This window comes from Frigoribacterium sp. CFBP 13729 (genome assembly GCF_014841875.1).
Taxonomy (GTDB): Bacteria; Actinomycetota; Actinomycetes; order Actinomycetales; family Microbacteriaceae; genus Frigoribacterium.
This window is the reverse complement of the sequence record NZ_JACYUR010000004.1, coordinates 57,672-114,715: the sequence shown is the minus strand read 5'-3', so window position 1 is coordinate 114,715 and position 57,044 is coordinate 57,672. Positions and strand designations below refer to the sequence as shown.

The window sequence follows — 57,044 nt, the reverse complement described above, 5'->3', positions numbered from 1 at the left end:
AACTCGGCGGGACGGACGCGCTCGCGCCAGCTGGGTGTGGTCATGCGTGCTGTCCCTCGTCCGATGTGGGTTCGATGCTGTCGTCGGTGCTCGTGCTCGTGCTCGTGCTCGTGCGGCGGCCGGCCGGCCCCGCGTCGGTCCGTCCTGCGGCGCCGTGTCCCCCGCCGTCGTGTCCTGCGGCGCCGTGCCCCGCGTCCGTCTGCCACCGCAGCGACAGCCCGGCGATCACCAGGAACACCCCGACGACCGCGGCCCAGGCGCCGAGCACCCCCACCAGCACCGTGGACGAGGTGAGCTCGCCCTCGATCTGCTCGACGCCGCCGAGCGGCTGCGCGTAGTCGAGCGGCACCACCAGGAACACGACGCCGAGCGCCAGCGTGAGCACCCCGACGCTGATCCAGTCGCGGGCGAGCGGCGAGCGGCCGCGGCGACGCAGGCCGGCGACGAGCTCGAGGGCGCCGGCGACGAGCGCCCAGCCCGACACGAGCGCGACGAAGAACGCGAGCCCGGCCGAGGAGGCGGCGAGGGCGACCGCGCCGGCGACGACGGTCGTCACGCCCTGGACGACCTGCAGCGTGCGGCTGCTGCGGTCGTCGAGGCGCAGCAGCACGCCGACGGCGAGCAGCAGCCCGCTGATGACGGCGGCGACGCCGAACGACACGAGCCCGACGAACGGCGAGTGGTCACGCGAGAAGGTCACGACGGCGGCCGTCACGAGGAGGGGCACCGCACGCACCAGGGGCACGGGCCAGTACGACGAGGAAGCCGCCGAGGAGCCAGCCGAGGAGGCGCGGCCCCGGTCGGCCGTGTCGCCGCCGGACGGCACGGGGGGCACGGAGGCAGACGGCACGGTACTTCTTCCTGGGCGGGGCGGACCCGAGGAGTTTACCGCCCCCTCCTGGCAGGTCCCGCGCGGGACGGCGAGGGTCGCTCGCCGTCGAGCGAGGGGCCACCGGCGAGAACGACAGCGAGCGCCCGCGACGACGCCCGCGCCTCCCGCACGCGCCCGCACGCGCCCGCACGACCGTCCGCGCCCCCGCCCGCGCGACCGTCCGGTCCACCTGTGCATCCGCCCGGCATCGCTGTGCATCGCCGCCTGCGCTGGCGCTGACCCCGACCGTGCCCCTAGCGTCAGAGGCATCTGGGGCGCACCGCTCACCTCCACGGCTGGGAAGTCGACACACCCGCGGGAGCTCCATGTCCGTCATCGCACCCCCCACCGGCGCCTCCGGCCCGGTCTCGTCCGGCTTCCGGCCGACCGTCGCCGGTCGTGCCAGCAAGCCGACCAGCACCTACTCGGCCCTGCTCGCCAGCGTGCGCGAGGCGGGTCTGCTCCGCCGCCGCACCGGCTTCTACGTCACGGTCTTCGTGATCCTCGTGGCCTGCCTCGGCGGCGCCGCGACCGGCTTCGTCCTGCTCGGCTCCAGCTGGTTCCAGCTGCTCATCGCCGCGGCCCTCGGCATCATCCTCACGCAGTTCGCGTTCCTCACCCACGAGGCCGCGCACCGCCAGGTCTTCGACTCCGGCACGCGCAACGACAAGGTCGGCCGCGTCCTCGCCGCCGGCGTCGTCGGGATGAGCTACGCGTGGTGGATGTCGAAGCACACCCGGCACCACGCCAACCCGAACACCAAGGGCAAGGACCCGGACATCGCGTTCGACACGGTCTCGTTCCTCGAGGAGGACGCGGCGAAGCAGACCGGCCTCATGAAGCACCTGACGCGTCGTCAGGGGTACTTCTTCTTCCCGCTGCTGCTCGGCGAGGGCGTCAACCTGCACGTGCACTCGTTCAAGGTGCTGCTCACGAAGGAGAAGATCGAGGGCCGTGCGCTCGAGATCTCGCTGATCGCCACGCGCATGGTGCTCTACTTCGGCGCCGTCTTCTTCTTCCTGCCCGTCGGGATGGCGTTCGCCTTCATCGGCGTGCAGATGGCCGTCTTCGGCCTCTACATGGGCTCGTCGTTCGCGCCGAACCACAAGGGCATGCCGATCATCCCCGAGGGCGCCAAGGTCGACTTCCTCAGCAAGCAGGTGCTCACCTCGCGCAACATCACGGGTCGCTTCTCGACCGCGTTCATGGGCGGCCTGAACTACCAGATCGAGCACCACCTGTTCCCGAGCATGGCCCGGCCGCACCTGCGTGCCGCGTCGAAGCTCGTCAAGGCGCACTGCGCCGCACACGAGATCCCCTACCAGGAGACGACGGCCGTCAAGTCATACGGCATCGTCATCCGCTACCTGAACCGCGTCGGCCTCGCCGCGGGCGGCGACCCCTTCGACTGCCCGGCAGCGGCGCAGCTCCGCCCCCGCTGAGCGGCGCCCGGTCCTGAGCGCGACGGCGCCTGTCCCCTCGGGGGCAGGCGCCGTCGCGCTGTCCGGCTCGGCGGCTAGCCCTGCGGCGTCGGCCAGGCCTCGAGCTGCCAGCCGAGCCACGGGCTGAACGCGAACGGCGTCGCGGCGACCGCGTCGCGCAGCGCCGCGGGGTCGGTCCAGGCCCACTCGGCCACCTCGTCGGGCGACGGGTCGGGCACGCCGACTGCGCGGGCGGTGAAGACCGGGCAGATCTCGTTCTCGACCACGCCGGAGGCGTCGGTCGCGAGGTACCGGAAGTCCGGCAGCACGCTGCTCACGTCGGTGACCTCGATGCCGAGCTCCTGCGACGCGCGCCGGGACACCGCCTCCTCGGGGGTCTCGCCCGGTGCGGGGTGGCCGCAGAAGGAGTTGGTCCAGACGCCGGGCCAGGTCTTCTTCGACAGGGCACGACGGGTGACGAGCACGCGGCCGCGGTCGTCGAGCACGTGGCAGCTGAAGGCGAGGTGCAGCGGGGTCGTCGCCGTGTGCACCGTGGCCTTCAGGTGCGTGCCGCAGGGCTCGCCGGCGTCGTCGAGCAGTACCACGAGCTCGTCGCCGCCGCCCGCGACGGGGCTGCGGAGCGCCTGGGGATGCACGGAGGTCTCGGGTGTCATGAGAGGTAGTCTGCCCTGGTGAGCGGTGAACACCAGCGCGCGGGGACGCACGACCGGCAGGGCCGTGTGGTCGGCGACCTCGCCGACCGCGACGCGCGCGACCAGTCCCGCGTCGAGGCCGTGCTCGACGACTTCTTCCGGCTGGCCAAGCGCCGGGCCGAGTCGGTCGGCTACCGGTACGTCGACCTCTGGAAGGTCCTCGAGCGCAACACGAGCGGCGGAAAGCGCTTCCGCCCTCGCATGGTCTTCACCACGTACACGGCCCTCGGCGGCCGCGACGACGAGGCCGCGGCCCGCGTCGGCGCCGCCTTCGAGCTGCTGCACACCGCGCTGATCGTCCACGACGACGTCATCGACCGCGACTTCTCGCGCCGCGGCATCCCCAACGTCAGCGGCAGCTACCGCGACGAGGCGACCACGGCGGGCATCCCCACGCCGACCGCCGAGCACCGCGGCATGTCGGCCGCGGTCATCGCCGGCGACCTCGCGCTGACGGGTGCGAGCCGCCTCCTGCTGCAGGTGCCCTGCGACGGTCCGGTCCAGGCGCGCCTCCTCGACCTGCTCGACGAGGCCGTGTTCGTCAGCGCCGGCGGCGAGATGATCGACGTCGAGCTCTCGCTCTCGGACGACCTGCCGACCGTCGACGAGATCCTCGACATGGAACGCGCCAAGACCGCCGTCTACTCGTTCGAGGCCCCGCTGCAGGCCGGCGCCGTGCTGGCCGAGGCACCGGAGGCGGTGGTCAGGGCCCTGGGCGAGTTCGGCCGCGAGGTCGGGGTCGCGTACCAGGTCGTCGACGACCTGCTCGGCGTCTTCGGCACGCAGTCCGACACCGGCAAGACCACCCTCGGCGACCTCCGCGAAGGCAAGCGCACGGTGCTCGTCGCGCACGCGGCCACGACCGGCGACTGGTTCGGCATCCGGCCCTTCATCGGCAAGGCCGACCTGTCCGAGGCCGAGGCCGAGGTCGTGCGCGGCCGCCTCGAGGCCTGCGGTGCCCGGCGCTTCGCCGAGCAGCTCGTCGAGGACCACGCGCGTCGCGCGCTCGACGTGCTCGACGGGCCCGACGTCGGCGAGGCCCTGCGCGACGCCCTGGCCCCCCTCGTCCAGGTCGTGCTGGAGCGCGTGCGGTGACCGGTCTCTCGCTCTACGACGCGACCGCCGACGGCACCGCGTCCGGCGTCATCCGTCGGTACTCGACCTCGTTCGGGCTCGCGTCGCGGCTGCTCGGCACGGCCGTGCGCCAGCACGTCGAGAACGTCTACGCGCTCGTGCGGGTCGCCGACGAGGTCGTCGACGGGCCGGCGACGGAGGCGGGCCTGACGGCCGACGAGTCGCGTCGCTGCCTCGACGAGCTCGAGGCCGACACCGAGCGCGCGATGGCCCAGGGCTTCAGCGCCAACCTCGTCGTCCACGCCTTCGCGCGCACCGCGCGGGCGACCGGCTTCGGCCCCGAGCTGACCCGCCCGTTCTTCGAGTCGATGCGCGCCGACCTGAGCGCGAGCGAGCACGACCAGGAGTCGTTCGACCGCTACGTGCACGGCTCGGCCGAGGTCGTCGGGCTGATGTGCCTGCGTGCGTTCCTCACCGGCCACAGCTACCCGGAGTCGACGCGGGCGCTGCTCGACGAGGGCGCCACGCGGCTCGGGGCGGCCTTCCAGAAGGTGAACTTCCTCCGCGACCTCGCGGCCGACTTCGAGCACCTCGGCCGCAGCTACTTCCCCGGGGTCGACGTGACGACCTTCGACGAGGCCACGAAGCTGCGCCTCATCGCCGACATCGACGACGACCTGCGCGTCTCGGGCGAGGTGATCCCCGTGCTGCCCGCCTCGTCGCGCCGCGCGGTGGCGCTCGCCCACGGCCTGTTCGCCGAGCTGAACCGGCGTCTCGAGGCGACCCCCGCCTCCTCGCTCATCCGGGCGCGCGTCCGCGTGCCCGACCCCGTCAAGGTGCGGATCGCGCTGCAGGCCACGGCCGGCCGCGTCGCCTCCGTCCCCGACCACCGACCCCCACCTCCTGGAGCCTCCCTGTGACGACCCCCTGGCTGAAGCGCGCCGTCGGCGACACGAGCGTCGAGCGGCACGGCCGCCGGGTCGTCGTGATCGGCGGCGGCATCTCCGGCCTGGCCAGCGCGGCGCTGCTCGCCCGCGAGGGCCACGACGTCACCGTGCTCGAGAAGAACGACCAGGTCGGCGGTCGCGCCGGCAGCTGGGAGCAGGACGGCTTCCGCTTCGACCTCGGCCCGAGCTGGTACCTGATGCCCGAGGTGTTCGACCACTTCTTCCGGCTGATGGGCACGTCCGCCGACGAGCAGCTCGACCTGGTGCCGCTCGACCCCGGCTATCGCGTCCTGTTCGAGCCCGGTGCCGACGGCACACGCGAGGAGCCGATCGTCGTGCCGCGCGGCCTCGAGGAGAACATCGCGCTCTTCGACGGCATCGAGCCCGGCAGCGGCGACCGCATGCGCGGCTACCTGCGGTCGGCGCGCGACACCTACGAGCTCGCCAAGCAGCGGTTCCTCTACACGAGCTTCGAGACCGTCGGCCCGCTGCTCCGCGGCGACGTCGTCGTGCGGCTGCCGAAGCTCGGCCGCCTGCTGCTGCAGGACCTGGACGCGTTCGCCTCGCGGGCCGTCAAGGAGCCGCGCCTGCGGCAGATCCTCGGCTACCCCGCCGTGTTCCTCGGGTCGTCGCCGTTCGCGACCCCGAGCATGTACCACCTGATGAGCACGCTCGACCTCGACGACGGTGTGCTCTACCCCCAGGGTGGCTTGACGACCGTGATCCGGCGGATCGCGGCGGTGGCCGAGGAGGCGGGCGTCCGGATCGTCACGGAGGCGCCCGTCACCCGGGTCCTCACGTCGCCCGGGCCCGGACGCTCCGCCGTCGTGCGCGGCGTCGAGCACGGCGACGCCGAGGGCGGGCACCACGTGCTCGAGGCCGACGTGGTCGTCGGGGCGGCCGATCTCGAGCACCTCGAGACGCAGCTGCTGCCCGAGGGCCTGCGCACCTACGACTCCGACTACTGGGCCACCCGCGACCCGGGGCCGAGCGCCCTGCTGCTGTACCTGGGCGTCGAGGGCGAGGTGCCCGAGCTCGAGCACCACACGCTGTTCTTCGCGCGCGACTGGCACGAGAACTTCGACCGCATCTTCGGCGACGACAAGCGGATCCCCGACCCGCCGTCGCTCTACGTCTGCAAGCCGAGCACGGTCGACCCGTCGACGGCGCCCGCCGGGCACACGAACCTCTTCGTGCTCGTGCCGCTGCCCGCCGACCCGTCCCTCGGCCGCGGCGACGTGGGCGGCGACGGCGACCCGCTGATCGAGCGGCTCGCCGACCAGGTCATCGAGCAGATCGCCGACTGGGCCGAGATCCCCGACCTCGCGTCGCGCGTCGTGCTGCGCCGCACCCGCGGCCCGCGCGACTTCGTCGACGACGTCAACGCCTGGAGCGGCAGCATGCTCGGCCCGGCGCACACGCTCTCGCAGAGCGCGATGTTCCGTGCAGGCAACACCTCCGAGCACGTGCAGGGCCTCTTCTACGCGGGCGGCTCGGTGCGCCCGGGCATCGGCCTGCCGATGTGCCTGATCAGCGCCGAGATCCTGCTCAAGAACATGCGCGGCGACACGAGCACGGGGCCGGTGGCCGAGCCGGCCGTCGGCGCGGGCGCGGGCTCCGACGCGGGCTCCGGGGTCGTGCCCGGCGCGAGCGGCGACGCCTGATGGGCTTCGCGTACCTCGTCGCCCTGCTGATCTCGATCTTCGGCATGGCGATGCTCGACCGGCGCTTCGGCCTGTTCTTCTGGCGGGACGGCTGGCGGGCGTTCGTCACGCTGCTCGTCGGCGTCGTGTTCTTCCTCATCTGGGACATCGTCGGCATCGACGCCGGTGTCTTCTTCCGTGGCGAGACGTCGTTCATGACGGGCGTGCAGCTCGCGCCCGAGCTGCCCCTCGAGGAGGTCTTCTTCCTCGTGCTGCTCTGCTGGCTCACGATGAACCTGCTCGCCGGCTCGCGCCTCGTGCTCGACGCGCGGGAGCGCCGCCGGGCCGCGTCGGCCGCCCTCTCGACGGGCGGTGACCGCGCGTGACGTACTGGGCGATCAACGCGGTCTTCCTCGGGCTCGTGGCCGTGACGGCGGGGGCCGCGCTGCTGCTGCGCTGGGCGCGCACCCGGTCGACCCGCGCCTCCTCGACCCGTGCGTCCTCGACCCACGGCTCGCTCGCGGCCGTCGTGCGCGCGGCCGGGCTCTCGACCGCGGTGCTGCTGGTGATGACCGCCGTCTTCGACAACGTCATGATCGGCGTCGGGCTCGTCGGCTACGACGAGTCGCGCATCAGCGGCGCCTTCGTCGGCATCGCACCGCTCGAGGACTTCGCCTACGCGGTCGCGGCGCTCGTGCTGCTGCCGAGCATCTGGACCCTGCTCGGGTCGCGGAGCGAGACGGAGGCCGCGAAGGCGGCGAGGGCGTCGCGTCGCGCCGGCAGCGGCAGCGGCGCCGGCACCAGCACGCCGGACGCCGAGGAGGCGCGGTGACCGCGACCCTGAGGGCCCTGTTCTGGTCCTCCCGGCCCCTCAGCTGGATCAACACGGCGTTCCCGTTCGCGGCGGCGTACGTCCTGACCGCGGCCAGCACGCCGAGCCCGGACGCCGACGCGGGCGGCGCCTACGTCTCGCAGTCGGTCGCCGACGCCGTCGCCGACGGGTCTGCCGCGGTGCTCGTCCTCACCGGGCCCAGCCCTGCCTTCGACTTCTCGCAGGTGGACTGGCTCGTCGCGGTCGTCGGCATCCTGTTCTTCCTGGTGCCCTACAACCTCGCGATGTACGGCATCAACGACGTCTTCGACTACGAGAGCGACCTGCGGAACCCGCGCAAGGGCGGGGTCGAGGGCGCCCTGCTCGACCGGAGCATGCACCGTACGACGCTCTGGGCGGCGGTGCTCACGTGCGTGCCGTTCGTCCTCTTCCTCGTCGCGGTGGGCAGCCCGCTCAGCTGGCTGGTGCTCGCCGTCAGCCTGTTCGCGGTCGTCGCCTACTCGGCGAAGGGCCTGCGCTTCAAGGAGCGCCCGTTCGTCGACTCCGTCACGTCGAGCACGCACTTCGTCAGCCCCGCCGTCTACGGCCTCGTGCTCGCGGGGGCCACCTTCACGCCAGCGCTCTGGGCGCTGCTGGGGGCGTTCTTCCTCTGGGGGGCAGCGAGCCACGCCTTCGGCGCCGTCCAGGACGTGATCGCCGACCGCGAGGGCGGCATCGCCTCGATCGCGACCGTGATCGGTGCCCGCACCACCGTCCGGCTCGCCGTCGTCGCCTACCTGCTCGCGGGCATCCTGCTCACCTTCACCGACGCACCCGGGCCGTTCGCGGCGATCATCCCCGTGGCCTACGCCCTGAACTGCGCGCCCTGGTGGAACATCACCGACGCCGAGGCGGAGGGCGCGAACAAGGGCTGGAAGAGGTTCCTCTGGCTCAACTTCGTGTCGGGGTTCGTCACGACGATGCTGCTCATCGGGTGGGTCGCGCTGGCGTAGCCGGCCCCGCCTCGTCGGCTGCCCAGGTCTCGATCGGAGGGTCAGCCGCCGAGGTTGCCGACGGCCCTCCGCAGCACGCGGAGCGCCGTCTCGCGCTCGTCGGGGCTGACGCCCGCGAAGGCGTCCGCGCCGATGCCGAGCACCACGTCGCGCAGCTTCGCGTGCGCGACCGCACCCCGCTCGGTGAGCGAATGGCGGCTGGCGCCGAGGCCGTCGGTCTCGACCGCCACCCAGCCGCTCTCGACGAGCTCGCCGAGGTCGTCGACCAGCGACTGGTCGTCGTCGGCCGGCCCGTCCGACGACGCGGTCGACCCGCTCGCGGCCGCGGAGGACTCCTCGGCGCCCGGCTCGACGCCGCGCTCGAGGGCCTCGAGCACCTGCCACTGGCGGCGCGTGACGCCGTGCTCGTCGAGCGCCTCGGCGAACCGCTGGTCGAGCAGCCGCTCGACCCGGGTCAGCCACCAGCCGACCGGCCTGTCGTCGGCACTGTCGTCGTCGCGCGTCGGCTGGTCGTCCTCGGGCCCGGGCGCAGCCGTGCGCGAGTCGTCGTCGGAGCTCCGTCGGTCCATGCGCGGCATCGTACGCCCGACGTTCACCTCGTCGAAAGGTGCGCGCCCTAGCGTCCGCAGGGTGAGCTCGCGCACGCCCTGGACCACCGCCTCCTCGTCCCGGCGTGCCCGGCGGACCGCGCCCGGTCCCGGCCCCGGTCCCGACGGGGGCGGCGGGCCCGTCGCTCGTCTCCACGACGGCGTGCGGCACCTGCGCCGGGTCCGGGGCCTGTTCCGCCGGCAGCCCCGCGCGATCTGGTGGACCTTCGCGGCCCTGCACGCCGCCGTCTTCGTCGCCCTGACGCCGCTGATGCTGCGAGGAGGCGCGGAGGGCGACCTGCCCCTGTACCGCACCTGGGCCACCGGCGCCCTCAGCGAGGGCCGCTGGCCCGTCATGGACTTCGCCTGGGTCTACCCGGCCGGCGCGCTGCTGCCCGTCGTGCTGCCGAACGTCCTGGGGGAGTCGCTCTACCAGCTCGTCTGGCTCCTCCTCGTGACGGCCGCGAACGCCGCGTCGCTCTGGCTGCTCACCGACCGCGGGCGCCGCACGGTCGACGCCCCGGCGGCGTGGTGGTGGCTGCTCGTGCTGTTCCTGCTGAGCCCGGTGGCGTTCCTCCGGCTGGAGGCCTTCAGCGCGCCTGCCGTGGTCGCGGCCCTCCTCCTGCTCGGCACCCGGCCCCGGGTGGCCGGCGCACTGCTGGCCGCGGCGACGTGGGTCAAGGTCTGGCCGGCGGCCGTCATCGCGGCCGTCGTGGTCGCGAGCCGGGGACGCGCGACGGTCGTGCGGGCGTGCCTCTGGGTGACGCTCGTCGTCGTCGCGGTGGTCGCCGTCGGCGGGGGCCTGTCGTCGGTCGACAGCTTCGTCACGATGCAGTCGGACCGGGCGCTGCAGCTCGAGGCTCCGCTCGCGACCCCGTGGCTGTGGATGGCGATGCTGGGGGTGCCCGGCGCCTCCGTGTACGAGAACGTCGGGCTCGCGACCCGCGAGGTGATGGGGCCGGGCGACACCTGGGCGGTGCACGGCAGCACGCAGGCCATGGGCGTCGTGATGGTCCTGCTCGTCGGGCTGCTGGCGGTCGCGGCGGCCGGACGTGCCCGGGCCGGGCGCACCGGGGCTGCGCCTGCGGGGGCCGGGCGCACGAGGGCTGCGCCTGCGGGGGTCGACGGGACCGCCCACGCCGGGCACGAGTCCCGCCTCGTCCTGCTCGGGGCCCTGACCCTGACGATCACGCTGATCGTCTTCAACAAGGTCGGGTCGCCCCAGTACGTGCTGTGGATCGCCCCGGTCGTCGCGGCGGGACTGTGGGCGGACGCCGCCGCGTTCCGCGCCCCGGCGAGGCTCGTCGCGTGGGCGGCCGGGCTGACGACGCTGGTGTTCCCGGTGCTCTACCTGCCCTTGATCGACCTGAACCCCGTCGCCGTGGCGGTGCTCGGTGCGCGCAACGTCCTGCTCGTCGTGCTCTTCTGCTGGTGCGTGCTGCGCCTGGTCGAGGAGGCGCTGGCCGCGTGGGGCCGCGAGCTCCCGCCCCGCTGGTGGTCGCGACGGGTGCGGTCCGTCCGCGTCCCCGTCCCCGTGGCCGTCCTGGCCGACGCGACCGCCGCCTCCTCCGCGACCGCCGCCTCCTCCGCGACCGCCGCCTCCTCTGCGCCGTCGTCGGCCGTCCACAGCCGGGGCGCTCGCCGCTCCTCCTGACCGGCGTCGCTGTACCCCTGGCCGCGTCGCGGTACTGGGAATCTGGTCTGTGCCCGGGGGTCTGTGCCAGCGTTGGTGTCCTGGGCCGCTGGGGCCCGGTCGACCTCGAACTGAATGGAGCACTCATGAAGGGCAAGATCCTCTTCGTCGCCGGAGCAGCTGTGGGCTACGTGCTGGGAGCACGTGCCGGGCGCGGTGCCTACGTCAAGATCAAGTCGCAGGCCGAGAGCCTGTGGGAGAACCCCTCCGTGCAGAAGACGGTCCACCAGGCCGAGGACTTCGTGAAGGAGAACGCCCCCGTCGTGGGCAAGAAGCTGCAGGGCGCCGCCGGCGACGCGGCCTCGAAGGCCAAGTCCGTCGCCTCGAAGGCGTCCGACAAGGCCGACGACGTCGCGGACTCCGCCAAGAGCGCCGCCTCGAGCGCCGGCTCCGACAGCGAGGGCGCCGCGAAGCTGCCCGGGGTGAACGTCGGTGAGTGACCTCAAGGCACCGGAACAGAGCACCAAGAAGTCGCTCGGCTCGCTGCTCGGCAGCCTGCCCGAGCTCATCTCCCGTCTCATCAGGGGCGAGATCCAGCTCGCGAAGACCGAGCTCATCACCAAGCTGAAGGAGGCGGGGGTCGGCGCAGGACTGCTGGTCGGCGCCGCGCTCTTCGGCTTCTTCCTCCTCGCCGTGCTGATCACCGCCGGCGTGCTGGGGCTCGCCACCGTGGTGGCGCCGTGGCTCGCCGCCCTGATCGTGGCGGCCGTGCTGCTGGTGATCACCGGCGTGCTCGCGCTGCTGGGCGTCAAGGCGCTCAAGAAGGGCGTGCCGCCCGTGCCGCAGCAGGCCGTCGACAGCGTGAAGGCCGACGTGGCCGCGCTGAAGGGGACCAGCACGAAGAGCACGAGCACGAAGGGCGCGAGCGACCGATGAGCGACGACGAGAGCGACCAGAAGCCCGGCCCGCGCGAGGGCGCGAGCATCCCCGAGATCGAGCTGGACATCGCCCGCACCCGCGAGCAGTTCAAGGAGACCCTCGACGCCATCGAGGACAAGCTGAGCGTGCCGGCCCACGCCCGACGCCTCACGGCGAGCGTCAAGCGTCGCCTCGACGACGACCCGGCACCCGTGATCGCCACGGCGGCCGCGGGCGTGGCCGGCGTCGCCGCGATCGTCGCGGGCGTCGTCAAGATCGCCCGCCGCTGACGCGACGCTGACGGACGGCAGGAGGCGCGCCTCCTGTCGTCTTCTGCATCACCCGCACCGCATCAGGCCGCCCGGCAGCACGCAGCCGGCGACGCACCCCACCCGGCGACACCCCTCTCCGCATCACCTCTCGTCCACAGGACAGGAACACGAGACCCCATGGCACAGACCAGCACACGCCGGGACCAGACGGCGCCCGAGCCGAACGACTCGCGCAAGCCCGACAGTCCCGACGACCTGCACGCGCGGTCATGGGGCTACGTGCTCAAGAAGACCCTGCGCGAGTTCGGGTCCGACCAGTGCACCGACCTCGCGGCTTCGCTCACCTACTACGCCGTGCTCGCGATCTTCCCCGGCCTGCTGGCGATCGTCGCGCTGCTGGGCGTGGTCGGCCAGGCCGGGCCGACGACCGACGCCGTCCTCCAGCTCCTCACGCAGCTCGGCGGCGCCTCCGTGGCCGACACCCTGCGCGGCCCCATCCAGGAGCTGATCGGCTCGCAGGCGGCCGGCTTCGCCCTCGTCGCCGGTGTGCTCGGTGCCCTCTGGTCGGCCTCGGGCTACGTCGGCGGCTTCGGCCGGGCGATGAACCGCATCTACAACGTCGACGAGGGGCGTCCGATCTGGAAGCTCCGCCCGACGATGCTCGCCATCACCGCGTTCACCGTGGTGCTGATCGTGGTCGCGGGGCTCATCCTCGTGCTGAGCGGCGACGTCGCCCAGACGGTCGGCGACGTGGTCGGCCTCGGCTCGACGACGGTCTTCGTCTGGAGCATCGTCAAGTGGCCCGTGCTGCTGGTCATCGTCGTGGTCGTCGTCGCGGTGCTGTACTACTTCTCGCCGAACATCCGCCAGCCGAAGTTCCGCTGGATGAGCCTCGGCTCGATCACCGCGATCGTCATCTGGGGCCTCGCCAGCGCCGGCTTCGGCTTCTACGTCGCGAACTTCTCGAACTACAACAAGACCTACGGCTCGCTCGGTGCCGTGATCGTGTTCCTGCTGTGGCTCTGGATCACCAACCTGGCGCTGCTGTTCGGCGCCGAGTTCGACGCCGAGATCGAGCGCGGCCGCGAGCTGCAGGCCGGCATGAAGGCCGAGAAGGACATCCTGCTGCCGCCGCGCGACACCGCGCAGAGCGAGAAGAAGCAGGCGGTCGCGGCGCAGGACGAGCTCGACGGCCTCCGGCTCCGCCAGGCCGCCGCCGAGTCGATCGAGCGACAGGAGTCGGAGGAGGAGCACGACGGGAACGGCCGTCGCGGCGACGACCACGCGGACGCCGACTCCGACGACCTCGACCGGGCCAAGGCGGAGGACGACGCCGCCGACGACACCGCGAAGGCGACGGCCAAGGCGAAGCGCAAGGCCGACAAGGCCGAGGCGAAGGCCGCCGCGAAGGATCGCGACTGAGCCCGGCGCCCACGCACGCAGGAGGCCCCGACGACGTGAGTCGCCGGGGCCTCGTGCGTGCGTGGACCGCGTCCTGCTGACGGTCGAGGGACGGGACGGGGGCGGGCGAGTCCGTCGTGCACGGTCCGTCACGACGGACCGGCGGCGACGAACCCGCCCGCCGGCGGCGCGCGCCGCCGGCTAGAAGCTGAAGCCGAGCTCGCGGGGGTAGTCGCCGCGGGCGGTGAGCTGCTCGGCGGCGTCGCGCAGGTGCGACAGCGTCAGGCCCATCGTCATCGGGCCGAAGCTGACGCGCGAGACGCCCAGCTCGGCGAGGCGCGCGAGCGGCACGGAGTCCGGCCCCGAGATGACGCTGACCTTGCCGTGGATCTCGTCGAGCGCGCGCTCGACGAGGTCCTCCGTGCCCAGGCCGAGCACGAACGCGCAGTCGGCGCCGGCGTCGAGGTAGGCGTTCGCACGACGGACGGCGTCGTCGAAGAGCGAGGGGTCGCCGGCCAGCGCGTCCACACGGGCGTTGATGACGATCGGCACGCCGGCGCGGTCGCCGGCCTGACGGGCGGCCGCGACCTTGGACACCTGGGTGTCGATGTCGTAGAGCTCCGTCTTGGACTTGCCCGTGCTGTCCTCGAGGTTGAGGCCGGCGGCGCCCTCCTCGATCAGGCGCCACACGTTGTCGAGGGTGCCGGCCGCGTCGGTCGCGTAGGCCTTCTCGAAGTCGACGGAGACGGGCAGGTCGACCGCGCGGATCACGAGCCGGACGGCGTCGAGCATCTGGTCGACGTCGAGCCCCTCGCCGTCCTCGACGCCGTGGGCCTCGCTGATCGAGTGCGATGCGGTCGCGAGGGCCCTGACCCCCGGGGCGCCCGCCACGACGCGGGCGGTGATGCTGTCCCACACGTTGGTGACCACGAGCGGGTCGCCGGGCACGTGCAGCGAGCGGAGCAGGTCGGCCTTCGCGGCCGTGGAGGAGATCGACATGGTCCCAGCCAACCGCACCCGCGCCTCCTGCGCCATCAGGGGACGAGGAGGCGCGCGTGCGGTGCGCGCCCCGGCCGGGTCAGCGGCGTGCCCCGTCCGGGTCGGCAGCCAGCCGGGTCAGCGGCCGGCCCAGGCCCAGGTGCCGGTGAGGCTCGTGAGCGTGCGCTCGGCGGCCGCGGCACGGGCGGCGGCGGACGCGTCGTCCGTCGAGCCGTAGCCGAGGTCCGCGTCCGCGTCCGTGTCCGGTCCGACGGTCACGAGGGTGAGCGAGGAGGTGCCGGTCGCGTCGGCGGGGGACCACGCGACGACCACGGCGGCGGGCGTGCCGAGGTCGTCCCCGGTCGCGAGCCGGACGAGGGCGGCGGGCTGGCCGTCGAGCGTGGTCTGCTCGGGCGCGCCGACGACCGTGCCGACGCCGGGCAGCCAGCTCGGGCGCAGGGCGGCGACGGCGTCGGCGACACGGTCGGTGCTCGTCGCGGGGACGAGGCCCGCGGCGACGGCGGCGGGCACGGTCACGACCTGGACGGGCGTGACGGCGGTGTCGTCGGCCACGCCGAAGGACGTGGCGCAGGCGTCGGCGTCGCTGTCGTCACCGGACACCCACGCGTCGTCGGGGAGCGAGAACGACCAGCACGGGGTCGTCACGGCGGCGGGGTCGGCGGCGCCGTCGCCGTCGGCGTCGTCGTACCCGTCGCCCTGGCCGGGGCCGTGCGGGTCGCCGTCGAGGCCCTGCCCGGTGTCCCAGCCGTACCAGCTGCTCGCGGCCTCGTCCGCGAGGCGGGCCCCGACGGGCACGGCCACGACGAGCACGGCCACCACGGCGACGTTCGTCACGGCGGCGAGACCCGACAGCGCCAGGCCCGTGACGCCCAGGCCGAGACCTGACTGCACACGGCGGCGGCGCACCAGCGCGACGACCCCGAGGGCGACGCCGACCAGCGCGACCAGCAGGCCGACCACGGGCACGAGCCCGACGAGGAACGCGCCGATGCCGACGACGAGGGCCGCGATCGCCCAGCCGCTCGCGCCGCTGCGGGCCGGCGGCTGCGCCGGCCCTGCGGGCTGCGCCGGCCCCACGGGCTGCGCGGGCTGCGCTGACCCTGTGGGCTGCGCGGGCCCTGCGTGCTGCGCGGGCCCTGCGTGCTGCGCGGGCCCTGCGGGCTGCGCAGGCTGCGCCGGCTGCGCGAGGGGTGCGTCAGGTGCGGAGCGGCCGAGCTCCTCGGTCGCGTGTCGATCGGCGTCGGCGGTGCCCTCGGCAGGTGTGCGGTCGTCGGTCATGCTGTCTCCTCGCGTGCGCCGCCGGCGTCCACCGGCCCGTCCTCGACGCTACGGAGCGCCGCCTCCTCGGTCGTCCGTCGCCGGTGGCTCGGGTGCGGTCCTGCAGGATGACCCGCGCCTCCTGCGCCGTCGCCCGTGCGGATGACCTGCGCGGCCGCATCACGACGAGACCCCTCGGACCCGCGCACGCCCTCGCTCGCAGAGGGGTGCACGCGGGTCCGAGGGGTCAGGACGCGCAGCGCGCGGGCAGCGGCAGGGCCAGCCGCCGCAGCGGCGGGCTAGTCGCGGCGCAGCACCAGCTCGTCGAGCGACAGGCGGACGCGCGGTGCGGTCTCGCGCTCGGCCAGCGCCTCGATCAGCTTGTCGGCCTCGTCGACGACGCCGACGGCGGTGACGGTGACGGGCTTCAGGTTCGCGGGCAGGTCGAACGCGGCGACCAGCTTGTCCCACTCGACGCCGGCCATCTGGTGGGTGTGGAAGCCCTCCGCGTGCGCCTGGACGCTGAGGTGCGCGACGGCCTGGCCGAGGTCGTACTCGGCGGTCGGGCGGTCGTCGCCCTCGACGGTCGAGGTCTCGGCCAGCGCGACGACCAGCGCGGAGGCGTTGCCGGCCCACATCGCGTTGAAGCTGAGCAGGGCGCCGACGATCGTGTCGAAGGTCTCGGTGCCGCGGCGGGCCACGACGAAGCGGCGGGGCTGGTGGTTCTGGGCCGACGGGGCCCAGCGGGCGGCCTCGAGCAGGGCGTCGAGCTGTGCATCGCTGATCGTCGCGGTCGGGTCGAACGAGCGGGGGCTCCAGCGCTCGTCGAGCAGGTCGACGATCGGCACGCTGGTCTCGGCGGTGCGGACGGTGGAGGGGGCTGCGGAGGTGGTCTCGGAGATCGACACGGTGGACCGGCTTTCGTGGTGACGGGGGTGGGGGAGGGGCCGGCGCGACGTCGGGCCACCGAGGTGAACCGTTGCCCTGTGCGCAAGATTCCCGGCGCACGCCTAGGCGTCGCGGGGCACCGAGTGGTCAGGCAGTGTCCCCCTCGGGCCCCGGGAGGACAGCTCCTGACCACTCGCCGGCCCGCGAGACGGAGGGCGACCTAGGAGGCGCCCCGCACCTCCGCGAGGACGGCCGCGATGCGTCCCGGCACCGACGCGTCCTGCAGCGACGTCGTGTCGCCGAGCTCGCGCCCCTCCGACACGTCGCCCAGCAGGCGCCGCATGATCTTGCCCGAGCGGGTCTTCGGCAGGTCGGGGACGACGAGCACGGTCGCGGGCTTCGCCACGGGGCCGATCTGGTCGGCGACGTGGGCGCGCAGCAGGGGCGACAGCGAGCCCGGCGCGGACCCCGAGAGCGCGGCCCAGACCTGCGGTTCGGAGGCGTCGCCGGCGTCGCGCACCGCGCCTCCTGCGGGGCGGGTCGCGGGCACGACGAAGGCGGCGATCGCCTGCCCGGTGCGCGCGTCCGAGACGCCGACGACCGCCGCCTCGGAGACGAGGGGGTGGGCGACGAGCGACGACTCGATCTCGATCGTCGACAGGCGGTGACCCGACACGTTGATGACGTCGTCGACGCGGCCGAGCAGCCAGATGTCGCCGTCGTCGTCGTACTTGGCGCCGTCGCCGGAGAAGAACCAGCCCTGCCGCCAGTACTTCGCCCAGTAGCTGTCGCGGTAGCGCTCGGGGTCGCCCCAGACCGTGCGGGCCAACGACGGCGGCGTCTGCTGCACGACGAGGTAGCCGCCGGAGCCGTTCGGCACGCGCTCGCCGGCCTCGTCGACGACGGCGGTGGAGACGCCGGGCAGTGCGCGCAGCGACGACCCGGGCTTGAGCGTGTCGACGCCGGGCAGCGGCGCCATCACGGCCGCGCCCGTCTCCGACTGCCACCACGTGTCGACGATCGGCAGCTCGCCCCGGCCGAGCTGCTCGCGGAACCAGACCCACGCCTCCGGGTTGATCGCCTCGCCGACGGTGCCGAGGAGGCGCAGCGAGCTCAGGTCGAAGTCGGTCGGCAGGCCGTCGGGGAACCACGACGCGAGCGTCCGCACCAGGGTCGGCGCCGTGTAGTAGGTCGTGACGCCGTAGCGCTCGATGATCTCGAGGTGCCGGGCAGGGTGCGGGGTGTCGGGCGTGCCCTCGTAGATCACCTGCGTGAGGCCGTTCGAGAGCGGGCCGTAGATCTCGTAGGTGTGCGCGGTGACCCAGGCGAGGTCGGCCGTGCACCAGTGCACGTCGTCGGGCTTCGCGTCGAACACGGCCCAGTGCGTCCAGCTCGCGGCCGTGAGGTAGCCGCCGCTCGTGTGCACGAGGCCCTTCGGCTTCCCGGTCGTGCCGCTCGTGTACATGATGAAGAGCGGGGTCTCGGCGTCGAAGGCCTCCGGCTCGTCGGTGTCGGGCTGGGGGTCGACCACGTCGTGCCACCAGAGGTCGCGGCCCTCGGTCCACGGCACGTCGGGGGTGAGGTCGCCGGTGCGCCGCACGACGAGCACGTGCTCGACCTGGTTCTCGCCGCTCACCGCGTGGTCGGCGTTCGCCTTGACCGGCACCGCGGCGCCGCGACGGAACTGCCCGTCGGTGGTGACGAGCAGCTTCGCGCCCGTGTCCTCGACCCGGAACCTGAGCGCCTCGCCCGAGAAGCCGCCGAAGACGAGCGAGTGGATCGCGCCGATCCGCGCGATCGCGAGGGTCACGACGATCGTCTCGGCGATGACGGGCAGGTAGACGACGACGCGGTCGCCCTCGCCGACGCCGAGGCTGCGCAGCCCGTTCGCGGCCTTGACGACCTCACGCTGCAGCTGCGCGTAGGTGACGTCACGCCGGTCGCCGCGCTCGCCCTCGACGTGCAGCGCGACCTTCTCGCCGTTCCCGGCCGCGACGTGGCGGTCGACGCAGTTGACGGCGACGTTGAGGCGGCCGCCGGCGAACCAGGTCGCCTCGGGCACCGTGAGGCTGCCGTCGGCGAGCTCGCGGACCGGCTCCCACGTGTGAGCCGTGTGCCACGGGGTCTCCCACTCGAGCCGGCGGGCCTGCTCCTCCCAGTAGGCGACGGGGTCGGCCGCAGCGCGCGCGTGCTCGGCGCTGGTGACGTTCGCGGCGGCGGCCAGCGCAGGAGGCGGAGGGAACGTCCGCCGTTCGTCGAGCAGGTTCGAGATGGTGTCGCGGGCGGTCGTGGTGGTGTCGCTCGGGGCCATCACCCGAGCGTACGGAGGCGCGGGCCGGCCCACCGGGCCTCCCGTCACGTCGCGTAACGGGCCGCGCTCGCCGCGTCTCGTCTCGTCCCGTCTTGTCCCGTCTCGTTGCGAGCATCCCGTCCGACCGCGGCGCGACGGGATGCTCGGAACACGACGGGACCTGACGCGGTGGAGCCGGCCCGGGGTCACCGGCTGCACGGCACGCCCGCGCTCTCGAGCAGCGACCGGAGTCGCCGAGGGTCGCCGAGGTGCCAGGCGGTGCACCGCACGAACGCGCGCACCTCGGACTGGCGACGGATCGCGTCCTCCCGGAGCTTCTCCTTCACCACCACCTGCTCGGGCGTCAGCGACCCGCGCCACCGGCTCTGCGTGTACTTGCTCACGCCGTCGAACTCGAGGACGCAGCCCTGGTCGGGGAACCAGAAGTCGACGTGCGGGTCCCACCGGCCGCGTCCGAGCTCGAACCGTCGTTGCAGCACGGGCACGGGCGCGCCCAACCGGTGCAGCAGCACCCGGGTGCGCGACTCGCCCGCCGAGTCGGAGCGGCTGTCCGCGAAGGCCAGGGCTCGGCGGGCCCCGGCCTGGCCGCGCGCCCGCGGCCGGCGGTCCAGCGAGGCGAGCACCGCCTCCTTCGTGGTCAGCTCCCGGTGCAGCAGGTCGTCGAGGACCACGGCGACCTCCTCGAGCGACCGTGTGCCGAGGGCGAGGTCGGCCGCGGTACGGGCGGGCGTCGTGAGCCGGACCCCGCGGAGCGACGACACCTCGTCGTCCTCGAGCGGTCCCTGGTGCTTCACGAGGGCGACCGTGGACTGCGGGCCGAGGGCGTCCGGGTCGGTGACGTGCACCCGGTCGGGCCAGTCTCCGAGCACCGGCGTGCGGTGCAGCGCGGCCGCGGACAGGTGGGACACCACGTGGCGGGCGCCGGTGCGGCCGAGGGCGGACTCGACCAGCAGCACGTGGCGTCGACGGGGCGTCAGCGCGTCCCACTGGTCGGCCCGGACGTACGAGCCAGGATGGAGGCGCCGCCAGCGTCCGGCGGACGCGGCCCGTCGCAGCCTGGTCGCCTCGCGCGAGTCGGCGCCGAGGCTCGGCACCCGGACCAAGAGGGGGAGGGGGTCGTCGTCGATCACCCGACGACCCTGCCCGAACGCGCCCCTCGGCGTCGGATCCTCTCCACAGGCCGCGTCGCCCCGGGTGCGCCGCCCGTCGCGGTCGTTCGCGTCCCGTCTCGTTCCGAGCGTCCCGTCCCGTCCCGTCGAGACGGGATGCTCGGAACGAGACGGGACTCCTCGCGGTGCGGTGCGCGGTGCGGTGAGCGGGGTACGGGCGGGCAGGCCGCTTCGCGCACTCGTCACACGCCGGAAACACGGGGCCCCTAGTCTGGGGGACATCCGGCCTCGGGGGCCGCTCGACCAGGGGGCCGAGCGACCTGGCTCCTCGAGGCTCGCGCCCGTCGCCGTGCGCCCGACATCAGGAGTCACCACGTGATCAGATCCACCCGACGCCGGGGAGCGCGCTGGGCGACCGCCCTGGCGCTCACGAGCGCCCTCGTGCTCGCACCCACCGCCGCGTTCGCCGCCGACCCGGCCGTGTCGCCGGTCGGCGCCGACGGCACCGACGCCGACGCTGCAGCGTCGGGTGCGGCCGACACGGCCGCCGCGGCCGCCGCCCCGACGGAGGCCGAGGCGCCCGCCGCCGAGACGCCCGCGGTCGAGGCTCCGGCCGAGACGCCCGCTGCTGAGGCCCCCGCCCCGGAGGCTCCCGCCGCCGAGACGGAGGACGTGACCGCCGAGGTCCCCGCCGCGTCGGCCCGCGTGGCCGACGGCATCGTCATGAACTACGTCGTCAACACCACCGTGCGCAGCGCGGACGCCGTCGCGGACGCCTCCGCCGCGGTCGTCGCCGCCGGCGGCGTGGTCCTCTCCGAGTACCCCGAGATCGGCGTCGTCACGGCGCAGTCCCGAGACGGCGACTTCCTCGCCACGATGCGCGGGACGCTCGGCGTCGAGTCGGCCGGGCCGACCCGCACGGCCGAGGTCGTCGACGACGAGGTCGAGGTGCCGGCAGAGGTGCCCGCGACCTCCGGCGCGACCGCGCCCGCCGCCGGCGCGACCGGCGCCGGCCCCCAGTCCCTCGACCGCCCCCTGGGCACCGAGGTCGCCCCGGTCGACCCGCTCGAGGCCCAGCAGTGGGACATGGCCGCGATCGGCGCCCCCGAGGCGCGGGAGATCGAGGACGGCGACGGCGTCGTCGTCGGCGTGCTCGACAGCGGCATCGACGTCTCGCACCCCGACCTCGCCGGCCAGGTCGACGCCTCCAAGTCGGTCGGCTGCTCCGTCAACGGCCAGCCCGACCGGTCGCAGGCCGCCTGGGTGCCCGTGGACGACTCCGAGTCGCACGGCACGCACGTCGCCGGCACGATCGCCGCGGCCGACAACGGCGTGGGCATCGTCGGCATCGCGCCGGGCGCGACGCTCGCGAGCGTCAAGGTCGTCAACTACGACGGCTTCATCTACCCCGAGTACGCGCTCTGCGGCTTCATGTGGGCCGCCGACCAGGGCTTCGACGTGACGAACAACAGCTACTACGTCGACCCGTGGGAGTTCTGGTGCTCGACCGAGGCCGACCAGGCCCCGGCGCTCGAGTCCGTGACCCGCGCCGTCGAGTTCTCCGAGCAGCAGGGCGTGCTCAACGTCGCCGCCGCGGGCAACTCGAACTACGACCTCGCGAACAAGACGCGCAGCGCCTCCGGGCCGAACGACACGACCCCGGTCGACCGTGACGTCTCGCAGGGCTGCTCCGACATCCCCACCGAGATCCCGGGCGTCGTCACCGTCGCGTCCGTCGCCGAGCAGGCCGACGGCTCGACCGCGAAGTCCTCCTTCTCGAACTACGGCGAGGGCGTCATCGACATCGCCGCCCCCGGCTCGCGCATCCTCAGCACGGTCTTCGGCGGTCTCTACGCGAGCTACAACGGCACCTCGATGGCCTCCCCGCACGTCGCGGGCGTCGCTGCCCTCCTCGCCGCGACCCACCCCGGTGCCTCGCCCGCCGAGCTGCAGGCCCTGCTCGAGCAGCAGGCCACCCCGGTCGCCGGTGCGGGCGGGCTCACCGGCTCGCGCTACTTCGGCGCCGGTCTCGTGAACGCCTTCGCGGCGGTCACCGAGGACCTCGTCCCGGCCCTCGGCCCGGTCGCGGCGGTCGCCGACGGCACGGTCCAGGCGGGTCGTCCCTTCCGCGTCCTCGGCGCGAACTTCGTCCCGGACGAGACCGTGACGGTCACCGGCCCCGACGGGGAGCCCCTCGACGGCGAGTTCATCGCCGACGCCGAGGGCCGCCTCGTCGGTCCCGCGGTGCTCAGCCCCTTCCTCCCGGCCGGTGCGACGACGCTCGAGCTGACCGGCGACGCGGGCAGCCGCGCGACGCTCGACCTGCTGGTCGAGGAGGCGGTGGCCGGTCCTGCGATCACCGCTCCCGTCGCCGGGTCCACCGTCGAGGCCGGCACCGTGACGGTGACCGGCACGGCCCAGCCGGGCGCCCTCGTCACGGTCGTCCTCGCCACGGCCGACCAGTTCGAGGGCTTCGAGCAGATGGTGACGCCCACGTCGCCCTCCGCCAGGCTCGACGTGGCGGGGGAGCCGGTCGCGTTCGACACGGACCTCGGGTTCTCGGTGTCGACGATCCAGACCGACGCGACGGGCGCGTTCACCGCCTCCTTCACCGGGGTCCCGGCTGGCGACTACGGCACCACCGCGCTGCAGGTCCTCGCCGACGGCACCTCGTCGACGTTCACCGACCCGGTGCTGTTCAGCGTCGCCGCGGCGGCCGTCGTGCCGCCGGTCACGGTGCCGGGCACCGGCGTCGTCCCCGTCACGACGCCCGCGGGCACCGGCGTGGTGCCGGTCACCTCGACGCGTGCCGGTGCCCTGGCCTACACCGGCTCGGAGCCGGGCGCGCCCCTGTCGGCCGCTCTGCTCCTCCTCGTCGCCGGTGCCGGCGCGCTCGTCGCGGCTCGTCGCCTGCGCCGTCGCGCCGACACGAGGATCGACGGCTAGGCCGCAGGGTCGCCCTGCGACCCTCGCTCGCGACGGAGCCGCTCGTCCTTCCCGGACGGGCGGCTCCGTCGCGTCGCGCGCCGCTCTGCCCCGCCCTGCCCCCTCGGCCCGAGCGGCACCCCGTGCCTAGGATGGACGCCATGCCCTGCGCCGGACGGACCCCGTGACGAAGGCCCCCACCGTCTACGACGTGGCCGCCCACGCGGGCGTCTCGATCGCCACCGTCTCCCGCGTGCTCCGTCGTCCCGACGACGTGCGTCCCGAGACGCGGGCCCGCGTGCTCGACTCCGTGCGGTCGCTCGGCTACGTGCCGAGCGGCGCCGCGCGCGGCCTCGCGGGTCGTCGCCACGGCGTGCTCGGCCTGTTCCTCCCCGGGCACGACGGCATCGACCTTCCCGAGCCCGACTGGGAGCGCGTCGCGGACGCGAGCCGCATCCCGCTGATCGACGACCGCGAGGGGCGACCGACGCCTCCTGCGCCGACCGGCACCGGCACCGGCACCGGCACCGGGACCGGCACCGGTGCGGCGACCGACGCCCCCCGCACCGCGTCCAACCCGGCGAACCTCTACTTCGACGAGGTGCTCCGCGGCGCGGAGGTCGAGTCCTGGAGGCGCGGCTTCGCCCTGATGGTCGCCGCCGGTCGGGGCTCCAGCCGGGAGGTCATGCTCAACGACATCGCGGGCCGCGTGGACGGCCTCGCCGTCCTCGCCCAGACCGTGCCCGACGACCTGCTCGCGCACGTGTCGCGCCGCATCCCGGTCGTGGTCCTCGCCGACTCCCGTCCCGGCGACGAGCTCGACCACGTCAGCGTCGACAACGCCGCCGGCATGCGCGCCCTGACCGCGTTCGTCCTCGGGCGCGCGACGGGCGAGGCGCGCGAGCCGGGCGACGCCCCTGGCGCGGTCGCCGACCTCGTCTACGTCGCCGGCCCCGGCGACTCTCCCGACGAGGCCGATCGGCACCGCGGCTTCGACCAGGCCGTCGCGGCGGCCACGGCGGCCGCCGCGCGGCAGGGCCACGGCCCGGTCCGCGTGCGCGTCGAGCGCGGCGACTTCTCGCGCGAGGGCGGCAGGCGAGCCGGGGAGGCGCTGGTCGCCTCCTCCGACCCGCTCCCGCAGGCCGTCGTCTGCGCCAACGACCAGTCGGCGCTCGGCGTGCTCGACGCGTTCGTCGCGCACGGGGTGGACGTGCCGGGCCGGGTCGCCGTGACGGGCTTCGACGGCATCGAGGCGGGACGCTTCTCGACCCCGCGCCTCACGACGGTGCGCCAGCCGATGAACGACCTCGGCCGGGTCGCGGTGCGCACCATCGTGACGCGGCTGACCGACCCGACCGCGCCTCCTCAGCGGGTGACCCTGCCGGTCGAGGTCCTGCTGCGCGAGAGCTGCCCCGCCCGCTGACCCGCCGCGGTCGACGTCGCCGCCACCGCCGTTGCGTCGCAGCGATGTATGCGCTTACACTGGCGATGCTCACCTCGACGACGAATGAGAGAACCGTGGCGATGACGCACACGCACAGACACCGCGCCCGAGCGCGCACCGCCGTGGCGGCCCTGGCCGCCGCCACCGCCGTGGTGCTCGTGGCCACTGGCTGCAGCATCCAGATCCGCAGCGAGCCCGACCCGACGATCGGCGCCGACACGATGCTGATCAACGCGGACAAGGGCAACCCGCAGTTCGAGCGGAACTTCAACCCGTTCCTCACGAACAAGCGCACCGCCTCCACGTGGATCTACGAGCCCCTGCTCGAGATCAACCCGCTCGACGGCGAGATCACGCCGTGGCTAGCGAGCGAGACGACGCTGCCCGACGCGCGCACGGTCGACATGACGATCCGCGACGGCGTCGAGTGGTCCGACGGCGAGCCGATGACGCCCGACGACGTCGTGTACACGTTCGACCTGATCAAGGCGAACCCCGCGCTCGACCTCAAGGGCGCCTGGCAGCACATCGACACGGTCGAGCAGCAGGGCGACCACGTCGTCTTCCACCTGCAGACCGACGACGTGCCGGCGATGGAGATCATCGGCCAGACGACGATCGTCCCCGAGCACCTCTGGAGCGAGGTCGACGACCCCGCGACGTACCGCAACCCCGACCCCGTCGGCACCGGCCCGTTCACGCTCGGCAACTACTCGGCGATGCAGTACTCGATGGACAAGAACGAGTCCTACTGGCAGGCCGAGAAGATCGACATCGCGCACCTGATCCTGCCCGCGACGAACAACCAGCTCGACACCGTCACGCGCGGCTACGACTGGGCGTACTCGTTCATCAGCGACGTCGAGGGCACCTGGGGCGCGGCGAGCGACACGAACTCGTACTGGTTCCCGCCGGGCGGCGTGATCGGCCTGATGCCGAACCTCACGAAGGCGCCGTTCGACGACGTCAACGTGCGGAACGGCATCGCGCTGGCGCTCGACCGCGACCAGATCGCGGAGTCGGCGACCGAGGGCTACCTCGAGCCGGCCGGACAGACCGGCCTCATCCTGCCCAACCAGCAGGACGACCTCGACCCCTCGATCCCCGACGAGGGGGTGATCGGCCAGGACGTCGACGGCGCCCTCGCCGCGTTCGCGCAGGCCGGCTACACGCAGCAGGGCGACCAGCTGGTCGGCCCCGACGGCCAGCAGCTGCGCATGACGATCCTCACCGCCAACGGCTACACCGACTGGCTGAGGGCCGTGCAGGAGGTGCGGGCACAGCTGGGCGCGATCGGCATCGACGTGCAGATCCAGGCTCCCCAGCCTGCCGGCTACCAGTCGGCCATCGCGAACGGCGAGTTCGACATGGCGCTCGGCGGCATGGGCAACGGCAACACGTACCAGGCCTACAACACGCTGCTCAACAGCGGGTTCGCGACGCCGATCGGCGAGACGACGGCCTCGAACTTCGGCCGCTTCAGCGACCCTGCCGTCGACGAGCTGCTCGACGAGTGGAAGGCCGCGATCGACCCCGCCGAGCAGCAGCGGCTGTCGTACGCGCTTCAGAACGTCGTCTACGAGCAGAAGCCGGTCATCGGCCTCTACTACGGCGGCCTCTGGGGCCTGTTCAACGACTCGAAGTTCACCGGCTGGCCCAGCGAGGAGGACCCGTACATGGCCCCGCAGAACTACGACCAGGCGCCGCTGCTGATCTTCACGAGGCTGAAGCGCGTCGACCAGGGCGGTGACGACCAGTGAAGTACGCAGCGCAGAAGCTCGGCCTCTTCGCCCTCACCCTGTGGGCGGCGGTGACGGTCAACTTCATCTTGCCGCGGCTGATGCCCGGCGACCCCACCGACGCCGCGATCGCGAAGCTCTCGCAGAACGGCCCGGTCACCGAGGCCACCCGTGCCGCCATCGAGGCCCAGCTCGGCGTGCCCGACGGCAACGTGCTGCAGCAGTACGTCGCCTACCTCGGCCAGGTCGTCCGGCTCGACTTCGGGACGAGCTACACGTTCTTCCCCGAGACGGTCGGGCACCTCGTCGGGCAGGCGCTGCCGTACACGCTGATCCTCGTCGGCGCGTGCACCGTGATCGCCTTCGTGGTCGGCACCCTGATCGGCGTCGCCGCGGCCTGGAAGCGCGGCACCTGGCTCGACTCGCTGCCCACGCTCTCGGGCAGCTTCATGAGCACGTTCCCGTACTTCTGGACGGCCCTGCTCCTCCTCTTCTTCCTCGGCTACGTGCTGCACTGGTTCCCGACCACGGGGGCCTACGGCGCGACGACCACGCCGGGCTTCACGCCCGCGTTCGTCGGCGACGCCCTGCTGCACGCGGTGCTGCCGGCGGTGACGATCCTCGTCACGAGCCTCGGCGGCTGGATCCTCGGCATGCGGAACGCGATGATCAACACGCTCGGCGACGACTACGTGACCTTCGCGGAGGCGAACGGCCTCAAGGGCCGGACGGTCGCCGTCCGCTACGCCGCCCGCAACGCGATCCTGCCGAACCTCACCGGCTTCGGCCTCGCCCTCGGCGGGGTGGTCGGCGGCTCGATCCTCGTCGAGCAGGTCTTCGGCTACCCCGGGATCGGCTACCTGCTGTTCAACGCCGTCATCGGCCAGGACTACCCGCTGATGCAGGCCCTCTTCCTGATGATCACCGTGAGCGTGCTCGTCGCCAACTTCCTCGTCGACATCTTGTACGGCGTGCTCGACCCAAGGACCCGCCGATGACCTCCACCGTGTCCGTCCGCCTCCCCGAGGGCGGCGACCCTGCCGGCCCCGCCGCCGAGCAGGCCGCGCCCAGCGCCTGGAAGACCGTGCTGCGCACCGCCGGCGTCGTCTGGTCGAACCCCAAGGCCAAGATCGGCATCGTCGTCCTCGGCGTCTTCGTCCTGATGGCCGTGGCCGCCCCGCTGATCGCTCCGTACGGCGGCAGCGAGAACGGGTTCGAGCGCAACCAGGACGCCTCCTGGGCCCACTGGATGGGCACGACCGCCGCCGGTGAGGACGTCCTCAGCCAGCTGATCTGGGGCGCCCGCATCAGCGTGTTCGTCGGCTTCGTCGCCGGCATCGCCGCGACGCTCGTCGCCGTGGCGATCGGCCTCAGCTGGGGCTACATGCGCGGCCCCGCCGCCGAGGTCGTCGGCTTCGTCGTCAACCTGTTCCTCGTCATCCCCGGCCTGCCGCTGATGATCGTTATCGCGGCCTACCTGCAGAACGGCGGCATCGCGGTCATCATCGCGGTGATCGTCGTGACCGGTTGGGCCTGGGGCGCGCGTGTGCTGCGCAGCCAGACGCAGTCGCTGCGGTCGCGCGACTTCGTCGAGGCCGCCCGGTTCTCGGGCGAGGGCGCGACCCGCATCGTGTTCCGCGAGATCCTGCCCAACATGACGTCGCTGATCGTCGGCTCGTTCTTCGGAGCGGCCACCAGCGCGATCCTGGCGGAGGCGGGCCTCGAGTTCCTGGGGCTCGGCGACTCGTCGATCGTCAGCTGGGGCACGATCCTCTACTGGGCGCAGAACTCGAACGCCCTGCTCACCGGGCAGTGGATCCTCCTGTTCGCCCCCGGCCTCTGCATCGCCCTGCTCGCGATGAGCCTCACGCTGATCAACTTCGGCGTCGACGCCGTCAGCAACCCGCGCCTCCGCGAGGGCACCGCGAAGAAGACGAAGAAGGAGGCGCGTCGATGACCGCCGCAGACCTCACGAACCAGCCCGCCGCCTCCTCGACGACGACCGCCGGCGACGCCCCGCTGCTCGATGTGCGCGACCTCAGCGTCGTCTACGAGTCGGCCGCCTCGACGCCGGTGCAGGCCGTCGACCACGTCTCGTTCTCGCTGCGCCGCGGCGAGTTCGTCGGCCTGGTCGGCGAGTCCGGCTCGGGCAAGTCGACCCTCGGCTACGCGCTGACGCGGCTGCAGAAGCCGCCGGCGCGCACCAACGGCGGCAGCATCGTGTTCGACGGCGCCGACATCCGCGACCTCGACGCCGAGGCCCTGCGGCAGCAGCGCCAGGGCGGCTTCGCGATGGTGCTGCAGTCGGGCATGAACGCGCTCAACCCGGTGCGCACGATCCACAAGCACTTCGTCGACATCTTCAAGGCCCACGGCCACGTGCCGCGCGAGCGCTGGGACTCCCGTGCCGCCGAGCTCGTGCAGAAGGTCGAGCTCGACCCGAAGGTGCTCGCGCGGTTCCCCGGCGAGCTGAGCGGCGGCATGCGCCAGCGCGTCTCGATCGCCCTCGCCCTGTCGCTCGAGCCGCAGCTGATGGTCTTCGACGAGCCGACGACGGCGCTCGACGTGCTCGTGCAGCACGCCGTGATGGACACGATCATCTCGCTGCAGCAGAGCGAGGGCTTCACCGCCGTGCTGATCAGCCACGACCTCGGCATCGTGCTCGAGGCGACCGAGCGGGTGCTCGTGATGCACGAGGGCCGCATCGTCGAGGACGGCCGCTCCGCCGACGTGCTCGCCGACCCGCAGCACGAGTACACGCAGATGCTGCTGTCGCACTACGCCGACCCCCGCGCCGAGGTCGTCTCGCTGCCCGGCTTCGAGGACAGGGCGGTGCGTCGAGCCCGGGGCGAGCGCCGCGTCGACACGACCACCAGCACGCCGAGCGTCGGCACGCGCAGCACGAAGGTGGCCCAGAGCGCGATCACCGTGACCGGGGTCAGCAAGACCTACGCGCCTCCTCGTCGCGGCGAGGATCCCGTGCGGGCCGTCCGCGACGTGTCGTTCACCCTCGAGCCGGGCCAGTCGCTCGCGCTCGTCGGGCAGTCGGGCTCGGGCAAGAGCACGATCGCGCGCATGGTCACCGGCGTCGAGAAGCCGAGCGAGGGCACCATCACGTTCGGCGACGTCGACGTCACGAAGGTCCGCGGACGCGGCCTCCGCGACCTGCGCAGCGACGTGCAGATGGTGTTCCAGGACCCGTACTCGGCCCTCAACCCGCTGCACACCGTCGAGTCCACGCTGACGCGGCCGGTCGTGAACTACACGGGGCTGCGAGGGCAGGAGGCGCGGCGCCGCGTCCTGGAACTCCTCGAGACGGTCGGCCTGACGCCGGTCGAGCAGTTCGCGGCGAAGCTGCCGCACCAGCTGTCCGGCGGTCAGCGGCAGCGCGTCGTCATCGCCCGGGCGCTCGCGAGCGACCCGCAGGTGATCATCGCGGACGAGCCCGTCTCGATGCTCGACGTGTCGCTGCGGGCCGGCGTGCTCGCCCTGCTCGAGGACCTCCGCGAGCAGTGGGGCGTCTCGATGCTCTACATCACGCACGACCTGCTCAGCGCGCGGCTCATCACCGACGACGTGATGGTGCTGCACGACGGCGCCGTGGTCGAGCGCGGCCGCACCGCCGAGGTGCTGCAGCGGCCGACCGACCCGTACACGGTGCGCCTGCTCGACGCCGTGCCGAACCCGCGGCGCACGCACCGCGCCTCCTAGCTCGCCCGACCACGCACCACCAGAACGGACACCCGATGCTGACCTTCCCCGACGGCTTCCTCTGGGGCGCCGCGACCGCCGCGCACCAGATCGAGGGCAACAACGTCAACTCGAACTGGTGGATGCACGAGCACGCCCCCGGCACGACCATCGTCGAGCCGAGCGGCGACGCCGCCGACAGCTACCACCGGTTCCGCGACGACATCCGGATCCTCGCCGAGCTCGGCCTCAACAGCTACCGCTTCAGCATCGAGTGGGCGCGCATCGAGCCCGAGCGCGGCGTCGTCTCGAAGGCCGAGATCGCGCACTACCGCCGCATGGTCGAGACCTGCCACGAGTTCGGCGTCGAGCCGATCGTGACGCTGATGCACTTCACCGTGCCGCGCTGGTTCGAGCGCGACGGCTTCTGGCGCGCGCCCGACGCCGCCGACCTCTTCGCGCGGTACACCGAGCTCGCGCTGCCCGTCGTCAGCGAGGGCGTCCGCTACGTCTGCACGATCAACGAGCCGAACATCGCCGCGATGCTGGCCGGGGGAGAGGACGCGTCGAACCTCGTCGCGTACGGCCTGCCGAACCCCGACCTGCAGGTCGCCGACGCGCTGCTCGCCTCGCACCGGCGCAGCCGCGAGGTGCTGTCGCAGGTCGACGGCCTGAAGTCGGGCTGGACCGTCGCCACCCAGGCGTTCAAGGCCGTCGACGAGCCGGGCGCCGCCGAGAAGACGCGCGAGTACGGCTACGTGCGCGACGACTGGTACAGCGAGATGGCGGCGGGCGACGACTTCGTCGGCGTGCAGGCCTACACGCAGACCTTCGTCGGCCCCGAGGGTCCGCGACCGGTCGCCGAGGGGCTCGAGACGACCCTGACCGGCTGGGAGTTCTGGCCCGCCGCGGCCGCCGAGGGCATCCGCAGCGCCTGGGAGCTCAGCGGCCACGTGCCCGTCATGGTCACCGAGAACGGCATCGCGACCGCCGACGACAGCCGTCGCATCGCCTACACGCAGGGCGCGCTCGAGGGCATCCACGCCACGATCGAGGAGGGCATCGAGGTGCTCGGCTACCAGCACTGGAGCGCCCTCGACAACTACGAGTGGGCCAGCGGCTTCCGCCCCACGTTCGGGCTCATCGGCTGGGACAGGGAGACGTTCGAGCGCACGCCGAAGCCCAGCGCCCGCTGGTACGGCGAGGTCGCGCGGGCGAACGGCCTGCCCGCCGCGTCGTAGGGCGGTCACAACGCACCGCAGCGACGGTCGGGCCGCAGCGTCGGCCCGGCCGCGGCGACGGCTGCGCCGCAGCGGCGGTCGGGCCGCCGCCGGCGCCGCTCAGAACGACGTGACGCCGCCGGCGCCGCTCAGAACGACGTGACGCCGTACAGCGGCCGCTCGGGCCGGAGCATCGCGCGCAGCGTCTGCACGGCACCGGCCCGACGCTCCCGCACGAGCCCCGCGGCGGCGAGCGTCACCGGGTCGACGCCGCCGAGCCACAGCGAGCCGAGGGTCGCGACGTCGACCTCGAGGTCCGCGCGACGGACGGCGGCGCGCTCGACCGTGCCCGCGCCTCCTGCGCTCGTCAGCCGCCAGGTGCCCGCGGCGTGGCCGAGGTCATCCGAGACGGCGACGGTGACGACGCCGTCGGCGGCCCACGGCCGTGCCGAGAAGGCGGCGGGCACGTCGAGCAGGCGCAGCCAGACGTGGTCCTGCTCGTGCGTCGTGGTGAGGGCGCGTGCGTCGTCCAGCGCGTGGACGAGCGGGTCGTCGAGCGGCGCGGCCGCCCACGTGATCGACGTCACGAGGTCGATCGCGAGCAGCAGCTCCCACAGCGCGAGGTACGCCTCGTCGGTCGCCGTCACGAGGTCGGCGACCTCGAGCACGGTCTCGGTCGACTTCTCGGTCACGCGGTAGACGACGTACCCGTCGACCCGACCCGAGGAGGCGCGGTGCACGGCCCCCCGCAGGCTGCGGTCGGGCTTCTGGTCCTCGCCCGTCGCGAGCCCGAGCCGCCGGTCCCAGCTGCCGACGGGCCGGTCGATCGAGCCGGGCGTGCGGGCGTGGAACCGCGCGAAGACCTCGCGGGCGACGGGCTCGAGGCGGGCGGTCGGGACGAGCTCGACGGTGCCCGTGGTCGGCGCGAGCAGGCGGACCGGACGGCGACGGTCGATCGTCACGGTGCGCTCGCGGGTCGCCGTGCCGAAGCCGAACCGGCGGTAGATGCTCGCCTCGCTCGCGGTGAGCGCCGCGACGGCGAGGCCCGCCTCGGCGGCGCGGGCGAGGTCTTCGGTCATCATGCGCCGCAGGATGCCTCGACGGCGGTGGGTGGGCTGCACCGTCACGCCCGAGATGAGGTGCGCGGACAGCAGCGTGCCGCCGCCGACGTGCAGGGTGCGCTCGAACGACTCGAAGGTGGCGACGGGCCACTGCTCGTCGTCGAGGGTGCCGGGCCGCGGCTCGCGGGGCCAGGCGCCCGTCAGCACGCGGGCGTCGGCGACCGTGCGTCGGGCGTCGCCGGCCACGCCCTCCGGGGTGTCGATGCTCTCGTGGAACCCCAGCCGGCAGGCGGCGAACCAGGCGGCGGTCGCGTCGTCGTCGATCGCGGCGGGGAAGGTGCGGAGCTCGTAGGCGTCGTCGAAGGAGGTCACCCGTTCACGCTAGGGGGCGAGCGCCTGCCGGGCCACCATCGTGAGGAGGAGGATCGAGCCCAGGGGTCCCGATGTCCCTGGACGGGGCGGACCCCGGGGGTCAGTCGATGGCGCGCTGGACGGTCTTGACCGGCAGCATCAGCACCAGGCCGGCGAGCAGCACCAGCGCGATGCCGATGATCCCGAACCGGGTGTCGCCCGTCAGCCCGACGAACAGCGTGAAGAGCCCCGGCGCCAGGAAGCTCACCGCGCGCCCGGTCGTCGCGTAGAGGCCGAAGATCTCGCCCTCGCGGCCGGGAGGCGTCACGCGCGCCAGGAACGACCGGCTCGCCGACTGGATCGGCCCGACGAACAGGGCGAGCGCGAGCCCGAACACCCAGAACAGGTTCGTGGCCGTGCCGATCGCGAGCACCGCGAACGCGGCGACGACGAGCCCCGCCAGCGCTCCGACGATGATCGTCTTGGCGCCGACCTTGTCGTCGAGCCATCCGCCGACGAAGGTGCCGATGCCGGCGACGAGGTTCGCGCCGACGGCGAAGTAGATCACCATGCTCGGCGTGAAGCCGAACACCTGGGCGGCGATGATCGCGCCGAACGTGAACACGGCCGCGAGCCCGTCGCGGAACACCGCGCTCGCCAGCAGGAACAGCAGCACCTGGCGGTTGGTGCGCCAGAGCTTCGCGATGGTCGAGCCGAGGAGGCGGTACGACCCCACGATCCCGACCCGGGGCCGTCCCGGCGCGGCGGGCAGCTCGGGCACGCTGAGCAGCACCGGCACCGCGAAGACGGCGAACCACACGGCGGAGACGACGATCGACAGGCGGACGTCCCACGAGCCGCCGTCGGCGCCCGTCGCGACGCCGAACAGGCCGCCGCGCCCCTCGACGCCGAAGCTCTGCAGGAAGGCGACCAGGAGGAGCAGGAGCAGGACGATGCCCCCGACGTAGCCGAGTCCCCAGCCGAAGCCGGACACCTTGCCGATCGTCTTCGGCGTCGAGACCTGCACGAGCATCGCGTTGTAGTTGACGCTGGCGAACTCGAAGAAGAGGTTGCCGACGGCGAGCAGCGCGGCACCGAAGACGAGGTAGCCCGGCGCCGGGGCCACGAACACCATCGCCAGCATGGCGAGGACGACGAGTCCGGTGTTGACGGCGAGCCAGAGCTTGCGACGGCCCGAACCGTCGCTGCGCTGCCCGAGCACCGGCGCGAGCAGAGCGATCAGCACGCCGGCGATCGTCAGCGCGGTCGAGATGACGGTGGCGCTCGCGGCCAGCGCCTCGGTCTCGCCCGCCGCCGCGACGATCTCCGGGTCGACGAAGGCGCCGCTCGCGAGGTAGGTGCTGAACACGAACGAGGTGACGACGGCGTTGAACGCGGCGGAGCCCCAGTCCCACAGCGCCCACGAGACGACCCGGCGGCGGGGGATCGGGGTGGCGTCGGCGAGCGTCTGCGCTGCGGTCATGGGGGTCAACCTAGTCGGCGCCGGTGTCGCGGAGGAGGCGGCGCCTCCCTCTGGGGGCACGGCGGGGGCACGGTGCCGGTCGGGCGCGGGTCCTGCAGACCCTCACCGCACCTCCTTGAGTCGTTCTGGCTCAACTTTCAGGTTCACAGCTTGACTCGACCGACACCGTGAGTAAAGTTGATGCCAGCGGACTCAAGGTCCGCGGCAGTCTTCCCGGTCCGCCGGGCCCTCGCCCGGTCAGCCGGGCACCCCCAGACAGCACCGCACCAGAACGAAGGAGCGCCACCCATGGCACGTGCAGTAGGAATCGACCTCGGAACCACCAACTCGGTCGTCAGCGTCCTCGAGGGCGGCGAGCCCACCGTCATCGCGAACGCCGAGGGCCTCCGCACGACCCCCTCGGTCGTCGCCTTCACGAAGGACGGCGAGGTGCTGGTCGGCGAGACCGCGAAGCGCCAGGCCGTCACCAACGTCGACCGCACCATCGCGAGCGTCAAGCGCCACGTCGGCACCGACTGGAAGGTCGAGATCGACGACAAGAAGTACACCCCTCAGGAGATCTCGGCGCGCATCCTCGGCAAGCTGAAGCGCGACGCCGAGCAGTACCTCGGCGAGGACGTGACCGACGCCGTCGTCACCGTGCCCGCGTACTTCAACGACTCCGAGCGCCAGGCCACGAAGGAGGCCGGCGAGATCGCGGGCCTCAACGTGCTCCGCATCATCAACGAGCCCACCGCGGCGGCCCTCGCCTACGGCCTCGACAAGGGCAAGGAGGACGAGCTCATCCTCGTCTTCGACCTCGGCGGCGGCACGTTCGACGTGTCCCTCCTCGAGGTGGGCAAGGACGACGACTTCTCGACGATCCAGGTCCGCAGCACCTCCGGTGACAACCGCCTCGGCGGCGACGACTGGGACAACCGCATCGTCGAGCACCTCATCAAGAAGTTCAAGGACGCCCACGGCGTCGACCTGTCGACCGACAAGATCGCGAAGCAGCGCCTGAAGGAGGCGGCCGAGCAGGCCAAGAAGGAGCTCTCGTCGAGCACCTCCACCTCCATCCAGCTGCCCTACCTGACGCTCACCGCCGACGGCCCGCTCAACCTCGACGAGACCATCTCGCGCTCGCAGTTCGAGCAGTGGACCAGCGACCTGCTCGACCGCACCAAGAAGCCCTTCAACGACGTCATCAAGGAGGCGGGCGTCAAGGTCTCCGACATCGCGCACGTCGTGCTCGTCGGCGGCTCCACCCGCATGCCCGCCGTCACCGAGGTCGTCAAGTCGCTGACCGGCGGCCAGGAGCCCAACAAGGGCGTCAACCCGGACGAGGTCGTCGCCGTCGGCGCCGCGCTGCAGGCCGGCGTGCTGAAGGGCGAGCGCAAGGACGTCCTGCTGATCGACGTCACCCCCCTGAGCCTCGGCATCGAGACCAAGGGCGGCGCGATGACCAAGCTCATCGAGCGCAACACGGCCATCCCGACCAAGCGCAGCGAGACCTTCACGACGGCCGACGACAACCAGCCGTCCGTCGCCATCCAGGTCTTCCAGGGCGAGCGCGAGTTCACCCGCGACAACAAGAACCTCGGCACCTTCGAGCTGACCGGCATCGCGCCGGCCCCCCGCGGCGTGCCGCAGGTCGAGGTCACCTTCGACATCGACGCCAACGGCATCGTGCACGTGTCCGCGAAGGACAAGGGCACGGGCAAGGAGCAGTCGATGGTCATCTCGGGCGGCTCGTCGCTCTCGAAGGACGACATCGAGCGCATGGTCCGCGAGGCCGAGGAGAACGCTGCAGAAGACAAGGCGCGTCGCGAGGCCAACGAGACCCGCAACGCCGCCGAGCAGCTCGTCTACTCGATCGAGAAGCTGATCAAGGAGAACGACGACAAGCTGCCCGACGACGTCAAGTCCGAGGTCCAGGCCGACGTCGACGCGCTCAAGACCGCGCTCGCCGGCGACGACGACTCCGCGATCAAGCCCGCCTTCGACAAGCTCAACGAGAGCCAGTCGAAGCTCGGCCAGGCCATCTACTCGCAGAGCCAGGGCGAGCAGGCCGGCGCCGCGGGTGCGGCCGGTGCCGACGGCGCCCCCGCCGACGGCCAGGCCCAGGGCGACGACGAGGACATCGTCGACGCCGAGGTCGTGGACGACGACGACAACGACAAGAAGTAGGACGGTCTCCCCATGGCAGACGAGAACGGCAACACGCCTGACGAGCCGGTGGTGAACGACAAGCGCCGCATCGACCCCGAGACGGGCGAGGTGCGTCCCGAGCCGGCCGCCCCCTCCGAGGACGGCGGCACCGCCGCGGTCACCGACCCCGACGAGCTGATCGAGGCCGAGGCCCCCGACGTCGAGGTGCCCGCGGGCGCCGAGGCGCCGGAGGGCGCGGCCGAGGCGGCCGCCGAGATGGCGGCCGAGGGCGCCGAGCCGCTCAGCGCCGACGACGAGGCCATCCTCGACGCCGCCAGCCGCGACCTCGTCGCGGACATGCGCCAGGACATGCTCCGGGCGCAGGCCGAGCTGGTGAACTTCCGGAGGCGCGTCGAGCGCGACCGCGAGGCGAACCGCGAGGCCGTGGTCGCCGAGGTCGTGCGATCGCTCCTCCCCGCGCTCGACGACCTGGCCCGTGCCGAGAAGCACGGCGACCTGGCCGAGGGCCCGATGGTGATCGTGGCGCAGAAGATCCGCGGCGGGCTCGACAAGTTCGGGCTCGTGCAGGTCGGCGAGAAGGGCGAGGTCTTCGACCCCACCATGCACGACGCCCTGGTCCAGCTGCCGAGCGCCGACGTCACGGTGAACACCGTGGCCGACGTGATCGAGCCGGGCTACAAGATCGGCGACCGGGTCATCCGGGCCGCGAAGGTCGCGGTGCACACGCCGCAGTAGCGGCATCCGCGACGCGAGTCGCGACGGGCGGTGGGCTCCTCGAGAAGGGGCCCGCCGCCTCCCCCATTCCCCGGCGGTCGCTCCCGAGCGACGGCACAGAGACAAGAGAGGAGGTGCCGGATGGCCAGCCAGGACTGGTTCGACAAGGACTTCTACGCCGTTCTCGGTGTCTCCAAGGACGTCACGGCGGCAGAGCTCAAGAAGGTCTACCGCAAGCTCGCCCGCAAGTACCACCCCGACTCCAACCCCGGCGACGCGGCCTCGGAGGCGAAGTTCAAAGAGGTGAGCGAGGCCAACTCGGTGCTCTCCGACCCCGAGCAGCGCCGCGAGTACGACCAGATCCGGGCCATGGGCTCGGGCGCGCGCTTCACCGCGGGCAGCGGTGGCCCCGGCGGCGGCGGGGGCGGCTTCGAGGACGTCTTCGGCGGCATGTTCGGCGGCGGCCAGCAGGGCGGCGCTCGCCCGCAGTACCGCCAGCAGGGCGGCGGCGGCTTCGACGACATCTTCGGCGGCATGTTCGGCGGCGGCGGCTTCGGCCAGACGAGCGGCGGCTACCGCGGCTACGGCGGTCCGCAGAAGGGCCGCGACATGACGGCCACGACGACGCTCGACTTCCAGACCGCCGTCGTCGGCGAGACGATCTCGCTGCAGGGCGCCAACGGCCGGCCGATGAAGGTCCGCATCCCCGCGGGCGTGCACGACGGCCAGAAGATCCGGCTGCGCGGCAAGGGCGAGCCCAGCCCCGACGGCGGCGAGGGCGGCGACATGGTCCTCACCATCGCCGTGCGCAAGCACCCGGTGTTCGAGCTCGACGGCCAGAACCTGCGCCTCGACGTGCCGGTCACGTTCGCCGAGGCGGCGCTCGGCGCGACCATCGAGGTCCCGACGCTCGGCGGCGACCCCGTGCGGCTGCGTGTGGCGCCCGGCACCCCGTCGGGCCGCGTGCTGCGCGTCAAGGGCCGCGGCGTCGTCACCAAGTCGGGCACCGGCGACCTGCTCGCCACCGTCCAGGTGGCCGTGCCGTCGCACCTGAGCGACAAGGCGAAGGAGGCGGTCGAGGCCCTGGCCGCGGCCCTCCCGGCCGAGAACCCCCGCGACGACCTCATCGTCAGGGCCCGCGCGCAGGCGTGACGACCATGGACGAGAACTCGCCGCTCTTCGCCATCGCGACCGCCGCCGAGCTCGCGGGCATGCACGCCCAGACGCTGCGGCAGTACGACAGGCTCGGCCTCGTCGTCCCGCAGCGGACGGCGGGCAAGTCGCGTCGCTACTCGATGCGCGACGTCGTCCAGCTGCGCGAGATCGGCCGGCTGAGCGGCGAGGGCGTGTCGCTCGAGGGCATCAAGCGGATCCTCGAGCTCGAGAACCAGGTCGCGTCGCTGCAGTCGCGAGTGCGCGAGCTCGAGCGGGCCCTGGCCGACGAGCTGGTCAACCGGCCCGGCGCGCGCGTCTTCGCGGCCGGCGAGAGCGGCGTCGTGCCGCTGCGGCAGGGCATGCGCCCCCGGCGGCAGACGGCCGTGGTGGTCTGGCGCCCGGAGCGCTGACGCGGCTGCCGCGCGGCCGCTCCGGCCGCCGCCTGCTGCCGGCCCGCCGTCGTGGACGGCGCACCCCGGAGTGGACCATGCACCCCGTCGTTCGGGGGTGCACCGTCCACTCCGGGGTGTCTCGCCACAGCGTGCCCGGTAGCCTCGTGGCGTGATCGACTTCGACCAGCTCCGCCGGTGGCCCGACGTCGAGGCCCCCGAGCTGGTCGCGCACGACGCGACCGACCGCCTCCTGCTCGACGAGGGCGCGTCACGGCTGTCCGCGGGGTCCGAGGTCGTCGTGGTCGGCGACCGGTACGGAGCCCTGACCCTGGGCGCGGTCGCAGGAGGCGCCTCCTCGGTCCGAGTGCACCAGGACTCGCTCTCGGGCGAGCGCGCCCTCGCGGCCAACGCGGCCCGGCTCGACCTGTCGCTCGACTCCGTCGTGCAGCACGACCTCGACCCTGCGCTCGTCGTCGGGGCGCGGCTCGTGCTCGTCCAGCTGCCGCGCTCGCTCGACGCGCTCGACGAGGTCGCGGCCCTCGTGGCGGCCCATGCCGCACCGGACGTGGTCGTGCTCGCCGGGGGCCGCCTCAAGCACATGACCCGCGCCATGAACGACGTGCTCGGCCGCCACTTCGGCCAGGTGTCCGCGGGGCTGGCCCGGCAGAAGTCGAGGCTGCTGACGGCCTCGGTGCCGCGCCCGGGCGGCTCGGCGCCGTGGCCGCGGTCGCAGCGGCACGCCGACCTCGGCCTGACCGTGGTCGCCCACGGCGCCGCGTTCGCCGGGTCGGGGATCGACATCGGCACCCGGCAGCTGCTCGCCCTCGTCGACCGGATGCCCGAGGCCGCGTCGGTCGTCGACCTGGGCTGCGGCACCGGGCTGCTCGCGGCGGCCTACGCGCGCCGGGTGCCGGGAGCGCGGGTCGTCGCCACCGACCAGTCGGCCGCGGCCGTCGCCTCCGCCCGGGCGACGATCGCCGCCGCCGGCCTGGCCGACCAGGTGGAGGTGCGGCGCGCGGACGCGGGCGACTCGCTGCCCGAGGGCGGCGCCGACCTGGTGCTGCTCAACCCGCCGTTCCACGTCGGCGCCGCGGTGCACACCGCCATCGCACAGAAGCTGTTCGACGCCGCGGCGCGGCTGCTCCGCCCCGGGGGCGAGCTCTGGACGGTCTACAACTCGTCGCTGTCGTACCGCGGCGCCCTAGAGCGCACCGTGGGGACGACGCGGCAGGTCTCCCGGTCGCCGAAGTTCACGGTCACGGCGAGCACGCGGCGCTGACGACCTGACGACCTGACGACCGACGGCCTGGCGGCGGGACGACCTGGGGCGGCTCAGGCCGTCCTGCCGCGTCAGGCCGGCTCGTCGAGGCGCAGCGACGCGTCGAGGTAGGCGAGCAGCGCCAGGGCGTACGCCGTCTCGGCGTCGTCCGCCACGTGGTGCTCGTGCTCGTCTGCCGTCGACCGCGGGCGGAGCAGCACCGTCCAGCCGAGGTGCTCGTCGTCCTCGGTCTCGTGGGTCAGCGAGACGAACGCCGGGCCGAGCAGCGTCCGTAGCTGGTCCTCCCGCGGCAGCCAGAGCGCCGCGTCGGCCGAGACCGAGTCGAGTGCCCACTCGGTCGTGCCGTTGAAGCCGAGCTCGGTGCCGGTCGGGTAGTGGTGCGCCTCGATGGTCATGTCGCTCAGCGTGAAGACGTCGGGCGCCTCGTCGGCGTCGGCGAGGTGCTCGACGACGAAGCGGTCCCCGGACGCGGGGCGCCAGCGGAGCCCGGCGGTGCGGAGGCGGCGGGCGAGGTCGACGGTGATCATCGATCCATCGTGCCCGTGCCGCCTCCGACCCTGCTCAACGAGGCGCGACCGTGACCACCAGCGCCCCCTCGGCGCGTTCGCCGCGCGCGTCGCGCGGCGCGTGCAGGTAGTCGAGGGCGTAGGTCTGCCAGCCGAGCCGCCCGACCGCACGCCAGGTGCCGTCGTCCTTCACCGTGGTGCGCACCACGACCCGGCCGGCCGCGTTGACCAGCTCGACGGTGGCGCGCGCGGCGCCCTGCCCCTCGAACACGACCACGTTGTCGGGGGCCGCGACCGTGCTGCCGTCCGCGGGGGAGTCGATGCGGAACGGCCGGACGACGAGGCCGTCCCGCACGGTGAGGTCGAGGCCGATCGTGACCGGGGCGGTGCCGGGCAGCTCGTGCGTCAGGCGGAGCGACCGGGGCCCGGTGCCGAGCGGCACGGGCACCGTCCAGATGCCCGTCCAGCCGACCGTGGCGTGGCCGAGGGGTGCGCCGGAGGCGTCGGTCACCACGACGACCGCGCCGGGCGCACCGTCCCCGCGGACGTCCACGACGCCGTCGGGCGCGGTCACGACGGCGCCCTGTGCCGGGGACGTGACGGCGAACGTCCAGGTCTCCGAGGCCCGGACGACCACGCTCACGGTGCCGGTCGTCTCGGTGCGGCCGCGGACGACGTGGCGGGTCGTGAGGTCGTACCGCTGGAAGGCCAGCTGGCCGGTGCCGCGCCAGGTGCGGTCGCCGAGCACCGGGACGTTGAGGACCTGGCGGCCGTTGCCGGCGACCACGATCGCCCGCGCCCCGGGGCGGCCGGTGCCCGAGAAGGCGACCCGGCCGTCGTCGGTGACGACCGTGCTGCCGTCGACCGGCCGGTCGACGACCAGCGGGACGGGGGGATCGACGACGACGAGGTCGTAGCTGCCGCGGACGGTCGCCTCGTCGGGCGCGGTGTAGTAGCTCGTCAGCACGTACCTCTGGTGGCCCAGCCACCCGGCCGCCTGCCAGGTGCCGTCCTCGGCGACGCGGGCGTTCACCACGGCCCGCTGGGTGCCCGTCACGAGGACGACGCTGGCGCCCGGCTGGCCGGTCCCTCGGAACAGGACCGTGCCGTCCGCCGACTCGACGGTCGACGACGGCGCGGGCGACACGACCACGAGCGGAGTCGTGGCGGAGGGCTCGGCAGAGGTGGCCACGGCGGCGGCGGGCTCGGCGGTGGCAGCGACGGCAGGCTCGGCGGCAGCGGCAGCGGCAGCGGCAGCGGCATCGGGCTCGGGCTCAGGGGCGTCAGCCGACCCGTCCTCGTCCGAGGTCGGCGGCCCGGGAGGCGCGGGCGACGACGCCGCGTCGCGCGCGGGGTCGTCGGTCGCGTCCCGCTGCTCGCCGACCCGGTCGTGGGCAGGCGCGGTCGCCTCGGAGGTCGGATGCGGCACCGGTGTGGCCGGTGCGGGGCTCGGCGGCGACGCGGCGCCGAGGGTCGCCGTGAGCGTCACCCCCACGGTGGCGAGGGCGAGGGCGAGGACGGTGCGGTGGGCGGGGGCGCGCATGGATCTCCTGTCTCAGGGTGCGGTGCACCGACTGGTCTGTGATGTGCGACATTAGCCATGACACACAGCAGATCGCAAGCTGCGCGGTGCAGGGCGAGGCGATGGCAGGCGGCAGGCGGCAGGCGGGAGGAGGGCCGGGGCTGAGGGGCCGTGACGCCGGACGGCCTCGGCCCCCGACTGGTGTGTCGGGGGCCGAGGCGAGGCTGTCGGTCCAGCCTGGGTGGGTGGGGCTAGCGGGCGGTGGTGGTGTTGCCGTCGCCGTCCGTGGTGCCGCCGATCTCGGGGGCGTCGCCGGTGTAGGTGACGGTGTTGCCGGTGCCCTCGAAGAAGAGCTTCGCGACGGGGCCGCCGAGGTCGACGGTGGCGTCGCTGGTGACGACGTAGACGGTGTCGCAGCCGTCGGGCAGGGAGATGTCCTTCTCGGCGCCCGAGAGGACGGCCTGGCCGTCGACGCACTCGTTGACGACGGGCGCGCCGTCGGCCTCGGCCGTGGCGGAGGGGGTCGTGCTCGGCGTCGGGGCCGCGTCGTCGGAGGTGGACGACGTGCAGGCGGCGAGGCCGGCGACGAGGGCGAGGGCGGCGAGGCCGCTGAGGGCGAGGCGGGTGGTGGGGCGAGTGCGCATGGGTCCGGGGTCTTTCTCGTGGGGTGGCCCGTCGGGGCAGGCGGTCGGCCTGCCCCGACGGTGGGGGTGTCGGTGCCCGGGGTGCGGGCGCCGACGAGTGGGTGTCAGCGCGGTGGGTTACTCCGCGACGACGGTGACGGTGGTGGTGCCGGTGGCGGGGCTGCCGCCGAGCTCGCCCGGGGTGTGGACGTAGGCGAGCGGGTAGGTCTGGAACCCGAGGCCGCCGGTGGCGGTCCAGGTGCCGTCGTGGCCGACCGTGGCGCGGGCGACGACGCGCTCCCAGGGGCCGCCGAGGTCGTTGATCAGCTCGACGGTGGCGCCGGCGGCGCCGGTGCCGGTGAAGGTGACCATGTGGTCCGCCGCGACGACGGTGGCGCCGTCAGCCGGGGTCTGGATCGCGAACGGGTTGATCACGGCGTCGGTCTTGACGACCGTGACCGTGGTCGTGCCGGTGACGGGGGCGCTCCCGGGGACGGTGTAGCTGATGCCGAGCTCGTACCACTGGTGGGAGAGGTAGCCGGTCGCGGACCAGTTGCCGAAGTCGTCGACGATCGTGTTGACGACCTGGCGGCCGGTGCCGGCGGTGAGGACCACGCGGGCGCCGGTCGTGCCGGTGCCGGAGAAGGTGACCTGGTTGTCCGGTGCGACGACCGTGGAGGCGTCAGCGGGGGCGACGAGGGTGAAGGGGCCCTCGACTCCGGTGGACGCCTTGACCGTGATGGTGAGCGGGTGGTCGGCGGGGACGCCGGCGTGGGTGACGGTGGCACGGAGCTCCTGCAGCCCGAAGCCGACGCTGCCCGTGCGGGACCAGGTGCCCTTGCTGTCGACGGTGGTGGTGGCGACGACGCGGCCGTTGTAGGTGTTGACGATCGCGACGGTGTCGCCGGTGGTGCCGGTGCCGGTGAAGGTGACCTGGTTCGTCGGGGCGATGACGGTGTCGCCGTCCTTCGGGTCGGTCAGCGCGAACGGCTGCTCCACGCCGTCGGAGGCCTGCAGGGTGATCGTGAAGGGGTGCTCGGTGCGGGCGCCGTCACGGGTGACGACGGCCTCCAGGTTCTGGACCCCGAAGCCGACGCTGCCGGTGCGGGACCAGGTGCCGTCCTCGCCGATCGTGGTGGTCGCGATCACGCGGCCGTTGTAGGCGTTGACGATGTCGACGGTGTCGCCGGTCGTGCCGGTGCCGGTGAAGGCGACCTGGTTGTCGGGGGCGGTGAGGGTGTCGCCGTCCTTCGGGGCGGTCAGCTCGAACGGCTGCGAGACGCCGTCGGCCTCGGGGTTGATCGTGACGGTCGACGTGGTGACGTTGCCGCCCTTGCCGGTCTGGGTGACCTCGAGGACGTGCCTGCGGTCGTCGAGGTCCCTGGTCTTGAGGTTCCAGGTCTGGCTGGCGAGGACGTTCCCGCTGCCGATGACGTCGGGGTGCCCCTGCTCGCGGACGGTCAGCTCGGCGCCGGCCTCTCCGGTGCCCCGCATGGTGAGGGGTCCGCCGGTGTGGTCGGCGTCGGGGACGGGGCGGGTGACCGCGACCGCGGCGCCGTAGGCGATGGTCTCGGTGATCTCGCCGTTCTCCTCGCCGTCGATCAGCTGGTGGATGGTGACGGGGTAGTCGCCGCCGAGGTTCGGGGCGGGGATCTCGAGCTCCCAGGTGCCGTTGGTCGGGGAGGCGGGGGCCCGGTCGATCTCGGTGCCTGCGGCGTTCCCGACGATGACGGTGGCGCCGGGGTGGGCGGTGCCCGAGAGGACGGCGTCCTTCGTCCGGTCGGCGTCGAACGTGGTCGTCGCGGTCACGGGCTGCACGGCGAGGTCGATGTCGACGGTGGCGTCAGCGGTCTTCTCGCCGTCTTCGTACTGCTCGAGGGTGATCGTGTTCATGCCCAGGGTCAGGCCGGTGACGGTCTTGGACCAGGTGCCCTCGTCGCTCACGAGAACCTCGTCGTCGTCGTTGATGACCACCGTCGAGCCCGGGACGGCCCGTCCGGACAGCTCTGCGGTCCGAGCTGCGAGGTCGATCGAGTCCACTTTGCCCGAGAAAATCTCGATTCCCTCGAACTTCAGCGCCGCGGCAGGTGAAGCGGATACACCGAAGTAGCTGTAGGCCCCCAGCACGACCGGAGACGTGACGAACTTCCCGGAGGAGGCGATGCGAAGGCGCCCCTGCTCGTCGGTGTCGAAGGTGGTGTTCTCTGTCCCACATTCGTAGCTGGAGGTGATCATGTTGTAGCTCTGGTTCGGCAGGCCGATGCACGTCCCCGCGCTGGTCCCGTCCGGGATCCTGATGCTGAAGCCGTCCGCCTGGTCGAGGATCTGCAATTTGCGCGCGTTCGCCGCCGCTGCCTCCCTCGTGGGGTAGGTGGCGATGTTCCAGTACGAGTGCGGGTCGGGCTGGCCGTAGAACGTCGAGGGACCAGCCTGGCCGATGAGCAAGAACTCGTCGGACCCGAGTGTCGCGCCTGCCTCTGCGTCGACCGCGGCCGGGGCATTCGATGCGACGGGGGCGGCGGACGCCGCCGCGGGGCCGAAGCTGAGGCCGGTGAGGATCGTGGCTGCTGCCAAGCCGATCGCCCCTGCCTTGGTGTGGGTCTTCTTCATGTGTGCGTAGTTCCTTCGAACGAGGTCGGGCCCGAAATGGGTATGCGAAATATTAGACACACGAAGGTGGCGTCCACAACCTGACGAGTGCTATGCCTTGCACATCGACACGAGCGGCGTAAAGTTGAGCCAGATCAACTCAAGTTCGAGAAAGGCACACCCGTGGCGAACATGCAGGGCGCTCCCGCCTCCACCGAGAAGCAGAAGAGCGCACTCGAGAAGTACGGCGTCGACCTGACGGCGATCGCCCGCAGCGGCAAGCTCGACCCCGTGATCGGGCGCGACGCCGAGATCCGGCGCATCAGCCAGGTGCTCACCCGCCGCACCAAGAACAACCCCGTGCTGATCGGCGAGCCCGGCGTCGGCAAGACGGCCGTCGTCGAGGGGCTCGCCCAGCGCATCGTCGAGGGCGACGTCGCCGACTCCCTGAAGGACAAGCGGCTGATCAGCCTCGACCTCGCCGCGCTCGTGGCCGGCGCGAAGTACCGCGGCGAGTTCGAGGAGCGCCTCAAGGACGTCCTCAAGGAGATCACCCAGAGCGACGGCCAGGTCATCACCTTCATCGACGAGCTGCACACCCTCATGGGCGCAGGCGGCGGCGAGGGCTCGGTCGCCGCCTCCAACATGCTCAAGCCGATGCTCGCCCGCGGCGAGCTTCGGCTGATCGGCGCGACGACGCTCGACGAGTACCGCCAGTACATCGAGAAGGACGCCGCCCTCGAGCGCCGGTTCCAGCAGGTCTACGTGGGCGAGCCGACCGTGGAGGACACGGTCGCGATCCTCCGGGGCCTCAAGGAGAGGTACGAGGCGCACCACGGCGTCACCATCACCGACGGCGCCCTCGTGGCTGCCGCCTCCTTGTCGAACCGGTACATCCCGAGCCGCCAGCTGCCCGACAAGGCCATCGACCTCGTCGACGAGGCAGGCTCCCGGCTCAAGATGGAGATCGACTCGTCGCCGGTCGAGCTCGACCAGCTCTACCGCGGCCTCGTCCGCCTGCAGATCGAGGAACTCGCGCTCAAGAAGGAGAAGGACGACGCCTCGCTCGCCCGGCTCGCGACCCTGCGCGAGACGATCGCCCAGCAGCAGGCCGCGTTCGACGACCTCAACGCCCGGTGGCAGGCCGAGAAGGCGGCGCTGCAGGGCGTCGGCACGCTCCGCAGCGACCTCAACGAGGCCCGCATCGACGCCGACCGCGCCCTCCGCGAGGGCCGCTACGAGGACGCGGCGCGCATCAGCTACGAGCGGATCCCCGACATCGAGAAGCGGCTCGCCGACGCCGAGTCGTTCGAGCAGAGCGACGAGCGCCTCGTCAGCGACAGCGTGACCGACTCCGACATCGCCGAGGTCGTCGCCGCCTGGACGGGCATCCCCGTCGGCCGGCTGCTCAGCGGCGAGACCGAGAAGCTGCTGCACCTCGAGAGCGAGCTCGGGAGGCGCCTGATCGGCCAGCGCGCTGCGGTCCAGGCCGTCAGCGAGGCCGTCCGCCGCACCCGCGCGGGCATCAACGACCCCGACCGCCCGACCGGCTCGTTCCTCTTCCTCGGCCCGACCGGTGTCGGCAAGACCGAGCTCGCGAAGGCCCTCGCCGACTTCCTGTTCGACGACGAGAAGGCCCTCGTCCGCATCGACATGAGCGAGTACGGCGAGAAGCACAGCGTGTCCCGGCTCGTGGGCGCGCCTCCCGGCTACGTCGGCTACGAGGCCGGCGGCCAGCTCACGGAGGCGGTGCGGCGCCGCCCCTACAGCGTCGTCCTGATGGACGAGGTCGAGAAGGCGCACCCCGAGGTGTTCGACATCCTGCTGCAGGTGCTCGACGACGGGCGGCTGACCGACGGACAGGGGCGCACGGTCGACTTCCGCAACACGATCCTCGTGCTCACCTCGAACCTCGGCTCGCAGGTGATCACCGACCCCGGGCTCAGCGACCCCGAGAAGGAGGAGCTGGTGCAGGGCATGGTCCGCCAGGCCTTCAAGCCCGAGTTCGTCAACCGCCTCGACGACATCGTCGTGTTCTCGACCCTGTCGACCGACGACCTCGGCCAGATCGTCTCGCTCTACGTCGACCGGCTCGGCCGCCGCCTGACGGACCGGCGGCTGTCGCTGGCGGTCACGCCCGACGCGCGGGCCTGGCTCGCCGAGCGCGGCTACGACCCGATCTACGGCGCCCGGCCGCTGCGCCGGCTCATGCAGCGGCAGATCGACGACCAGCTCGCCATGGCGCTGCTCGGCGGCTCGATCGTCGACGGCGACACGGTGCTCGTCGACGTGGCTCCCGACGGGGAGTCGCTGAGCGTGGTGCAGCAGGTCGTGGGGGAGCCCTCGGCCGAGGTGCTGGACGACCTCGACTGAGCGGGTGTGCGCTCGAGCCGCGCGCGCGGGAGCAGGGCCGGCGCAGGAGGCGTCAGTCGGCTCGGACGGACCACACGGCAGACTGGGGCGCATGAGCACCTGGGTGAAGATCTGCGGACTGTCCGCTCCCGAGACGGTCGACGCCGCCGTGGCGGCCGGCACCGACGCGGTCGGCTTCGTCTTCGCTCCCGGCAGCCCGCGGACGGTCGACGCCGCGACCGCACGCGCGCTGGTCGCTCGCGTGCCGGAGGGCGTGGAGACCGTGGGCGTGTTCCGCGGCCAGGAGGTGGGAGCGGTGCTCGAGCTGGCCCGCGCCTCCGGCGTCTCGACCGTCCAGCTGCACGGCGACGAGGCCCCGGCCGACGTCGCGGCCGTGCAGGCGGCGGGGTTCCGCGTGATCCGCGCGGTCAGCGCGTCGCGCTACGCGAGCGAGACCGAGGAGGAGCGGGTCGCGTTCGGCGAGGACGCCCTGCTGCTCGACGCGGTCGAGCCCGGTGCCGGGGCCGTGTTCGACGCGGCGCCCCTGCTCGCCGCCCCGCCCTCGCGCCCCTGGCTGCTCGCCGGCGGGCTCACGCCCGCCACCGTCGCCGAGCTGCTGGCGGCGGCGCGCCCCGCCGGCGCCGTCGGGGTCGACGTCAGCTCGGGCGTCGAGTCGTCCCGCGGCGTCAAGGACGCGGCGCTCATCGCTGACTTCGTCGCCGCGGCCCGCACGCCCTGACCCCCTCGCTCAGCCGAGCAGGGCCCGCAGGTCGGCGACGAGGCGGTCGACGTGCTCCTCGGTCGTGTCGAACGAGCACATCAGGCGCACCTCGCCGGTCGCGCGGTTCCAGTCGTAGAAGTGGTGCACCGCCCGCAGCGGCTCGACGGCCTCGATCGGCAGCACGACGAACACCGCGTTGGCCTCGACCGCCTGGGTGATCGTCACCCCGGGCAGCGAGGCGAGCGCCGCCGCGAGCCGGGTCGCCATCGCGTTGGCACGGGTCGCCGAGCGCAGCCACAGGTCGTCCTCGAACATCGCGAGGAACTGCGCCGACGTGAAGCGCATCTTCGAGGCCAGCTGCGCGTCCATCTTGCGGAGGAAGACCAGGCCGGCCCGCGCCTCCTCGGAGAAGGTCACGACCGACTCGCCGAGGACGAGCCCGTTCTTCGTGCCGCCGAGCGAGACCGAGTCGATGCCGGCGTCGCGCGTCAGGGCCCGCAGCGGGACGCCGAGCGACGCCGCCGCGTTCGCGAGCCGGGCGCCGTCGAGGTGCACGGTCATCCCGTGCGCGTGCGAGCGGTCGGTGATCGCCCGGAGCTCGTCGGGCGTGTAGACGGTGCCGAGCTCGGTGCTCTGCGTGATCGTGACCGCGAGCGGCTGAGGGCGCTGCTGGTCGCCCCAGCCGTAGGCCTGGCGGTCGATGAGCTCGGGGGTCAGCTTGCCGTCGGGCGTCGGCACGGTGAGCAGCTTGATGCCGCCGAGGCGCTCGGGCGCCCCGCCCTCGTCGGTGTAGACGTGGGCTGTGGTCGCGCAGATCACCGCGCCCCAGCGGGGCACGAGCGCCTGCAGGGCGGCGACGTTGGCGCCGGTGCCGGTGAGGACCGGGTCGAGGGAGGCGCCCTCGCCGAAGACCTCGGCCACCACCTCGCCGAGACGGCGCGTGTAGGGGTCGGCACCGTAGGAGGCGACGTGGCCGCCGTTGGCCTCGATCATCGCCTGCAGCACCTCGGGGTGGGCGCCGGCGTAGTTGTCGGAGGCGAACGTGTGGGCAGCGGGATCGTGGAGGCGCGTCACGCCTCCATCTTGCCGTGTGCCGCCCGGTGGCCGTCCGATGCTCGATCACCGTGCGCTTCTCGGTCTTGCGACCTCTGCAAGAAAATGCTTGTGATATTCGAGATATAGACATAGTGTGACAGCGAGCACAGTCGCCCAGCCCCGGCAGTGCTCCCGAGCCTGCCTCACCCGAGAGGTCCGCCATGTTCTTCCTGCACGCTCCCAAGCTCGTCCTCACCGGCTCGTCGTCCTCGCTCCGCGAGACCGCCGACCGAGCGGCCGCCCTCGGCGCCGAGGTGGTCGTGGTCGACTCGTCGGCGGTCGTCGCCCCCGACGCCGCCGCACCGTGCGTCGCCGAGCTCGACGGGTTCGACGTCGCCGTCGTCGCGGTCCGCGACCCGGCCTCGGCCGACGCCGACCTCCGCGGCGCCGCGGCCCGGCTCGCCCCCGCCCTGCGGCACGGCGCCCTCGTCATCGTCCAGGGCGCCGCGTGCGTCGAGCCCGAGGGGCGGCGCCTCGCGGACGACCTCGCCGAGCGGTCCGGCCTCGAGATCGGCCGTCAGTTCGACGTCGTCGGCCTCGACGGCGACCACGTGACGTGGTCCACGGGCGAGGAGGGCGCGCAGACCGCGCGACACCTCATGTCCCGTCTCGGCTGACGCGTCGTCCCCTGTCGGCCGCCTGCACCAGGATGGTCACATGGGCGGAGTGCTGATCGGGTTCGGGATCATCGGGGTGATCATCGCCGCCGGCTGGGTGGTCGGACGCATCGACCTGCTCGGCCCGACCGGTCACCAGGTTCTGTCGCGCCTCGTCTTCTTCGTCCTCACGCCTTGCCTGCTCTTCTCGACGATCTCGCGGGCCGACGTGCACGTGCTGTTCTCGGACCTCCTCGTGGTCTCGGCCCTCGCCTCCCTCGCCGCCGCCGTGATCTCGGTGGTGCTGCTGAGGTTCGTCCTGCGTCGCTCGGCGGCGGAGACCACCATGGGCACGATGGGCGGCGCCTACGTCAACGCGAACAACATCGGGCTGCCCGTCGCGACCTACGTGCTGGGCAGCGCGACCTTCGTGGCCCCCGTGCTGCTCTACCAGCTGCTCGTCATCACGCCGATCGTGCTGACGGTGATGGACACGGTGACGAACCGCGGCAGCAGCCTCGGGCGCGCGATCGCGCGGCCGCTGCTCAACCCCCTGTTGATCGGCTCGGCGCTCGGGGTGCTCGTCGCCGTGCTCGAGATCGAGATCCCCGACCCCGTCATGCAGCCGCTGCTGCTCGTCGGCGGGGCCGCCGTGCCGGTCGTGCTGATCTCGTTCGGGATGTCGCTCTCGGGCTCGAAGCCGCTGCAGGCGCGCGAGGGCCGGGCCGACATCGCGATCGCGACGGCGCTCAAGCTCGTCGTCATGCCCGTCGTCGCCTGGCTGCTCGGCGCCTTCGTCTTCGACCTCGGGCACGACCAGCTCTTCGTCGCCGTCGTCCTGGCCGGCCTGCCGAGCGCGCAGAACGTCTTCAACTACGCGCAGCGCTACCAGGCCGGGGTCGTGGTCGCCCGCGACACCGTGCTCGTGACGACCATCGGGTCGGTGCCGCTGCTGGTGCTGGTGGCGGCGCTGCTCAAGTAGGAGGCGCCTCCTCGGCAGGCAGGTCGCCTCAGAAGATCATCGGGCGGTCGTCGTCGAGCTCGGTGTCGAGCTCGAGGTCGACCACGACGGGGACGTGGTCGCTCGGGGCGTCGCCCTTGCGCTCGTCGCGGTGGATCGAGGCGTCCGTGACGAGGTCGGCGAACGGCTGCGACCCCATGATGAAGTCGATCCGCATGCCCTCGTTCTTGGGGAACCGCAGCTGCTTGTAGTCCCAGTAGGTGTAGCCCTCGGGCAGGCGCGGGCGGACGACGTCGGTCAGGCCGGCGCGCTCGAACGCGGCGAAGGCGTCGCGCTCGGGCTGGCTGACGTGGGTGTGGCCCTCGAAGACCGAGACGTCCCACACGTCGGTGTCGAGCGGGGCGACGTTCCAGTCGCCCATCAGCGCGAGCGGCTCGTCGGGCCGCTCGGCGATCCAGGCCTCCGTCTCGGCGGCGAGAGCGGCGAGCCAGTCGAGCTTGTAGTCGTAGTGCGGGTCGCCCAGCTCGCGGCCGTTCGGCACGTAGAGCGACCACAGGCGGACGCCCTCGACCGTGACGCCGATCGCCCGCGCCTCCTTGGGCTGGTCGGGCCCCTCCTGCCCCTTGGCGAAGCCGGGCTGGGTCGGGAACGTGATCGTGACGTCGTCCATCGGCAGGCGGCTCGCGAAGGCGACGCCGTTCCACTGGCTGAGGCCGTGCAGCTCGACCTCGTAGCCCGCCTCGCGGAACGCGTCGAACGGGAACTGCTCTGGCTTGCACTTGATCTCCTGCAGGCCCACGACGTCGACGTCCTCCCGGACCAGCCAGTCGACCACTCGCCCGACTCGGGCACGGACGGAGTTGACGTTCCAGGTCGCGACGCGCATGCCGCCCACGCTACCGGCAGGAGGCGCACCCGGCCTGGGCGGAGCCTCCTGCCCTACCATTGGTCACCGTGACCGACGCACGCACGCAGCTCATCGACTACATCCGCTCCGAGGCCGTCTTCCACGGCGACTTCACGCTCACGAGCGGCAAGAAGGCGAGCTACTACATCGACCTGCGGAAGGTCAGCCTCGACCACCGCGTCGCCCCCCTGATCGGGCAGGTCATGGTCGACCTCATCACCGAGGTGCCCGACGTGTTCGCCGTGGGCGGCCTGACGATGGGCGCCGACCCGATCGCCTCCGCCGTGCTGCACCAGGGCGTCGCGATGGGGCGCGACTACGACGCCTTCGTCGTCCGCAAGGAGCCCAAGGACCACGGTCGCGGCAAGCAGGTCGAGGGCCCGGACCTCGAGGGCAAGCGGGTCGTCGTCCTCGAGGACACCTCCACCACCGGGGGCTCGCCCCTCGCCGCGGCCGAGGCGCTGGAGGCGGTGGGCGCGGTGATCGCGGCCGTCGCCGTCGTCGTCGACCGCAGCACCGGGGCCCGCGAGGTCATCGAGGCCGCCGGTTACCCCTACTACGCGGCCATCGGGCTGGACGACCTCGGGCTGCAGCCGTGAACGACGCGCGCGACGGCCGCGGGCCGGACGGCGAGGAGGCCGAGGCGGGCCGGGAGCCGGCGGACGACACGTCGGGGCTCGACGCGGGCGACTGGCTCGCGGCGCAGTTCGACGACGGCGCTGACGACGACGTGGTCGACGGCGACGACGTGGTCGATGACGACGACGCGGTCGAGGACCGCCCGGCCGCCGACGGCGTGGCCGAGGACGACTCGGCCGAGGGCGACCCTGCCGAGCGCGGCCTGCGGACGGCGGCGACGCCGATCTCGGCCGAGACCGTTCGCTCCGCGCCGTTCACCGTGCCGCCTGCCCCCACCGCCGAGTCCGAGGTCGTGAAGAACTCGGGCCACCCGATGGCGCTCGACCTCTCGGCGCTGGCCGGGACGATGCCGCCGCCCTCGCCGACCGAGCCGACGCCGTCCGCCGAGCCGACGCCGTCCGCCGACGGGGTCGACGAGCATGAGGCCGACCCCGTCCCGGACGAGACCGTCCGGTCGGAGGCCGTCGCGCCTCCTCGCTACGAGGTCCCGCCGGCGGTCGCGCCGCGTCCTGCGCCGGTGCCGCCCGCCGCGCTGCTGCCTGCCGACCCGTCGGCCGCGGTCGCCGGCGACGAGCCCGACACCTCGGACGGCGCCTCGGTCGAGGAGCCCGAGACCGACCCTGCGCCGCGGGACGAGCCCGGCCCCTTCACCGCCCTGATCACGCCTCCCGTCGCTCCGCAGCCCGTCTTCCCGTCGTCCTTCGACTGGAGCGCCCCGGCGGCGTCCGACGACCGGGCCGCGGGCCCGGACCCGGACGGAGGGTCCCGGGACGACGTCGACCTGCCGACCGCCGCGGGCGAGGACGCCGAGGAGGCGCCCGTCCCGTCGGCCGACGCGGCCGACGACGCGCAGACGCGGGCGTTCGACCTCCCGGCTGCTGCGGTCCCTGCTGCGGCTGCTGCGCCTGATCCGTCTCCGGACGCGGACGCGGACGCGTCCGCGTCGTTCGAGGACGAGGCCCGATCGACACCGGCCGGGCAGGAGCCCACGTCGGCCGGGTCGGAGCCCGAGCTCGCATCCGAGCCCGAGGTCGGGTTCGCGCCGGAGGCCGCATCCGAGCCCGAGGTCGAGTTCGCGCCCGGGGCTGAGCCTGAGTCCGCGACCGAGGCCGAACTGCCCCGGGCCTCGACCGAGCCTGCGTCGGCGCCGGAGCCCGCAGTCGACCTGGTCGAGCCCGTGGTCGCGTTCGACTCCGAGTCCACGGTCGAGCAGCCCGAGCCCGAGCCCGAGCTCGAGCTCGAGCCCGAGTCCGAGCCCGCAGCGGAGCAGACCGAGACCGCGACCGAGGTGGAGAGCGAGCCTGAGCCTTCGTTCGAGCAGACCGAGCCCGCTACCGAGTTCGCCTCGGAGCAGGACCCCGAGCCCTCGACGGAGCTCGCCTCGGAGCCCGCGACCGCGAACGAGCCCGAGCCGGGCACGGCCGAGTCCGCACCCGCGGAGCCCTGGTGGGTCGCCGAGCACCACGAGATGACCCGGCGAGAGCGCCGCGAGGCCGAGGCCGCCGGGGTCGTCGTGCCGCCCGCGGTGGCGGCGTCCCCGGACGCTGCGGCTGCTGCGGCTGCGGCCGCCGCTGCTGACGACGAGAGCGCTGCCGGAGCCCCCGCCGCACCTCCTGCGGGCCTGCCCTTCACCGGGCCGTCGGGAGCGGCGTCCGCGCCGACGGCCGACGGGTCGGAGCCCACGTTCACCGAGCTGCTGGGCATCGTGCGACCGTCGGGCGACGCGCGCGAGTCGCTGGAGGACACCCCCGGCGACCCCGCGGCCGACGCGGGACGCAGCGACCTCGTCGATCCCGGCCCGCTGCCGGCGGGCGGGTCCTGGGCGCTGAGCGACGAGCTGCCCGTCGAGGACGCCTCGACCACCGCCGCCGAGGGCGACGAGCTCGTGAGCCCGGCCCGGGACGACGACCCGCTCGACCTCGACGACCCGTTCGCGGCGCTCCGGGTCGAGGCCGAGGAGGACGCCCCGGACGCGGCCACGGCGGCGCTGCCCCTCGCCGGCGCAGGCCTCGCGGGCGCAGGCCTGGCGGGCGCCGGGGCGACGGGGGCCGCCGCCGCGGCGGAGACCCCGCCGACCGCCGCCGGCGAACGACCTCGCTCGGTGCCGCACACCGACGCCGAGCTGCCCGGGCTGAGCGTCGAGGCAGGGTCGCCGGCCGCGCCAGCGGCCGCCTCCTCGGGCGCTTCGCCCCTCGTTCCGCGCGGTGGCCCGTCCGCCCCGTCGGGGCCGTCCGGCCCCGGAGCGGGGTCGTCCGCGGCAGGGCCCGGGGGCGGCATCGCGTCGTGGTCCCGTGGCCGGAAGGTGCTGCTCGGCGTCGCCGCGGCGCTCGTGATCGTGCTCGCGCTCGTCGCCTTGTTCGTGCTCAGCCGGTCGCTCTTCGCCGGGACGCCGCAGCCGACCGAGACCCCCGCCGCGGCCGTCGCCACCCGCACCGTCACCGCCGCGCCCGCGGAGCTCCCGCAGGAGGCGGCGGCCGGCCCGCTCTCGACGGGCACGCACCCGTGGAGCGACCTGCAGGGCGGCGAGTGCTTCTCCGCCTTCGAGGACGCGTGGCAGCAGGACTACGAGGTCGTCGACTGCGGCCAGCCGCACGTCGCCCAGCTGGCCTCGATCGGGGCGCTCGACGCCGACCCGGCCGCGGCGTACCCGGGGAGCGACGCGCTGCGGTCGCAGATGTCGGTGCTCTGCACCGGGGCGAGCGCGCTCGACCTCGCCGCCGCGTCGACCTGGGCCGACGCGCAGTTCAGCGCGAGCTGGCCGTCGACCGACGCGGAATGGGCCGCCGGGGTCCGCTCGTACTGGTGCTTCGTCGACCGCTCGAGCGGCGAGCCGATGACCAGCAGCGTCGCGCCGGCCGCGGCCTGACCTGCCCCACCCGGCCCGCTCCTCCTGCGCTCTGACCGCCCCGCTGCGCCCTTGTTGCCCGCAAATGCCGACAACGAGGCCTGCAATAGCGGAATATCCCACTATTGCGGCAGTAGATCGGACCGAGTGGTCGGCATTTGCCGTCAGCGCGGGCGAAGCGGACCGTGCGGGCAGCGCAGGTGACGCGGACCGTGCGGCCGGCGCGGGTGACGTGGGCCTTGCGGACGGCGCCGGGATGCGGACCGGCCGGCGCCGGCGCGTGTCGAGCTAGAGCTCGCTCGGCACCGTGTCGGTCTCGAGCGGCTCGGCGCGGACCAGCTCGTGCACGCCGCTCAGCACCTCGTTCGGGCGGAACGGGTAGCGGTCGATCTCGGCCTGGTCGCTGATGCCGGTCATCACGAGGATCGTGTGCAGCCCCGCCTCGATGCCCGCGACGACGTCGGTGTCCATCCGGTCGCCGATCATCGCGGTGTTCTCGCTGTGCGCGCCGATGCGGTTCATCGCCGAGCGGAACATCATCGGGTTCGGCTTGCCGACGACGTAGGGCGACTTGTTCGTCGCGGCCGTGATCATCGCGGCGATCGCGCCCGTCGCGGGCATCGGGCCGTCGGCGCTCGGGCCGGTCGTGTCGGGGTTCGTGACGATGAAGCGGGCACCGCCGAGGATCAGCCGCACCGCCTTCGTGATCGCGTCGAACGAGTAGTTGCGGGTCTCGCCGACGACGACGTAGTCGGGGTCGGTCTCGGTCATGATGAAGCCCGCTTCGTGCAGCGCGGTCGTCATGCCGGCCTCGCCGATGACGAAGGCCGAGCCGCCGGGCATCTGCGAGCGGCAGAAGTCGGCGGTCGCGAGGGCGCTCGTCCAGATGCGCTCCTCGGGCACGTGCAGGCCCGAGGCGCGGAGCCGCGCGCTCAGGTCACGCGGCGTGAAGATCGAGTTGTTCGTGAGCACGAGGTACGGCGTGCCCTCGTCCTGCCACTGCTGGATCAGCGCCGCGGCGCCGGGCAGGGCCTGGTTCTCGTGCACCAGCACGCCGTCCATGTCGGTCAACCAGCATTCGACCTCGTCGCGAGTACCCATGGGCACACCTTACTGAGCGGAGGTGGCCGCAGGAGGCGCGCTGACGCGGACGCAGGAGGCGCGCTGCCGGTCGCCCCGCCGCCCTACGCTGGCCGTCGTGACCGACGAGCCCCGCGACCCCGAGCCCGATCCCGACCGCGACCCCGCCGCCGATCCCGCGGGCCCGGTCGGCGGGCCCGTCGCGGAGCCCGTCGTCGCGCACGGCGTCGGCCCGTGGCCCGGCGGCGAGGCCGCCTGGCCGACGGGCGACCACTGGGACGAGGAGCTGCTCCGCGACGGCGACCGGCGAAACGTCGTCGACCGGTACCGCTACTGGTCGCTCGACGCGATCGTCGCCGACCTCGACCTGGTGCGGAACCCGTTCCACGTCGCCGTCGAGAACTGGCAGCACGACATGAACATCGGCTCGATCGTCCGCAGCGCGAACGCGTTCGCGGCCGAGGCGGTCCACATCGTCGGGCGCAGGCGCTGGAACAAGCGGGGCGCCATGGTGACCGACCGCTACCAGCACGTGCTGCACCACCCGGACGTCGCCTCCTTCGTCGCCTGGGCGCGGGGCGCCGGGCTCGTGGTCGTCGCCGTCGACAACGTCGCCGGCTCGGTGCCGCTCGAGACGACCGCGCTGCCCGAGCGATGCGTCCTCGTGTTCGGCCAGGAGGGGCCGGGGCTCAGCCCGGAGGTGCTCGAGGCGGCCGACCTCGCCGTCGAGATCTCGCAGTTCGGCTCGACCCGGAGCATCAACGCCTCCGCCGCCGGGGCGGTCGTCATGCACGAGTGGGTGCGGCAGCACCGGTTCTAGGTCGACGGAGGCGGCGGCGTCGCGTCGAGGAGGCGGTCGGCCAGGAGGTCGCGGGTCGCCAGCGAGGTCGCCTCGGTGAGGTGCGAGCGGTCCAGCCGGACGAGACGGCCGCCCAGCACGGCGGGGCAGCGCCCGTCGGCGCAGAACCACGGCGTGACGTCGACGTGCTCGACCCGGGGGCCGGCCGCGGTCGCTGCCGCCTGCTCGGCCGCGACCTGTGCGCGCTGGGCCGCGGTGGTCGTCGTGACGCACGCGCCGGGGCTGCCGACCCGGACCGCGCAGTCGCGCACGGCCTGGCCCGCCGGAGGGGCCCCGA

Annotated in this window: 50 protein-coding genes (2 of these 50 cut by a window edge); 31 read left to right on the top strand and 19 right to left on the bottom strand. The window is 73.2% G+C overall.

Going from position 1 to position 57,044, the window contains the following annotated elements; genetic code table 11:
* Window positions 1–44: the start of a hypothetical protein gene (locus tag IFT77_RS12840; protein WP_123548498.1), read on the bottom strand. Its footprint begins 202 nt before the window's first position; the window shows 44 of its 246 coding nt (coding positions 1–44); it begins with the start codon at window positions 42–44; its stop codon lies beyond the left edge, outside the window.
* Window positions 41–850, bottom strand: a complete 810-nt coding sequence (locus IFT77_RS12835) for a DUF308 domain-containing protein (RefSeq protein ID WP_192170203.1) — start codon at window positions 848–850, stop codon at window positions 41–43. The genes IFT77_RS12840 and IFT77_RS12835 overlap by 4 nt, the downstream gene beginning before the upstream one ends.
* Window positions 851–1,197: 347 nt before the next feature.
* Between IFT77_RS12835 and IFT77_RS12830 the strand changes: the two genes are divergently transcribed.
* On the top strand, window positions 1,198–2,313 hold the full coding sequence (locus IFT77_RS12830; protein ID WP_192043001.1) for an acyl-CoA desaturase: 1,116 nt from the start codon (window positions 1,198–1,200) through the stop codon (window positions 2,311–2,313).
* 74 nt (window positions 2,314–2,387) lie between these two features.
* Here IFT77_RS12830 and idi read toward each other — a convergent pair whose 3' ends face one another.
* Entirely contained in the window at window positions 2,388–2,966 is a 579-nt protein-coding gene (gene idi / locus IFT77_RS12825) for an isopentenyl-diphosphate Delta-isomerase (protein ID WP_192170202.1), read from the bottom strand.
* Window positions 2,967–2,984: 18 nt separating this feature from the next.
* On the opposite strand from idi, the gene IFT77_RS12820 reads away from it, so the two are divergent.
* From IFT77_RS12820 to IFT77_RS12795, 6 genes are read left to right on the top strand one after another with little or no spacing between them, the layout of a single operon-like run.
* Window positions 2,985–4,100, top strand: a complete 1,116-nt coding sequence (locus IFT77_RS12820) for a polyprenyl synthetase family protein (RefSeq protein ID WP_371741053.1) — start codon at window positions 2,985–2,987, stop codon at window positions 4,098–4,100.
* A complete protein-coding gene (locus IFT77_RS12815) occupies window positions 4,097–4,999 on the top strand; it encodes a squalene/phytoene synthase family protein (protein WP_192170201.1) in 903 nt (300 codons plus the stop codon). The genes IFT77_RS12820 and IFT77_RS12815 overlap by 4 nt, the downstream gene beginning before the upstream one ends.
* On the top strand, window positions 4,996–6,690 hold the full coding sequence (gene crtI / locus IFT77_RS12810) for a phytoene desaturase family protein (protein ID WP_371741052.1): 1,695 nt from the start codon (window positions 4,996–4,998) through the stop codon (window positions 6,688–6,690). The genes IFT77_RS12815 and crtI overlap by 4 nt, the downstream gene beginning before the upstream one ends.
* Window positions 6,690–7,055, top strand: coding sequence for a lycopene cyclase domain-containing protein (locus IFT77_RS12805; RefSeq protein WP_192043073.1), 366 nt, complete (start codon window positions 6,690–6,692; stop codon window positions 7,053–7,055). The genes crtI and IFT77_RS12805 overlap by 1 nt, the downstream gene beginning before the upstream one ends.
* Entirely contained in the window at window positions 7,052–7,501 is a 450-nt protein-coding gene (locus IFT77_RS12800) for a lycopene cyclase domain-containing protein (protein ID WP_192170200.1), read from the top strand. The genes IFT77_RS12805 and IFT77_RS12800 overlap by 4 nt, the downstream gene beginning before the upstream one ends.
* Window positions 7,498–8,493: a prenyltransferase gene (locus IFT77_RS12795; RefSeq protein WP_371741051.1), complete on the top strand. Its 996-nt coding sequence runs from the start codon at window positions 7,498–7,500 to the stop codon at window positions 8,491–8,493. Before IFT77_RS12800 ends, IFT77_RS12795 begins: the two co-directional genes overlap by 4 nt.
* 41 nt (window positions 8,494–8,534) lie before the next feature.
* Here IFT77_RS12795 and IFT77_RS12790 read toward each other — a convergent pair whose 3' ends face one another.
* Window positions 8,535–9,062, bottom strand: coding sequence for a MarR family winged helix-turn-helix transcriptional regulator (locus IFT77_RS12790; protein WP_192043072.1), 528 nt, complete (start codon window positions 9,060–9,062; stop codon window positions 8,535–8,537).
* Between the two features lie 61 nt (window positions 9,063–9,123).
* Between IFT77_RS12790 and IFT77_RS12785 the strand changes: the two genes are divergently transcribed.
* The 5 genes from IFT77_RS12785 (at window position 9,124) to IFT77_RS12765 (ending at window position 13,325) form a co-directional block, all read left to right on the top strand.
* On the top strand, window positions 9,124–10,734 hold the full coding sequence (locus IFT77_RS12785) for a glycosyltransferase 87 family protein (protein WP_192170199.1): 1,611 nt from the start codon (window positions 9,124–9,126) through the stop codon (window positions 10,732–10,734).
* A gap of 125 nt (window positions 10,735–10,859) precedes the next feature.
* A complete protein-coding gene (locus IFT77_RS12780; protein ID WP_192043070.1) occupies window positions 10,860–11,213 on the top strand; it encodes a YtxH domain-containing protein in 354 nt (117 codons plus the stop codon).
* On the top strand, window positions 11,206–11,649 hold the full coding sequence (locus IFT77_RS12775; protein WP_192043069.1) for a phage holin family protein: 444 nt from the start codon (window positions 11,206–11,208) through the stop codon (window positions 11,647–11,649). The genes IFT77_RS12780 and IFT77_RS12775 overlap by 8 nt, the downstream gene beginning before the upstream one ends.
* Window positions 11,646–11,921, top strand: coding sequence for a DUF3618 domain-containing protein (locus IFT77_RS12770; protein ID WP_192170198.1), 276 nt, complete (start codon window positions 11,646–11,648; stop codon window positions 11,919–11,921). The genes IFT77_RS12775 and IFT77_RS12770 overlap by 4 nt, the downstream gene beginning before the upstream one ends.
* 159 nt (window positions 11,922–12,080) lie before the next feature.
* Entirely contained in the window at window positions 12,081–13,325 is a 1,245-nt protein-coding gene (locus IFT77_RS12765) for a YihY/virulence factor BrkB family protein (RefSeq protein WP_197980828.1), read from the top strand.
* 180 nt (window positions 13,326–13,505) lie between these two features.
* Here the strand turns inward: IFT77_RS12765 and IFT77_RS12760 are convergent, their stop codons facing one another.
* The 5 genes from IFT77_RS12760 to IFT77_RS12740 form a co-directional block, all read right to left on the bottom strand.
* On the bottom strand, window positions 13,506–14,303 hold the full coding sequence (locus IFT77_RS12760) for an isocitrate lyase/phosphoenolpyruvate mutase family protein (protein WP_192043067.1): 798 nt from the start codon (window positions 14,301–14,303) through the stop codon (window positions 13,506–13,508).
* A 117-nt stretch (window positions 14,304–14,420) separates the two neighbouring features.
* Window positions 14,421–15,581, bottom strand: a complete 1,161-nt coding sequence (locus IFT77_RS12755) for a hypothetical protein (RefSeq protein WP_192170197.1) — start codon at window positions 15,579–15,581, stop codon at window positions 14,421–14,423.
* A 278-nt stretch (window positions 15,582–15,859) separates the two neighbouring features.
* Window positions 15,860–16,462: a nitroreductase family protein gene (locus tag IFT77_RS12750; protein ID WP_123548603.1), complete on the bottom strand. Its 603-nt coding sequence runs from the start codon at window positions 16,460–16,462 to the stop codon at window positions 15,860–15,862.
* A gap of 206 nt (window positions 16,463–16,668) precedes the next feature.
* Window positions 16,669–18,759 (bottom strand): acetate--CoA ligase, encoded by a 2,091-nt coding sequence (gene acs, locus IFT77_RS12745; protein ID WP_192170196.1) that lies wholly within the window; start codon window positions 18,757–18,759, stop codon window positions 16,669–16,671.
* Between the two features lie 185 nt (window positions 18,760–18,944).
* Window positions 18,945–19,889, bottom strand: a complete 945-nt coding sequence (locus IFT77_RS12740) for a hypothetical protein (protein WP_192170195.1) — start codon at window positions 19,887–19,889, stop codon at window positions 18,945–18,947.
* A gap of 354 nt (window positions 19,890–20,243) precedes the next feature.
* Between IFT77_RS12740 and IFT77_RS12735 the strand changes: the two genes are divergently transcribed.
* The 7 genes from IFT77_RS12735 (at window position 20,244) to IFT77_RS12705 (ending at window position 30,907) form a co-directional block, all read left to right on the top strand.
* The gene (locus IFT77_RS12735) at window positions 20,244–22,814 is read left to right on the top strand and encodes a S8 family serine peptidase (protein ID WP_371741050.1); all 2,571 of its coding nucleotides are present in this window, start codon (window positions 20,244–20,246) and stop codon (window positions 22,812–22,814) included.
* Window positions 22,815–22,977: 163 nt separating this feature from the next.
* Window positions 22,978–24,216, top strand: coding sequence for a substrate-binding domain-containing protein (locus IFT77_RS12730; protein ID WP_192170194.1), 1,239 nt, complete (start codon window positions 22,978–22,980; stop codon window positions 24,214–24,216).
* A 101-nt stretch (window positions 24,217–24,317) separates the two neighbouring features.
* Window positions 24,318–25,997 (top strand): ABC transporter substrate-binding protein, encoded by a 1,680-nt coding sequence (locus IFT77_RS12725; protein WP_192170193.1) that lies wholly within the window; start codon window positions 24,318–24,320, stop codon window positions 25,995–25,997.
* The gene (locus IFT77_RS12720) at window positions 25,994–26,974 is read left to right on the top strand and encodes an ABC transporter permease subunit (RefSeq protein WP_192170192.1); all 981 of its coding nucleotides are present in this window, start codon (window positions 25,994–25,996) and stop codon (window positions 26,972–26,974) included. Before IFT77_RS12725 ends, IFT77_RS12720 begins: the two co-directional genes overlap by 4 nt.
* Window positions 26,971–27,933 (top strand): ABC transporter permease, encoded by a 963-nt coding sequence (locus IFT77_RS12715; RefSeq protein WP_192170191.1) that lies wholly within the window; start codon window positions 26,971–26,973, stop codon window positions 27,931–27,933. Before IFT77_RS12720 ends, IFT77_RS12715 begins: the two co-directional genes overlap by 4 nt.
* On the top strand, window positions 27,930–29,687 hold the full coding sequence (locus tag IFT77_RS12710) for an ABC transporter ATP-binding protein (protein WP_192170190.1): 1,758 nt from the start codon (window positions 27,930–27,932) through the stop codon (window positions 29,685–29,687). The genes IFT77_RS12715 and IFT77_RS12710 overlap by 4 nt, the downstream gene beginning before the upstream one ends.
* 35 nt (window positions 29,688–29,722) lie before the next feature.
* Window positions 29,723–30,907: a glycoside hydrolase family 1 protein gene (locus tag IFT77_RS12705; RefSeq protein ID WP_192170189.1), complete on the top strand. Its 1,185-nt coding sequence runs from the start codon at window positions 29,723–29,725 to the stop codon at window positions 30,905–30,907.
* A gap of 128 nt (window positions 30,908–31,035) precedes the next feature.
* On the opposite strand, the gene IFT77_RS12700 is transcribed toward IFT77_RS12705, so the two are convergent.
* Window positions 31,036–32,319: a GNAT family N-acetyltransferase gene (locus IFT77_RS12700; RefSeq protein WP_192170188.1), complete on the bottom strand. Its 1,284-nt coding sequence runs from the start codon at window positions 32,317–32,319 to the stop codon at window positions 31,036–31,038.
* Window positions 32,320–32,419: 100 nt separating this feature from the next.
* Entirely contained in the window at window positions 32,420–33,781 is a 1,362-nt protein-coding gene (locus IFT77_RS12695) for an MFS transporter (protein ID WP_123548523.1), read from the bottom strand.
* A gap of 288 nt (window positions 33,782–34,069) precedes the next feature.
* Here IFT77_RS12695 and dnaK point away from each other — a divergent pair, with 288 nt between their 5' ends.
* From dnaK to IFT77_RS12670, 5 genes are all read left to right on the top strand, one after another.
* Entirely contained in the window at window positions 34,070–35,950 is a 1,881-nt protein-coding gene (gene dnaK, locus IFT77_RS12690) for a molecular chaperone DnaK (RefSeq protein WP_192170187.1), read from the top strand.
* A 12-nt stretch (window positions 35,951–35,962) separates the two neighbouring features.
* A complete protein-coding gene (locus tag IFT77_RS12685; RefSeq protein ID WP_192170186.1) occupies window positions 35,963–36,667 on the top strand; it encodes a nucleotide exchange factor GrpE in 705 nt (234 codons plus the stop codon).
* A gap of 120 nt (window positions 36,668–36,787) precedes the next feature.
* Complete coding sequence (locus IFT77_RS12680; protein WP_192043055.1) at window positions 36,788–37,798, top strand: DnaJ C-terminal domain-containing protein; 1,011 nt, start codon at window positions 36,788–36,790, stop codon at window positions 37,796–37,798.
* 5 nt (window positions 37,799–37,803) lie between these two features.
* The gene (locus IFT77_RS12675; RefSeq protein WP_192170185.1) at window positions 37,804–38,211 is read left to right on the top strand and encodes a heat shock protein transcriptional repressor HspR; all 408 of its coding nucleotides are present in this window, start codon (window positions 37,804–37,806) and stop codon (window positions 38,209–38,211) included.
* A gap of 151 nt (window positions 38,212–38,362) precedes the next feature.
* Entirely contained in the window at window positions 38,363–39,472 is a 1,110-nt protein-coding gene (locus IFT77_RS12670) for a methyltransferase (protein WP_192170184.1), read from the top strand.
* Between the two features lie 71 nt (window positions 39,473–39,543).
* On the opposite strand, the gene IFT77_RS12665 is transcribed toward IFT77_RS12670, so the two are convergent.
* The 4 genes from IFT77_RS12665 to IFT77_RS12650 form a co-directional block, all read right to left on the bottom strand.
* Window positions 39,544–39,999 carry a pilus assembly protein CpaE gene (locus IFT77_RS12665; protein WP_192170183.1) on the bottom strand — a complete coding sequence of 152 codons (456 nt, stop codon included), beginning with the start codon at window positions 39,997–39,999 and terminating at the stop codon, window positions 39,544–39,546.
* Between the two features lie 34 nt (window positions 40,000–40,033).
* Window positions 40,034–41,521, bottom strand: a complete 1,488-nt coding sequence (locus tag IFT77_RS12660; RefSeq protein ID WP_192170182.1) for a hypothetical protein — start codon at window positions 41,519–41,521, stop codon at window positions 40,034–40,036.
* 230 nt (window positions 41,522–41,751) lie between these two features.
* Window positions 41,752–42,144, bottom strand: a complete 393-nt coding sequence (locus tag IFT77_RS12655) for a hypothetical protein (RefSeq protein WP_192170181.1) — start codon at window positions 42,142–42,144, stop codon at window positions 41,752–41,754.
* A 117-nt stretch (window positions 42,145–42,261) separates the two neighbouring features.
* Entirely contained in the window at window positions 42,262–44,733 is a 2,472-nt protein-coding gene (locus IFT77_RS12650; protein WP_192170180.1) for a hypothetical protein, read from the bottom strand.
* A gap of 162 nt (window positions 44,734–44,895) precedes the next feature.
* Between IFT77_RS12650 and IFT77_RS12645 the strand changes: the two genes are divergently transcribed.
* Window positions 44,896–47,085, top strand: coding sequence for an ATP-dependent Clp protease ATP-binding subunit (locus IFT77_RS12645; RefSeq protein WP_371741049.1), 2,190 nt, complete (start codon window positions 44,896–44,898; stop codon window positions 47,083–47,085).
* A gap of 91 nt (window positions 47,086–47,176) precedes the next feature.
* Complete coding sequence (locus tag IFT77_RS12640; RefSeq protein ID WP_192170179.1) at window positions 47,177–47,803, top strand: phosphoribosylanthranilate isomerase; 627 nt, start codon at window positions 47,177–47,179, stop codon at window positions 47,801–47,803.
* 9 nt (window positions 47,804–47,812) lie between these two features.
* Here the strand turns inward: IFT77_RS12640 and IFT77_RS12635 are convergent, their stop codons facing one another.
* Window positions 47,813–48,859 (bottom strand): beta-eliminating lyase-related protein, encoded by a 1,047-nt coding sequence (locus tag IFT77_RS12635; RefSeq protein ID WP_192170178.1) that lies wholly within the window; start codon window positions 48,857–48,859, stop codon window positions 47,813–47,815.
* A 182-nt stretch (window positions 48,860–49,041) separates the two neighbouring features.
* Here IFT77_RS12635 and IFT77_RS12630 point away from each other — a divergent pair, with 182 nt between their 5' ends.
* Window positions 49,042–49,497 carry a hypothetical protein gene (locus tag IFT77_RS12630; protein ID WP_192170177.1) on the top strand — a complete coding sequence of 152 codons (456 nt, stop codon included), beginning with the start codon at window positions 49,042–49,044 and terminating at the stop codon, window positions 49,495–49,497.
* A gap of 40 nt (window positions 49,498–49,537) precedes the next feature.
* On the top strand, window positions 49,538–50,458 hold the full coding sequence (locus IFT77_RS12625) for an AEC family transporter (RefSeq protein ID WP_192170176.1): 921 nt from the start codon (window positions 49,538–49,540) through the stop codon (window positions 50,456–50,458).
* Window positions 50,459–50,486: 28 nt separating this feature from the next.
* On the opposite strand, the gene IFT77_RS12620 is transcribed toward IFT77_RS12625, so the two are convergent.
* A complete protein-coding gene (locus IFT77_RS12620; protein WP_192170175.1) occupies window positions 50,487–51,323 on the bottom strand; it encodes an exodeoxyribonuclease III in 837 nt (278 codons plus the stop codon).
* A 68-nt stretch (window positions 51,324–51,391) separates the two neighbouring features.
* On the opposite strand from IFT77_RS12620, the gene pyrE reads away from it, so the two are divergent.
* On the top strand, window positions 51,392–51,943 hold the full coding sequence (gene pyrE / locus IFT77_RS12615) for an orotate phosphoribosyltransferase (protein WP_192170174.1): 552 nt from the start codon (window positions 51,392–51,394) through the stop codon (window positions 51,941–51,943).
* Window positions 51,940–54,849: a septum formation family protein gene (locus IFT77_RS17515; protein ID WP_192170173.1), complete on the top strand. Its 2,910-nt coding sequence runs from the start codon at window positions 51,940–51,942 to the stop codon at window positions 54,847–54,849. Before pyrE ends, IFT77_RS17515 begins: the two co-directional genes overlap by 4 nt.
* Before the next feature lie 267 nt (window positions 54,850–55,116).
* Here IFT77_RS17515 and IFT77_RS12605 read toward each other — a convergent pair whose 3' ends face one another.
* Window positions 55,117–55,929 carry an HAD-IIA family hydrolase gene (locus tag IFT77_RS12605; RefSeq protein ID WP_123548538.1) on the bottom strand — a complete coding sequence of 271 codons (813 nt, stop codon included), beginning with the start codon at window positions 55,927–55,929 and terminating at the stop codon, window positions 55,117–55,119.
* Between the two features lie 97 nt (window positions 55,930–56,026).
* Between IFT77_RS12605 and IFT77_RS12600 the strand changes: the two genes are divergently transcribed.
* A complete protein-coding gene (locus tag IFT77_RS12600; RefSeq protein WP_192170172.1) occupies window positions 56,027–56,728 on the top strand; it encodes an RNA methyltransferase in 702 nt (233 codons plus the stop codon).
* Here IFT77_RS12600 and IFT77_RS12595 read toward each other — a convergent pair.
* Window positions 56,725–57,044, bottom strand: partial view of an acyltransferase family protein gene (locus tag IFT77_RS12595; protein ID WP_192043042.1) — the final stretch only. Its footprint extends 1,870 nt past the window's final position; 320 of the gene's 2,190 nt are visible here — the last part of the coding sequence; its start codon lies beyond the right edge, outside the window — the gene reads right to left on this strand; the stop codon is at window positions 56,725–56,727. The two genes, IFT77_RS12600 and IFT77_RS12595, sit on opposite strands and share 4 nt — an antisense overlap.

Bases quoted from the DNA above. Each gene is read 5' to 3' on its own strand.
- IFT77_RS12830 (WP_192043001.1), top strand. From the start codon at position 1,198: ATGTCCGTCATCGCACCCCCCACCGGCGCCTCCGGCCCGGTCTCGTCC.
- idi (WP_192170202.1), bottom strand. From the start codon at position 2,966: ATGACACCCGAGACCTCCGTGCATCCCCAGGCGCTCCGCAGCCCCGTC.
- IFT77_RS12805 (WP_192043073.1), top strand. From the start codon at position 6,690: ATGGGCTTCGCGTACCTCGTCGCCCTGCTGATCTCGATCTTCGGCATG.
- IFT77_RS12790 (WP_192043072.1), bottom strand. From the start codon at position 9,062: ATGGACCGACGGAGCTCCGACGACGACTCGCGCACGGCTGCGCCCGGG.
- IFT77_RS12780 (WP_192043070.1), top strand. From the start codon at position 10,860: ATGAAGGGCAAGATCCTCTTCGTCGCCGGAGCAGCTGTGGGCTACGTG.
- IFT77_RS12770 (WP_192170198.1), top strand. From the start codon at position 11,646: ATGAGCGACGACGAGAGCGACCAGAAGCCCGGCCCGCGCGAGGGCGCG.
- IFT77_RS12765 (WP_197980828.1), top strand. From the start codon at position 12,081: ATGGCACAGACCAGCACACGCCGGGACCAGACGGCGCCCGAGCCGAAC.
- IFT77_RS12760 (WP_192043067.1), bottom strand. From the start codon at position 14,303: ATGTCGATCTCCTCCACGGCCGCGAAGGCCGACCTGCTCCGCTCGCTG.
- IFT77_RS12755 (WP_192170197.1), bottom strand. From the start codon at position 15,581: ATGACCGACGACCGCACACCTGCCGAGGGCACCGCCGACGCCGATCGA.
- acs (WP_192170196.1), bottom strand. From the start codon at position 18,759: ATGGCCCCGAGCGACACCACCACGACCGCCCGCGACACCATCTCGAAC.
- IFT77_RS12725 (WP_192170193.1), top strand. From the start codon at position 24,318: ATGACGCACACGCACAGACACCGCGCCCGAGCGCGCACCGCCGTGGCG.
- IFT77_RS12715 (WP_192170191.1), top strand. From the start codon at position 26,971: ATGACCTCCACCGTGTCCGTCCGCCTCCCCGAGGGCGGCGACCCTGCC.
- IFT77_RS12710 (WP_192170190.1), top strand. From the start codon at position 27,930: ATGACCGCCGCAGACCTCACGAACCAGCCCGCCGCCTCCTCGACGACG.
- IFT77_RS12705 (WP_192170189.1), top strand. From the start codon at position 29,723: ATGCTGACCTTCCCCGACGGCTTCCTCTGGGGCGCCGCGACCGCCGCG.
- IFT77_RS12695 (WP_123548523.1), bottom strand. From the start codon at position 33,781: ATGACCGCAGCGCAGACGCTCGCCGACGCCACCCCGATCCCCCGCCGC.
- dnaK (WP_192170187.1), top strand. From the start codon at position 34,070: ATGGCACGTGCAGTAGGAATCGACCTCGGAACCACCAACTCGGTCGTC.
- IFT77_RS12685 (WP_192170186.1), top strand. From the start codon at position 35,963: ATGGCAGACGAGAACGGCAACACGCCTGACGAGCCGGTGGTGAACGAC.
- IFT77_RS12680 (WP_192043055.1), top strand. From the start codon at position 36,788: ATGGCCAGCCAGGACTGGTTCGACAAGGACTTCTACGCCGTTCTCGGT.
- IFT77_RS12675 (WP_192170185.1), top strand. From the start codon at position 37,804: ATGGACGAGAACTCGCCGCTCTTCGCCATCGCGACCGCCGCCGAGCTC.
- IFT77_RS12665 (WP_192170183.1), bottom strand. From the start codon at position 39,999: ATGATCACCGTCGACCTCGCCCGCCGCCTCCGCACCGCCGGGCTCCGC.
- IFT77_RS12660 (WP_192170182.1), bottom strand. From the start codon at position 41,521: ATGCGCGCCCCCGCCCACCGCACCGTCCTCGCCCTCGCCCTCGCCACC.
- IFT77_RS12655 (WP_192170181.1), bottom strand. From the start codon at position 42,144: ATGCGCACTCGCCCCACCACCCGCCTCGCCCTCAGCGGCCTCGCCGCC.
- IFT77_RS12650 (WP_192170180.1), bottom strand. From the start codon at position 44,733: ATGAAGAAGACCCACACCAAGGCAGGGGCGATCGGCTTGGCAGCAGCC.
- IFT77_RS12640 (WP_192170179.1), top strand. From the start codon at position 47,177: ATGAGCACCTGGGTGAAGATCTGCGGACTGTCCGCTCCCGAGACGGTC.
- IFT77_RS12630 (WP_192170177.1), top strand. From the start codon at position 49,042: ATGTTCTTCCTGCACGCTCCCAAGCTCGTCCTCACCGGCTCGTCGTCC.
- IFT77_RS12625 (WP_192170176.1), top strand. From the start codon at position 49,538: ATGGGCGGAGTGCTGATCGGGTTCGGGATCATCGGGGTGATCATCGCC.
- IFT77_RS12620 (WP_192170175.1), bottom strand. From the start codon at position 51,323: ATGCGCGTCGCGACCTGGAACGTCAACTCCGTCCGTGCCCGAGTCGGG.
- IFT77_RS12605 (WP_123548538.1), bottom strand. From the start codon at position 55,929: ATGGGTACTCGCGACGAGGTCGAATGCTGGTTGACCGACATGGACGGC.